This window comes from Amycolatopsis sp. NPDC005961, assembly GCF_040629235.1.
Taxonomy (GTDB): domain Bacteria; phylum Actinomycetota; class Actinomycetes; order Mycobacteriales; family Pseudonocardiaceae; genus Amycolatopsis; species Amycolatopsis camponoti.
Genome location: NZ_JBEXVF010000067.1, coordinates 1 through 53,091, shown reverse-complemented (window position 1 = coordinate 53,091; position 53,091 = coordinate 1). Strand labels below are relative to the sequence as shown.

At 72.3% G+C, this 53,091-nt stretch carries 44 protein-coding genes; 19 read left to right on the top strand and 25 right to left on the bottom strand.

Annotated features, from left to right (window positions below):
* Positions 1-96: 96 nt before the first annotated feature.
* Both ABZ342_RS39335 and ABZ342_RS39330 read right to left on the bottom strand, forming a co-directional pair.
* On the bottom strand, positions 97-1,800 hold the full coding sequence (locus ABZ342_RS39335) for an AMP-binding protein (RefSeq protein ID WP_360484338.1): 1,704 nt from the start codon (positions 1,798-1,800) through the stop codon (positions 97-99).
* Positions 1,801-1,813: 13 nt separating this feature from the next.
* Positions 1,814-2,656, bottom strand: coding sequence for a crotonase/enoyl-CoA hydratase family protein (locus ABZ342_RS39330; RefSeq protein ID WP_360484335.1), 843 nt, complete (start codon positions 2,654-2,656; stop codon positions 1,814-1,816).
* A 135-nt stretch (positions 2,657-2,791) separates the two neighbouring features.
* On the opposite strand from ABZ342_RS39330, the gene ABZ342_RS39325 reads away from it, so the two are divergent.
* Together ABZ342_RS39325 and ABZ342_RS39320 are read left to right on the top strand one after the other, a co-directional pair.
* Entirely contained in the window at positions 2,792-3,670 is an 879-nt protein-coding gene (locus ABZ342_RS39325) for an alpha/beta fold hydrolase (RefSeq protein WP_360484332.1), read from the top strand.
* Positions 3,671-3,674: 4 nt separating this feature from the next.
* The gene (locus tag ABZ342_RS39320; protein ID WP_360484329.1) at positions 3,675-4,253 is read left to right on the top strand and encodes a hypothetical protein; all 579 of its coding nucleotides are present in this window, start codon (positions 3,675-3,677) and stop codon (positions 4,251-4,253) included.
* Here ABZ342_RS39320 and cobA read toward each other — a convergent pair.
* The 5 genes from cobA to rpmB all read right to left on the bottom strand — a co-directional run bounded on the left by cobA (position 4,204) and on the right by rpmB (position 6,476).
* Positions 4,204-5,430, bottom strand: a complete 1,227-nt coding sequence (gene cobA, locus ABZ342_RS39315; protein ID WP_360484326.1) for a uroporphyrinogen-III C-methyltransferase — start codon at positions 5,428-5,430, stop codon at positions 4,204-4,206. The genes ABZ342_RS39320 and cobA overlap by 50 nt on opposite strands.
* Before the next feature lie 86 nt (positions 5,431-5,516).
* Positions 5,517-5,771, bottom strand: a complete 255-nt coding sequence (gene rpsR / locus ABZ342_RS39310) for a 30S ribosomal protein S18 (protein WP_360484323.1) — start codon at positions 5,769-5,771, stop codon at positions 5,517-5,519.
* Complete coding sequence (gene rpsN / locus ABZ342_RS39305; protein ID WP_360484320.1) at positions 5,768-6,073, bottom strand: 30S ribosomal protein S14; 306 nt, start codon at positions 6,071-6,073, stop codon at positions 5,768-5,770. The genes rpsR and rpsN overlap by 4 nt, the downstream gene beginning before the upstream one ends.
* Positions 6,073-6,240, bottom strand: a complete 168-nt coding sequence (gene rpmG, locus ABZ342_RS39300; RefSeq protein ID WP_360484317.1) for a 50S ribosomal protein L33 — start codon at positions 6,238-6,240, stop codon at positions 6,073-6,075. Before rpmG ends, rpsN begins: the two co-directional genes overlap by 1 nt.
* Positions 6,240-6,476, bottom strand: coding sequence for a 50S ribosomal protein L28 (rpmB, locus tag ABZ342_RS39295; protein ID WP_155549871.1), 237 nt, complete (start codon positions 6,474-6,476; stop codon positions 6,240-6,242). Before rpmB ends, rpmG begins: the two co-directional genes overlap by 1 nt.
* 78 nt (positions 6,477-6,554) lie before the next feature.
* Between rpmB and ABZ342_RS39290 the strand changes: the two genes are divergently transcribed.
* The 8 genes from ABZ342_RS39290 to ABZ342_RS39255 all read left to right on the top strand — a co-directional run bounded on the left by ABZ342_RS39290 (position 6,555) and on the right by ABZ342_RS39255 (position 12,488).
* Positions 6,555-7,817, top strand: a complete 1,263-nt coding sequence (locus ABZ342_RS39290; protein ID WP_360484314.1) for a GTP-binding protein — start codon at positions 6,555-6,557, stop codon at positions 7,815-7,817.
* The gene (locus ABZ342_RS39285; RefSeq protein WP_155549869.1) at positions 7,814-8,068 is read left to right on the top strand and encodes a type B 50S ribosomal protein L31; all 255 of its coding nucleotides are present in this window, start codon (positions 7,814-7,816) and stop codon (positions 8,066-8,068) included. Before ABZ342_RS39290 ends, ABZ342_RS39285 begins: the two co-directional genes overlap by 4 nt.
* Entirely contained in the window at positions 8,068-8,217 is a 150-nt protein-coding gene (rpmF, locus tag ABZ342_RS39280) for a 50S ribosomal protein L32 (RefSeq protein ID WP_155549868.1), read from the top strand. Before ABZ342_RS39285 ends, rpmF begins: the two co-directional genes overlap by 1 nt.
* On the top strand, positions 8,214-9,263 hold the full coding sequence (locus ABZ342_RS39275) for a GTP-binding protein (protein ID WP_360484306.1): 1,050 nt from the start codon (positions 8,214-8,216) through the stop codon (positions 9,261-9,263). The genes rpmF and ABZ342_RS39275 overlap by 4 nt, the downstream gene beginning before the upstream one ends.
* Before the next feature lie 80 nt (positions 9,264-9,343).
* Complete coding sequence (locus ABZ342_RS39270) at positions 9,344-9,778, top strand: MarR family transcriptional regulator (protein ID WP_360484303.1); 435 nt, start codon at positions 9,344-9,346, stop codon at positions 9,776-9,778.
* Positions 9,775-11,466 carry an MFS transporter gene (locus ABZ342_RS39265; RefSeq protein WP_360484300.1) on the top strand — a complete coding sequence of 564 codons (1,692 nt, stop codon included), beginning with the start codon at positions 9,775-9,777 and terminating at the stop codon, positions 11,464-11,466. Before ABZ342_RS39270 ends, ABZ342_RS39265 begins: the two co-directional genes overlap by 4 nt.
* Positions 11,463-12,203: a dienelactone hydrolase family protein gene (locus ABZ342_RS39260; RefSeq protein WP_360484297.1), complete on the top strand. Its 741-nt coding sequence runs from the start codon at positions 11,463-11,465 to the stop codon at positions 12,201-12,203. Before ABZ342_RS39265 ends, ABZ342_RS39260 begins: the two co-directional genes overlap by 4 nt.
* Before the next feature lie 12 nt (positions 12,204-12,215).
* On the top strand, positions 12,216-12,488 hold the full coding sequence (locus tag ABZ342_RS39255) for a DUF6295 family protein (protein ID WP_155549864.1): 273 nt from the start codon (positions 12,216-12,218) through the stop codon (positions 12,486-12,488).
* Positions 12,489-12,492: 4 nt separating this feature from the next.
* On the opposite strand, the gene ABZ342_RS39250 is transcribed toward ABZ342_RS39255, so the two are convergent.
* The 6 genes from ABZ342_RS39250 to ABZ342_RS39225 form a co-directional block, all read right to left on the bottom strand.
* Positions 12,493-13,908: an aminotransferase class V-fold PLP-dependent enzyme gene (locus ABZ342_RS39250; RefSeq protein WP_360484293.1), complete on the bottom strand. Its 1,416-nt coding sequence runs from the start codon at positions 13,906-13,908 to the stop codon at positions 12,493-12,495.
* On the bottom strand, positions 13,895-15,208 hold the full coding sequence (locus ABZ342_RS39245; protein ID WP_155549862.1) for an MFS transporter: 1,314 nt from the start codon (positions 15,206-15,208) through the stop codon (positions 13,895-13,897). The genes ABZ342_RS39250 and ABZ342_RS39245 overlap by 14 nt, the downstream gene beginning before the upstream one ends.
* A gap of 44 nt (positions 15,209-15,252) precedes the next feature.
* A complete protein-coding gene (locus ABZ342_RS39240; RefSeq protein WP_360484291.1) occupies positions 15,253-16,200 on the bottom strand; it encodes a sphingomyelin phosphodiesterase in 948 nt (315 codons plus the stop codon).
* A 17-nt stretch (positions 16,201-16,217) separates the two neighbouring features.
* Complete coding sequence (locus tag ABZ342_RS39235; RefSeq protein WP_360484288.1) at positions 16,218-18,212, bottom strand: neutral/alkaline ceramidase; 1,995 nt, start codon at positions 18,210-18,212, stop codon at positions 16,218-16,220.
* 119 nt (positions 18,213-18,331) lie between these two features.
* Positions 18,332-19,357, bottom strand: a complete 1,026-nt coding sequence (locus tag ABZ342_RS39230) for an LLM class F420-dependent oxidoreductase (RefSeq protein ID WP_155549859.1) — start codon at positions 19,355-19,357, stop codon at positions 18,332-18,334.
* A 9-nt stretch (positions 19,358-19,366) separates the two neighbouring features.
* Entirely contained in the window at positions 19,367-20,293 is a 927-nt protein-coding gene (locus ABZ342_RS39225; protein ID WP_360484285.1) for an oxygenase MpaB family protein, read from the bottom strand.
* Between the two features lie 86 nt (positions 20,294-20,379).
* On the opposite strand from ABZ342_RS39225, the gene ABZ342_RS39220 reads away from it, so the two are divergent.
* The 5 genes from ABZ342_RS39220 (at position 20,380) to ABZ342_RS39200 (ending at position 25,180) form a co-directional block, all read left to right on the top strand.
* Positions 20,380-20,970, top strand: coding sequence for a TetR/AcrR family transcriptional regulator (locus tag ABZ342_RS39220; RefSeq protein ID WP_360484282.1), 591 nt, complete (start codon positions 20,380-20,382; stop codon positions 20,968-20,970).
* 52 nt (positions 20,971-21,022) lie between these two features.
* Positions 21,023-21,808 carry an IclR family transcriptional regulator gene (locus ABZ342_RS39215; RefSeq protein ID WP_155549856.1) on the top strand — a complete coding sequence of 262 codons (786 nt, stop codon included), beginning with the start codon at positions 21,023-21,025 and terminating at the stop codon, positions 21,806-21,808.
* Positions 21,809-21,903: 95 nt separating this feature from the next.
* A complete protein-coding gene (locus ABZ342_RS39210; RefSeq protein WP_360484279.1) occupies positions 21,904-23,721 on the top strand; it encodes a glycosyl transferase in 1,818 nt (605 codons plus the stop codon).
* Between the two features lie 18 nt (positions 23,722-23,739).
* A complete protein-coding gene (locus tag ABZ342_RS39205) occupies positions 23,740-24,588 on the top strand; it encodes a DUF4397 domain-containing protein (protein WP_360484276.1) in 849 nt (282 codons plus the stop codon).
* The gene (locus tag ABZ342_RS39200) at positions 24,578-25,180 is read left to right on the top strand and encodes a class F sortase (protein ID WP_155549853.1); all 603 of its coding nucleotides are present in this window, start codon (positions 24,578-24,580) and stop codon (positions 25,178-25,180) included. Before ABZ342_RS39205 ends, ABZ342_RS39200 begins: the two co-directional genes overlap by 11 nt.
* Here ABZ342_RS39200 and ABZ342_RS39195 read toward each other — a convergent pair.
* From ABZ342_RS39195 to ABZ342_RS39170, 6 genes are all read right to left on the bottom strand, one after another.
* Positions 25,177-26,280, bottom strand: a complete 1,104-nt coding sequence (locus ABZ342_RS39195) for an LLM class flavin-dependent oxidoreductase (RefSeq protein WP_360484272.1) — start codon at positions 26,278-26,280, stop codon at positions 25,177-25,179. The two genes, ABZ342_RS39200 and ABZ342_RS39195, sit on opposite strands and share 4 nt — an antisense overlap.
* Entirely contained in the window at positions 26,277-27,293 is a 1,017-nt protein-coding gene (locus ABZ342_RS39190; RefSeq protein WP_360484269.1) for an ABC transporter substrate-binding protein, read from the bottom strand. Before ABZ342_RS39190 ends, ABZ342_RS39195 begins: the two co-directional genes overlap by 4 nt.
* Positions 27,280-27,981, bottom strand: coding sequence for an ABC transporter ATP-binding protein (locus tag ABZ342_RS39185; protein ID WP_360484266.1), 702 nt, complete (start codon positions 27,979-27,981; stop codon positions 27,280-27,282). Before ABZ342_RS39185 ends, ABZ342_RS39190 begins: the two co-directional genes overlap by 14 nt.
* Complete coding sequence (locus tag ABZ342_RS39180; RefSeq protein WP_155549849.1) at positions 27,966-28,784, bottom strand: ABC transporter permease; 819 nt, start codon at positions 28,782-28,784, stop codon at positions 27,966-27,968. Before ABZ342_RS39180 ends, ABZ342_RS39185 begins: the two co-directional genes overlap by 16 nt.
* Before the next feature lie 125 nt (positions 28,785-28,909).
* Positions 28,910-29,620, bottom strand: coding sequence for an MBL fold metallo-hydrolase (locus ABZ342_RS39175; RefSeq protein WP_360484263.1), 711 nt, complete (start codon positions 29,618-29,620; stop codon positions 28,910-28,912).
* A 16-nt stretch (positions 29,621-29,636) separates the two neighbouring features.
* A complete protein-coding gene (locus tag ABZ342_RS39170) occupies positions 29,637-30,599 on the bottom strand; it encodes a zinc-binding dehydrogenase (protein WP_360484260.1) in 963 nt (320 codons plus the stop codon).
* A gap of 48 nt (positions 30,600-30,647) precedes the next feature.
* Here ABZ342_RS39170 and ABZ342_RS39165 point away from each other — a divergent pair, with 48 nt between their 5' ends.
* The gene (locus ABZ342_RS39165) at positions 30,648-31,217 is read left to right on the top strand and encodes a helix-turn-helix domain-containing protein (RefSeq protein ID WP_360484257.1); all 570 of its coding nucleotides are present in this window, start codon (positions 30,648-30,650) and stop codon (positions 31,215-31,217) included.
* Here the strand turns inward: ABZ342_RS39165 and ABZ342_RS39160 are convergent.
* Positions 31,173-32,285 carry a hypothetical protein gene (locus ABZ342_RS39160; RefSeq protein WP_360484254.1) on the bottom strand — a complete coding sequence of 371 codons (1,113 nt, stop codon included), beginning with the start codon at positions 32,283-32,285 and terminating at the stop codon, positions 31,173-31,175. The two genes, ABZ342_RS39165 and ABZ342_RS39160, sit on opposite strands and share 45 nt — an antisense overlap.
* 262 nt (positions 32,286-32,547) lie before the next feature.
* A complete protein-coding gene (locus ABZ342_RS39155; protein ID WP_360484251.1) occupies positions 32,548-33,060 on the bottom strand; it encodes a DinB family protein in 513 nt (170 codons plus the stop codon).
* Positions 33,061-33,104: 44 nt separating this feature from the next.
* On the opposite strand from ABZ342_RS39155, the gene ABZ342_RS39150 reads away from it, so the two are divergent.
* From ABZ342_RS39150 to ABZ342_RS39140, 3 genes are read left to right on the top strand one after another with little or no spacing between them, the layout of a single operon-like run.
* Positions 33,105-33,965 (top strand): hypothetical protein, encoded by an 861-nt coding sequence (locus ABZ342_RS39150; RefSeq protein WP_196425962.1) that lies wholly within the window; start codon positions 33,105-33,107, stop codon positions 33,963-33,965.
* Positions 33,966-34,019: 54 nt separating this feature from the next.
* Positions 34,020-35,690, top strand: coding sequence for an ABC transporter ATP-binding protein (locus tag ABZ342_RS39145; RefSeq protein ID WP_360484247.1), 1,671 nt, complete (start codon positions 34,020-34,022; stop codon positions 35,688-35,690).
* Positions 35,687-37,438: an ABC transporter ATP-binding protein gene (locus ABZ342_RS39140; protein ID WP_360484244.1), complete on the top strand. Its 1,752-nt coding sequence runs from the start codon at positions 35,687-35,689 to the stop codon at positions 37,436-37,438. The genes ABZ342_RS39145 and ABZ342_RS39140 overlap by 4 nt, the downstream gene beginning before the upstream one ends.
* 242 nt (positions 37,439-37,680) lie before the next feature.
* On the opposite strand, the gene ABZ342_RS39135 is transcribed toward ABZ342_RS39140, so the two are convergent.
* From ABZ342_RS39135 to ABZ342_RS39120, 4 genes are all read right to left on the bottom strand, one after another.
* Positions 37,681-37,890 carry an MbtH family protein gene (locus tag ABZ342_RS39135; RefSeq protein ID WP_360484241.1) on the bottom strand — a complete coding sequence of 70 codons (210 nt, stop codon included), beginning with the start codon at positions 37,888-37,890 and terminating at the stop codon, positions 37,681-37,683.
* An 11-nt stretch (positions 37,891-37,901) separates the two neighbouring features.
* Positions 37,902-38,927, bottom strand: coding sequence for an ABC transporter substrate-binding protein (locus ABZ342_RS39130; protein ID WP_360484238.1), 1,026 nt, complete (start codon positions 38,925-38,927; stop codon positions 37,902-37,904).
* Positions 38,928-39,024: 97 nt separating this feature from the next.
* Complete coding sequence (panD, locus tag ABZ342_RS39125) at positions 39,025-39,435, bottom strand: aspartate 1-decarboxylase (protein WP_155549840.1); 411 nt, start codon at positions 39,433-39,435, stop codon at positions 39,025-39,027.
* Complete coding sequence (locus ABZ342_RS39120) at positions 39,435-53,060, bottom strand: amino acid adenylation domain-containing protein (protein ID WP_360484234.1); 13,626 nt, start codon at positions 53,058-53,060, stop codon at positions 39,435-39,437. The genes panD and ABZ342_RS39120 overlap by 1 nt, the downstream gene beginning before the upstream one ends.
* Positions 53,061-53,091 lie beyond the last annotated feature (31 nt).

Below are 53,091 nucleotides of genomic sequence, written 5' to 3'. Positions count from 1 at the left end.
TGGGGCTGAGCTACGGCTCGTTCACGCTCGGCTTCGGCATCTCCTTCTGGCAGGCGTTGGCCCCGAGCGCCCCAAGGCCGCCTCGGGGCGCTCGGGTCAGGACTTGAGGTCGGGGAAGTCCTCTTCGCGGTACTCGGTCCCCTCCGCGCGCTTCGGGTCGCTCTCGCGGCCGCGCAGCTCGACGCGGCGGATCTTGCCCGAGATCGTCTTCGGCAGCTCCGCGAACTCGAGCCGCCGGATCCGCTTGTACGGCGCCAGGTGCTCGCGGCAGTACGCCAGGATCGCCTTCGCCGTCTCCGCGGTCGGCTCGTGGCCCGGGGCCAGCACGACGTACGCCTTGGGCACCGCGAGCCGGATCGGGTCCGGGGCTGGGACGACCGCCGCCTCCGCCACGGCCTCGTGCTCGATCACGACGCTCTCCAGCTCGAAGGGCGAGATCCGGTAGTCCGACGCCTTGAAGACGTCGTCCGTGCGCCCGACGTAAGTGATGTAGCCGCGTTCGTCGATCGAACCGACGTCCCCGGTGTGGTAGTAGCCACCGGCGAACGCCGCCGCCGTGCGCTCGTCGTCGTCCGCGTACCCGGTCATGAGGCCCACCGGGCGGTGGGCGAGGTCGAGGCAGATCTCGCCCTCCGACGCCCGCTCGCCGCTGACCGGGTCGACCAGCGCCACCACGAACCCGGGCAGCGGGCGGCCCATCGAGCCGGGCACGACGTCCTGGCCGGGGGTGTTCGCGATCTGGACGCTGCTTTCGGTCTGGCCGAAGCCGTCGCGGATGGTGACGCCCCACGACTTCCGGACCTGCTCGATCACCTCGGGGTTGAGCGGCTCCCCCGCGCCGACGACCTTCTTCGGCGGGGTCTTCAGCGCCGTGAGGTCGGCCTGGATCAGCATCCGCCAGACCGTCGGCGGCGCGCAGAAGCTCGTGACGCCGCAGCGGTCCATCTGGGCCATCAGCGCGTTCGCGTCGAAGCGGTTGTAGTTGTAGAGGAACACCGTCGCCTCGGCGTTGAACGGGGCGAAGAAGTTGCTCCACGCGTGCTTGGCCCAGCCGGGCGAGGAGATGTTCAGGTGGACGTCGCCCGGCTCCAGCCCGATCCAGTACATCGTGGACAGGTGGCCCACCGGGTACGAGACGTGCGTGTGCTGCACCAGCTTCGGCTTCGCCGTCGTGCCGGAGGTGAAGTAGAGCAGCAGCGGGTCGGCGGCCTTCGTCGGGCCGTCCGGCGCGTACTCCGGCGACTGCGCGAACGCGGCCGAGTACGGCTGCCAGCCCTCGACCGGCTCCCCCACCGCGATCCGCGTGTAGTCGCCTTCGACGTCCGCGAACTTCGGCGCGTCGACCGAACGGACCACGACGTGCTTGGCCGCGCCGCGCTCCACGCGGTCGGCCAGGTCGGCCGGCCCGAGCAGGGTGGACGCCGGGATGATCACGGCGCCGAGCTTGATCGCGGCGAGGATCGTCTCCCACAGCTCACCCTGGTTGCCGAGCATGAGGATCAGCCGGTCGCCGCGGCGGACGCCGAGGCTCCGCAGCCAGTTCGCGACCTGGTTGGACCGGCCGGACAGCTCCGGGTAGGTCCAGCGGTTCTCGGTGCCGTCCTCCTCGACGATCCACAGCGCGTACCGCTCGGCGTTGTCCGGGTCGTGCGCGACGACGTCGAACCAGTCGATCGCCCAGTTGAACTCGTCGAGCTCCGGCCAGGCGAAGTCGCGGTACGCCGTGTCGTAGTCCTCGCGGTGGGTCTGCAGGTAGTCCCGCGCCACCCGGAACGCGTGGTGGACCTCCGAAGCGCTCACACTGCCTCCTCCGTCATTCGCCCTTGAACTCCGGCGCACGACGTTCCATGAACGCCTGGACCGCCTCGCCGAGGTCCTTGCTGGGCAGGAACGCCGAGTTCCACGCCGCGACGTACCGGAGGCCGTCGGCGACCTGGCGCTCGGTGTTCGTCGCCAGTACCTGCTTCGTACCCTGCACCACGAGCGGCGGGTTCGCAGCGATCTCCCCGGCGAGTTCCCGCGCGGCCGTCAGCAGCGCCTCCTGGTCGGCGTGGACGTCGTTGACGAGCCCGATCTTCTCGGCGCGCGCGGCGTCGATGTCCTTGCCGGTCAGCGCGAGCTCGCGCAGGTGGCCTTCACCGACGATCGAGGCGAGCCGCTGGAGGCTGCCGAGGTCCGCCACGATGGCGACGCGCACCTCGCGGACGCTGAACTTGGCGTCGGCGCTGGCCAGGCGGATGTCCGCGGCGGCGACGACGTCGACCCCGCCGCCGATGCACCAGCCCGAAACGGCCGCGATGACCGGTTTGCGGCATTCCGCGATCGAGCTGACCGCCGCCTGCAGCGACCGGACCTGGTCGAGGAAGGCCGTGCGCGGGCCGGCCAGGTTGTCCCCGCCGAGCATCGGCGCCCGATCGCCCATCATGGCCGGCAGGTCGAGGCCGTAGGAGAAGTGCTTGCCACTGCCGGTCAGCACCACGGCCCTGACCTGCGGGTCGGCGTCCAGCGCGCGGAAGACCAGCGGCAGCTCGCGCCAGAAGTCCGGCCCCATCGCGTTGCCCTTCGACGGGCCGAGGAGCGTCACTTCGGCCACGGGGCCGGCGATGTCGACCTTCAAGGAGACGAGGTCGGGCAGACTGTCAGGAGAAGCGGTCATGGGGTCATCTTGACCCATGGCCGCGACGGGCCGCCATTGGCACGTTGTCAATTGACGCAAGGGTCACTGTGCCGACGTGGTCACGGGATGTTTTCCTGGACGTAGGTGACCACGACGCGGGGAGGACGGTGGGACATGAGCCCGGCCAGCAGCGCGACCCTGATCGAGCCGGAACCCCCGGCTGCGCCCGCCCGGCGCGAGTCCCGCCCGATCGAGCTGACCGGCTCGTTCGACCACGAGGGCCACCGGCTCTGGTACACGGAGTTCGGCAGCGGCGACAAGGTCGTCGTCCTCACCCACGGCATCATGCTGACCCGCCGGATGCACGCCCCGCTCGCGCGCCGGCTGGCCCGCGCCGGGTTCCGGGTGGTCACGCTCGACCTGCTCGGCCACGGCGACTCCGACCGGCCGACCGAGTCGTGGCTCTACTCGATGCCGTCGTTCGCCGAGCAGACCCTGGCGTTGCTCGACCACCTCGAGGTCCCCTCGGCGGTGATCGGCGGGACGTCGCTCGGGGCGAACGTCTCGCTGGAGGTCGCGGTGCGGGCGCCGGAGCGGGTCCGCGGGCTGATCGTCGAGATGCCGGTGCTGGACAACGCGATCGTCGCGGGGCTGTTCACGTTCGCGCCCCTGCTGATGGCGGCCCGGTTCCTGCCGATCACGGTGCAGGCGGTCGCGCTGGTGGCGTCCGTGATCCCGCACGGCAACCAGTGGGTCGACGTCGTGACGGACACGCTGTCCCAGCGCCCGGCCCCGATGGCGGCGTTGCTGCACGGCGTCCTGTTCGGCCGCATCGCGCCGCCGAAGTCCCTGCGCCGCAAGATCGCGACGCGCGCGCTGGTGATCGGCCACCAGGGCGACCCGATCCACCCGTTCGGTGACGCGGACACCCTCGCGGTCGACATGCCGGACGCGGAGTTCGTCCAGGCCCGGAGCCCGGTGGAGCTCAGGCTCGACCCGACCCGGCTGTCGGACGCGATCCGGGACTTCGCCGCGAGCTGCTACGAGGACTGAACCGGTGCCCCTGGTGTGGGTGACGGGCAACTCGGGAGCCGGCAAGTCGGCGGTCTGCGCGCTCCTGAAAAGCCGGGGAGAGCACGCGGTCGACGCGGACCGGGAGGGCTACAACCACTGGGTGGACCGGACGAGCGGGCAGGTCGTCGTCGATCCCCCGGATCCGGTGCCCGCGGGCTGGCTCGACCGCTTCGGGTGGCAGACCAGCCGCACGGAGGTCGAGGCCCTCGCGGCGAAGGCGAGCGGCGGCATCGCGTTCTTCTGCGGCTCCACCGAAAACGACGACGAGGTGCGGGACCTCTTCGACCTCGTGGTCTGCCTGGTGGTCGACGACGACACGCTCCGGCACCGGCTCCTGAGCCGCACTTCGAACAGCTTCGGCAAGCACCCGGAGGAACTGGCGGCGGCACTCGACGCCAACGAAGGCGCCGAGGCCGCCTACCGAAGGCTCGGAGCGACGATCGTCGTCGACGGCCGCCGGCCGCTGCCCGAGGTCGCCGACGCGATCCTCGCCGCCGCCGGCCGGCCGGCTCCTACGAGGACTGAACCGGCGCGAGACCGGCCACCGGGCCGATCACGATGATCGCCGGCGGGCGGACTCCCGACGCCGCCGCGTCGGTGACCACCGTGTCCAAAGTGGACCTCAAGGCCCGCTGGGTGCGCATCGTGCCGTCCTCGATGATCGCCACCGGGGTGTCCGACGGGCGGCCGCCGTCGAGGAGGGCCTTCGCGAACTGAGGGAGGCGCTCCACGCCCATCATCAGGACGATCGTCCCGCGCATCCGCGCCAGCAGCTCCCAGTCGACCAGCGACCGGTCGTCGCCCGGGGCGACGTGGCCGGAGACGACCACGACCTCGTGCGCGACGCCGCGGTGGGTCACCGGGACGTCCGCCACCGCCGGGACCGCGAACGCGCTCGTGATGCCCGGGACCATCGTCACCGGGACGCCCGCCTCGGCGCAGGCCAGCACCTCTTCGAAGCCGCGGCCGAACAGGTACGGGTCGCCGCCCTTGAGCCGGACGACGAACTTGCCTTCCTTGGCCCGCTCGATCAGCGTGCTGTTGATGACGTCCTGGCTGGCCGCGCGGCCGTACGGGATCTTCGCCGCGTCCACGATCTCGACCTCGGGCGCCAGCTCGTCGAGCAGCTCGCGGGGTGCCAGCCGGTCGACGACCACGACGTCCGCGCGCGAGAGCAGCCGGCGGCCGCGGACCGTGATCAGCTCCGGGTCGCCGGGGCCGCCGCCGACCAGCGCGACCCCGGGCAGGCTGCCGTCCGGGTGCGGCTGACGGCCGTCCTCGATCGTGCCGTTGTGCAGGCCGTCCAGCATCGAGTCGCGGACCGCGGCCGAGCGCAGCGGCTCACCACCGGAGAGGACCCCGAACAGGAGGCCGCCGTGCCGGCCCGACGCCGGGGTCACCGCGGACCCGGACTCGCCCTCGTCGGCGCGGACGCAGAACACCCGCTCGCGCTCGGCCTCGGCGCAGATCTCCGCGTTCACCGACGGGTCGTTCGTGCAGGCCAGCGCGTACCAGGCGTCCTTGAGGTCGCCCTCGGTGTATCGGCGCTCGTGCCAGACCAGCTCCCCGGCGTCCACCATCCCCTGCACCGACGGCGTCGTGTGCGGCGACACCAGTTCGACGCGGGCACCCGCGCCGATCAGCCGGGGCAGCCGTCGCTGGGCGACCGAGCCGCCGCCGAACATCACAACGCGGCGGCCGGTGAGCTGGAGGCCGGAGAGGTAGTGCGGGTCGTCCATGGGCCGGAGTTTATTGACGGTTCACCCGCGCGCCAGCCCAGCGTGGGTCACGCCACCCGGACAACCTCCCGGGTGGCGTGACGCCGTCAGCTCGCGCGACCCGCAGACGGGTACGGCAGCAGGGCCATCTCCCGCGCGTTCTTGATCGCCGTCGCGACCTGCTTCTGCTGCTGCGGGGTCAACCCCGTGACGCGGCGGGCGCGGATCTTGCCCCGGTCCGAAATGAACTTGCGCAGCAGCTCGACGTCCTTCCAGTCGACGTGGGTGACCTTGTTGGCGCGCAACAGGTTCACCTTGCGCTTGGCCGGGCGGTCCCGGTTCGGCTTCGGCACCCGCCTCACCAGCTCGACTTCGTGACGCCGGGCAGCTCGCCGTGGTGCGCGGCCTGACGCATCTTCACCCGCGACAACCCGAACTTACGCAGGTACCCCCGCGGCCGTCCGTCGGCGGCGTCCCGGTTGCGGATGCGCGTCGGGCTCGCGTCGCGCGGCAGCTTCTGCAGTGCGACCACCGCCGAAGCCTTCTCGTCCGGAGACGACGACGGCGAGGCGATGACGGCTTTCAGTTCCCGGCGCCGGGCGACGTACCGCGCCGCGACCACCTTCCGCTGCTCGTTCTTCGCGATCTTGGACTTCTTCGCCATCAGCGCTCTTCCTTGAACTCGACGTGCTCGCGCGCAACCGGGTCGTACTTGCGCAGGACCATCCGGTCGGGGTCGTTCCGCCGGTTCTCCTTCGTGACGTAGGTGTAGCCCGTGCCCGCGGTGGACCGCAGCTTGATGATCGGGCGGACGTCGGTGCTCTTCGCCATTACAGCTTCACTCCCCTTGCCTTCAATTCGGCCACGACGGCCTCGATACCGCGCTTGTCGATCGTCTTCATGCCCTTGGCGGAGACGCGCAGGCGCACCCAGCGGCCGGCACTGGGCACGAAGTAGCGACGGCTCTGCAGGTTCGGCTCCCACCGCCGCGACGTGCGGCGGTGCGAGTGCGAGACCTGCTTGCCGTAGCCCGGCTTGCGGCCGGTGACCTGGCACACGGCGGACACGGACCCTCCCGAGTTGATAGTGGTTGTCGTTTTCATTTACTCTACGCACCGTACCCCGCCCGTATTCCTGGAGCCGCAGTGACCCTCAAGCAGACCCCCCGTCCCGGCGTCCCGCTCGTCCTCGTGAGCGGCCTCGCCCCGGGACCGAACGCCACGCTCGCCGAGCTGCTGCGCGTGGCCGAGCCCGGCACCGCCGTCGTCCACCACGACCTGCGCGAGATCCACTCCGGCGTCGTCCGCCGCCGGCTGCGGCTGGAACAGCGCGACCAGCTGACCGTCCTCGAGCTGGCCCACGGCTGCGTCTCGTGCACCCTGCGCGAGGACCTGCTCCCGCTGCTGCGGCACCTCGCCCGGCTGCCGCAGGTCCGCCGGATCGTCGTCCGGCTCGACGAGGCCATGGAGCCGGAGCCGGTCAGCTGGGCGATCCGGAACGTCCTGGTCGGCGACCACCCGGTGAGCGACGACGTCGACCTGCGCGCCGTGCTCACCGTCGTGGACTGCGCGACCTTCCTCGCCGACGCGACCGGCGACGACGTCCTCGCCGAGCGGAACCTGCGGGCCAGCCCGGAAGACGAGCGCACGGTCGCCCAGGTCGCGCTCTCGCAGGTCGAGTTCGCCGACGTCCTCGTGCTGGCCGGCGCGGCCGGCGACGCGTGGACCGCGGCGAAGGCGTCCGCGGTGCTCGACCGGGTCGCGCCGTCGGTCCCCCGCGTCGAGCTGTCGCGGATCGACGGGCACAGCGTGCTCGACGCCGTCCCGTCCGATGCCCGCCGCGGCGAGGTCACCGACATGCACGGCGCGTTGCTGCGCGGCGAGCCGCCGGTGCACGTCGACTGCGGCATCGGGCTGGTCACGTTCACCGCGCAGCGCCCGTTCCACCCCGAACGGCTCCACGACGCGCTGGACGTCCTGCTCGACGGCGTCGTCCGGACCCGCGGGCGCGCGTGGGTCGCGAGCCAGCCGGACGTCGCGTTCTGGATCGAGTCGGCGGGCGGCGGGCTGGGCATCGGCCACGCCGGGCCGTGGCTCGCGGCGCCGGACGGTCCGGCGTGGACGGACGTCTCCCCCGAGCGCCGCACCCTGGCGTCCCTGCGCTGGGACCCGGTGCACGGCGACCGCGCGCAGGAGCTCGTCGTGGTGACGGACCAGACAACGCCCGATGAGATCGACGCGGCCCTGCGCGGCGCTCTACTGACCGAAGACGAACTGGCCGCCGGACCCGCGGAGTGGCAGAGCTACCCCGACCCGTTCGGAGACTGGCACGAAGAGCCGTGCGAGGACACCGAAACCGACCCGGCGCGGCACGACGCGACCGCGGTGAACCGAAAGGAAGACCAGTGAAGACAAGCATCCACCCCGACTACCACGCCGTGGTGTTCAAGGACTCGTCCACCGGCGACGCGTTCCTGACCCGCTCCACCATCACCTCCGACAAGACCGTCGAGTGGTCCGACGGCCGGACCTACCCGCTGGTCCTGGTCGACATCAGCTCGTGGTCGCACCCGTTCTGGACCGGCACCCAGCGCATCATGGACAGCGCCGGCCAGGTCGAGAAGTTCCACCGCCGCTACGGGAAGCGGGGGACGCGCTGATGGCCGTCCCGAAGCGCAAGAAGTCGCGGAGCAACACCCGCTCCCGGCGTTCGCAGTGGAAGGCCGCGGTGCCGGACCTGGTGCCGATCAAGGTCGACGGCGAGGTTCAGCTGGTCCCGCGCCGGCTGATGCGGCACTTCCACTCGTGACGGTCCCGGTCACGGTGCTGTCCGGCTTCCTCGGCGCCGGCAAGACGACGCTGCTCAACCACATCCTCGCGAATCGCGCGGGGATGCGGGTGGCGGTGATCGTCAACGACATGAGCGAGGTCAACATCGACGCGGGCCTCGTGCGCTCGCAGGAGAGCCTCGTCGAGCTGACCAACGGGTGCATCTGCTGCACCCTGCGCGAGGATCTCCTGGAGGAGGTGGCCGCGCTGTGTTCGGACGGCCGCTTCGACCACGTCCTGATCGAGTCGAGCGGGATCTCCGAGCCGATGCCGGTGGCGGCGACGTTCACCTTCCTGGACGCCGTCGCCCACCTCGACACGATGGTGACGGTGGTGGACGCGGCGAACTTCGCGCGTGAGCTGGCGGCGGCCGACTCCCTCGTGGAGCGCCGGCTCGACCAGTACGACGGCGACGAGCGGACGGTCAGCGACCTGCTCGTCGACCAGGTCGAGTTCGCCGACGTCCTGCTGCTGAACAAGACGGACCTCGTCCCGGACGTCGACCGTCTGGTGGCGACGCTGCGGCGGCTGAACCCCGCCGCGGACGTCGTCACCGGCAGCTTCGGACGGGTGCCCCTCGACCGGGTCTTCGGCACCGGCCGCTACGACGCCGAACGGGCCCAGGAGGCGCCGGGGTGGGTGGCCGAGCTGAACGGGGACCACGTGCCGGAGACCGAGGAGTACGGGATCTCCAGCGTCGTCTTCCGCGCGTCGCGGGCGTTCGACCCGGCGGCTTTGTGGGACTTCGTGACGCGGCGGCTGGACTCGGGCGAGTTCGGGACCGTCTTGCGGTCCAAGGGCTTCTTCGCGCTGGCGTCCCGGCCCGGGGCGACCGGGCTGTGGTCGCAGGCCGGCGCGGTGGCCCGGTTCGAGCCGCACGGGGTGGCCGCGGAACCGCGGCAGGAGCTGGTGTTCATCGGCGTCGATCTGGCGGGGGAATTACTCCTGAAGGCCCTGGACGACTGCCTGGGTGAGCCGACCGGTCCGGACCTGTTTCCCGAGTGGGAACCGGTGCACGTCCACTGAGCGAAAGCTCCCGGCCCACCCGATAACGGCCGGTCCGTCCGAGTTGATCAACCCAGGTTTATCAGTCTAGGTTGACGATCGTGACGGACGAGGACCTCCTCCAGGCCAGCGCCGACCTGCGCGTCGCGCTGGGCCGGGTGATCCGGCGGTTGCGGCAGGGGTACGTCGTCGGGGAGCTGACGCTGCCCGAACGGTCGGTGCTCTCCCGGCTCGACCGGGAGGGCCCGGCCACGCCGGGCTGTCTCGCCGACCTCGAACGCGTCAAGCCGCAGGCCATGGGCGTGACGCTGGCCGGGCTGGTCGAACGCGGACTCGTCGAGCGGCGCAAGGACGACTCCGACGGCCGCAAGGTGCTGATGTCGGTCACCGAAACCGGCGTCAAGCTGCTCACCGACCGCCGCTCGCGGACGACGCAGAAGATGGCGACCGCGCTGGCCGAGAAGTTCACCCCGGCCGAGCAGCGCGAGCTGATCGCGGCCATCCCGCTCATCGAGCGGCTGGCGGACGAGCTGTGACGACGCAGCTCACGAGCGGCCGCTACAAGTGGGTCGCCCTCTCCAACACCACGCTCGGCGTGCTGATGTCCGCGCTCGACGGCTCGATCGTCATCATCTCGCTGCCCGCGATCTTCCGCGGCATCGGGCTCGACCCCCTCGCCCCGGGCAACATCGGCTACCTGCTCTGGATGATCCTCGGCTACCTGCTGGTCCAGGCCGTGCTGGTGGTGACGCTCGGGCGGCTCGGCGACATGTTCGGCCGCGTCAAGATGTACAACCTCGGCTTCGTCGTCTTCAGCGCCGCGTCGGTCGCGCTGTCGTTCGACCCGTTCCACGCGGGCGGCGGCGCGCTGTGGCTGATCGGCTGGCGGATCGTCCAAGCCGTCGGCGGCTCGATGCTGACGGCGAACTCGGCCGCGATCCTCACCGACGCCTTCCCCGCGGAACAACGCGGCATGGCGCTCGGCGTCAACCAGATCACCGCGCTGGCCGGGCAGTTCCTCGGCCTGGTCGTCGGCGGGTTGCTCGCGGAGATCGACTGGCGTGCCGTGTTCTGGGTGAGCGTCCCGTTCGGGCTGCTCGGCACGATCTGGTCGATCCGCAGCCTCCGCGAAGTCGGGACGCCGAAGCGCGCGAAGGTCGACTGGGGCGGCAACGTCACCTTCGCCGCCGGGACCGCGTTGCTGCTGGCCGCGATCACCTACGGCATCCAGCCCTACGGCGGCGCCGCGACCGGCTGGGGCAGTCCGTGGGTGCTCGGCGGGATCGGCGCCGGCGTGCTGCTGCTCCTGCTGTTCGGCCTCATCGAGACCCGCGTCGCGGCGCCGATGTTCCAGCTTTCGCTGTTCAAGATCCGCGCGTTCGCCGCCGGCAACGTCGCCGCGCTGCTGACCTCGGTCGCCCGGGGTGGCATGCAGTTCATGCTCATCATCTGGCTGCAGGGGATCTGGCTGCCCCTGCACGGCTACGACTACGAGCGCACCCCGCTGTGGGCGGGCATCTACCTGCTCCCGCTGACCGTCGGGTTCCTCGTCGCGGGTCCGGTGTCGGGCTACCTCTCCGACCGGTTCGGGGCCCGGCTGTTCTCCACGGGCGGGCTCTTGCTGGTCGCGGCCGCGTTCCTCGGGTTGCTGGCGTTGCCGGTGGACTTCCCCTACCCGGCGTTCGCCGCGCTGCTCGTCCTCAGCGGGATCGGCCAGGGCATGTTCTCCGCGCCCAACACGTCCGCGATCATGAGCAGTGTGCCGACCGAGCAGCGCGGGGTCGCCTCCGGGATGCGGGCGACGTTCCAGAACTCCGGGACGTCATTGTCGATCGGCGTGTTCTTCTCGCTGATGATCGCCGGGCTGGCGTCTTCGTTGCCACAGACGTTGACCAGCGGGTTGCAGGCCCACGGCGTCCCGGCGTCCGTCGCGGACGGTGTCGCCCAGCTGCCGCCGGTGAGCACGCTGTTCGCCGCGTTCCTCGGCAGCAACCCGGTCGGGCACCTGCTCGGCCCGGACGTCCTGGCCGGGCTGTCCCCGGCCGACCGCTCGGCCCTGACCGGCGGGGAGTTCTTCCCGCAGCTGGTCTCCGGCCCGTTCCACCACGGCCTGGTGGTCGTGTTCACGGCGGCCGCGGTGATGGCCGTCGTCGCCGCGGTGGCCTCCGCTTCCCGCGGCGCGCGTTACTTCCACACCCCCGAGGGATCGAAGGAGAACCGATGACCGACGAGATCGTCGCCGGGACCGTCACCATCACCGGCCACGGCGGTGACGAGCTCGAGGCCTACCTGGCCAAGCCCACCGACACGACGCCCCGCGGCGGCGTCGTGGTGATCCACCACATGCCCGGCTACGACGCGGCGACGAAGGAGATGGTCCGCCGCTTCGCCGTCGAGGGCTACAACGCGCTGTGCCCCAACCTGTACACGCGCGAAGCACCGGGCGCGGACCCGGACGACGCGGCCGCCACGGTCCGCGCGGCCGGCGGCGTCCCGGACGACCGGCTCGTCGGTGACGTCTCGGGCGCGGCGGACTACCTTCGCGCCCTGGAAAACGCGAACGGCAAGATCGGCGTCATCGGGCACTGCTCGGGCGGCCGCCAGGCGTTCCTTTCGGGCTGTTCCCTGGACATCGACGCGGCGGTCGACTGCTACGGCGCGTTCGTCGTCAACGACCCGCCCGAGGCGATGAAGCAGATGAAGCCGCTGCTCGGCCTGGCGTCCCAGCTGTCGTGCCCGCTGCTGGGCCTCTTCGGCGCCGACGACCAGTTCCCCGGGCCGGACGAGGTCGCCGTCCTGGCGGCCGAGCTGGAGAAGCTGGGCAAGCCGCACGAGTTCCACACGTACGCGGGTGCCGGCCACTCGTTCTTCGCCGTCGACCGCCCGAGCTACCGGCCGGAAGCCGCGAAGGACGGCTGGGAACGCATCTTCGACTTCTACTCCCGCACCCTGACGGTCTGAGAGGACTTCGCCATGTGCACTTACCTGACCGAGAAGTTCGCGCTCGAAGGCAGCGGCAAGGGCGCCCGCGGCTGGTTCCGGCTGAACGAGGGAACCGTGTACGTCGACCACCCGGTCCACGCGCCGTACGGCCACACGGTGAACATCGACTTCCGCAACCCGGGCCTGGGCGCTTCGGCCCGGGTCGCGCTGGAACTCACCGAAGAAGACGCGCTGGCCCTGGCGGACGCGATCCACGCGGCCGTCAAGTCCGCTCCCGAAGGGCTGGCTTCCCGCGACCAGTGAGCTTTCAGGGCGTGTAGAGCGCGCCCAGGAACTCGAGCAGCAACCGCTCCCGCAACGGCGCCGGTGCCGTTGCGAGGAGCGCGTTGATCGGGGCCATCCGGTCCGGGAGACCGGCCGCGCCGCCCAGGCCCGCCGCCGCCAGCAGCCCCGCGAACTGGTCCGACGTCAGCGTCGCCGGATCCAGCGCCGCGACGAAGTCGGCCACGGCGGGGTCGATCACCACCGGGCCCGCCGCGCGTGCGGCATCCAGAGAAGCCGCGAGGTCCGTCAAGAAATCCTTCTCGCTGCCGTGGTTGGCCGCCGTCACCGTCAGGTGCAGGTTCACCGGGGACGCTTCGAAAGCGAACTGCGGCTGGACGTACCAGCCGCGCGTCTTCATCTCGTCCGCCACCGTGAAGAGGTCGAAGCCGTCGTCGCCGGTGAACGCGATCAGCGTCGACACCGGGTCGCCGAGCACCCGCAGACCCGGCAGTTCCCCGATGCCGGCCCGGATCCGGGAAACCGCTTCCCGCGTGGACGAAGCCAGCTGCAGGTAGCCGTCCTCGCCGAGGTGCCGGACCACCGCCCACGCCGCCGCTAGCGGGCCGCCCGAGCGCGTGCTCTGGATCGTCGTGTTCAGCATCGTGTAACCCGGCCAGGCCGCGCTCGCGAAGTAGTGCGAGCGCCGCAGTTCCGCCGACGCGTGCAGCAGCACCGACGTGCCCTTCGGGCAGTACGCGTACTTGTGCAGGTCCACCGAGATGCTCGTGACGCCCGGGACGCGGAAGTCGAACGGCGGGACGTCGGCGCCGAGGCGGGCGAAGTACGGCAGCACCCAGCCGCCGATGCACGCGTCGACGTGCATCCGAACGCCCCTGGCAGCAGCCGCCGCCGCGATCGGAGCGATCGGATCGAGGACGCCGTGCGCGTACGACGGCGCGCTCGCCACCACCAGCACCGTCGAGTCGTCGATCGCCGCGGCCATCGCCGCCGGGTCGGCGCGGAACGTCACCGGGTCGACCGGGACGTCGATCCGCCGCAGCCCGAACAGGTGCGCCGCCTTGTGGAACGCGGCGTGCGCGGTGGTCGGCAGCACGATCGACGGCGACGCGATCGAGGGGTGCGCGTCCCGGGCGGCGAGCACCGCGAGCAAACACGACTCCGTGCCGCCGGAAGTCACCGAACCGACCACGCCGGACACTGAGCCGAGCAAGGACGAAGCCGCCGAGACGAGGTCGTTCTCCATCCGCAGCAAGCTCGGGAACGCCGTCGGGTCGAGGCCGTTCGCCGACGACGCCAGCGCGTGCGCGGCCGCCCCGAGCGTGTCCACTTCGGACAACCCGCTGTCGTAGACGTAGGCGAGCGTGCGGCCGCCGTGCGTCGGCAGGTCACCCGCGCGCAGCTCCCGCAGCTCCGCCAGGACGTCCTCAGGCGGGTTCATGGCGCGGCTCCAGCACCTTGCGCCGCAGCAGCGGCAGGGCCAGCGCGATGAGCACGCCGGGGATGATCGACGCGCCGAACAGGATCGCGACGATCGCGCTGTGCGGCTGGGCCGCGGTCGCGTCGGTGCTCGAAACGTACCCGCCGAACGCGAGGATGATCGCCCACAGGCCGCCGCCGAAGGCCAGCCCGAGCGTCTCCCCCGCGGTCCAGACCCCGGCCGCGATCCCCGCCCGGGTCTCGCCGGTGCGCTCCTCCTCGGCGGTGATCAGGTCGGGCAGGATGGCGAGCGGGAACACCGAGATCCCGGCGTACCCGACGCCGCACAGCGCGACGAAGACCAGCGTCACGGCCAGCGGCAGCGACTGGGCGAAGACCAGGCCGAGCAGGCCCAGTGCGAACGCCGCCGTGGCGATCCGGAAGCCGTTGAGCTTGCCGACGCGGTCGCCGAGGCGCGGCCACAGCGGCATGGTGACCAGCGCCGGGCCGACGAAGATCACGAAGATGATCGTCCCGTAGCCCTCGTCGCCGAGGATGCGCTGGGCGAAGAACGGGATCGCGGCGAGCACCGTGCCGATGCCCAGTGCCTGGATGAAGTACGAGCCCAGCAGCCAGCGGAACGGGCGCCAGGCGGCGAGCGTGCGGACCAGTTCCTTCAGGTTCACGGTGTTCGGCCGCAGCGAGCCGACCGGCGCGTCCTTGAGGCCGAAGTACACCAGCAGCGTCGCGGCCAGCACGATCAGCCCGATCACGACGGCCATCACCCGGTAGCCGGCGACCCCGCCGATGCCGGTGCTGATCGCGGGCGCGCCGCCACCGCAGATCAGGATCGTCACGGCCAGCACGCCGATGCGGACGCTGGTGAGCTTGGTGCGCTCCGCCCCCGACGAGGTGAGCTCGGCGGGCAGGGCGTTGAACGGCACCTGGAACAGCGCGTACGCCGTGGCGCAGAGGGCGAACGTGATCGCGACGTACAGCGCGTCCGGCAGCGGGGTGCCGAACCCGGGGTGGGCGAACATCGCCGCGAACAGGATCGCGACGCCGATGCCGCCGATGAGCAGGAAGCGGCGGCGGCTGCCGGTCTTGAGCAGGTCCGCGTCCGACATCCGGCCGGCGATCGGGTTGAACAGGACGTCCCAGGCCTTGGGCACGAACACGATCGCGGCGGCCCACCCGGCGGGGACGGCCATCGTGTCGGTGAGGTACTTGACCAGCACGAGGCCGGGGACGGTGCCGAAGGACCCGGTGACGAACGAGCCGAGCGAATACCTGAACCGCGTCCGGCCGGACAGCGTCGTCATGGTTCTCCTCGCAGAACGAATCCCGGCATCCACCACTGAGGGGATCAGTAGTGGATCTCGGCCCGCACCGGGTAGTGGTCGGAGGGAATCGTGCCACCGTCGTAATGCACCAGCCGAACCGGGCCGACCTCGGCGCGTCGCACCGAGCCCACGTAGTCCAGCGAGTCGCGGTAGGTCGCGGGAACGGACTTCGCCGCGTCCGGGTTGGTGACGGCGTCGAAGGTGTACTCCCCCGCGGCCGTGGTGCGCAGCGTGCCGCCGAGCGCGGCCGCGCCCTGCTCGGCCTGGGTGCGGCCGGCGGCGTCGCGACGGTCCTGCCCCGCCCAATACTCGATGTTGAGGTCCCCGGCGACGGCCACCGCGTCACCGGCCGGGACGTGGGCGGCGGCGAGGTCGCGCAGCTCGCCGAGCTGGGCCATCCGGACCTGGTGCGCCTTCGGCAGCGTGTCGGGCGCTTCGTCGGCCTGCAGGTGCGTGCCGGCGAGCCAGAGCGCCTTGCCATGGGCGAAGATCCGGACCAGCGCGGCACCCTTGTTGGACAGGTAGTCGGCGGTGCCGGAGTAGGAATTGCGATAGACGAGCTGGTGCTTCTCGGTGATCGGGTACTTGCTCAGCACGGTGACGCCGCCGTTGACGACGATCGGCGAGTTCGAGCAGGTGCCGCTCACCGACGTCCAGCCCGGCGACGTCGAGCAGGACTGGCCGACCAGCGGCGTCCGGAAGGGATACGCGTCCACGAGCCGGTCGCGCAGGCCCTCGGCCTGGGCACTGAAAGCCTCTTCGAGGACGACTACGTCGGTGTCCTGGGCGCGGATGACGCGCTCGGCGGCCTGGGCCCGGGCCTCCTTGTCGGAGGTGTTCGGGTTGGCGATCCACGGCAGCTGCCAGAGGTTGAAGCTGAGCACGCTCACGGCCGCGTCCGCGGCCCGGGCGGGCGTGGCGACGAGGGCGAAGGCGGCGACGACGGCGGCGAGAAGGGCGGTCCTGCGCACGCGGGGTCCTTTCCGGATCAGGAGACGACGAAGGCGCGGGAGGTCCCGCCGAGCTGGGCGATGGCTCCGGTGAGCCCGTGCTTCCAGGCTCCGGAGTGGACGACGCGGTACTTGCCGGCCGGGGTGTTCGCGGGGATGTCCCAGGTGACCTCGGCGCGTGACTCGCTCACGAACGTCCGCGTCCACCGGAACTTCGTCGCCCAGTCGCCGTCGTCGGCGTGGCGGACCCAGCGGCCGTCCACGTACCGCTGGACCTCGAGGAACGTGCCGTCGCGGCGGAGGTCGTTCTTCGGGTGGCCGGTCACGAAGGCGACCGACACCTGCTCGCCGCGCCGGTAGCTGCTCTTCGCGTCGGTGACGACGTCGCCGAAGTTCTTCAGCAGCGGCGCGCTGTCGAAGACGACGCCGGGCTGGAAGTTCACGAGCTTGCCGCGCAGGTCGCGCGGGACCGGGCCGTGCGGCACCGAGGTCCCCGCCTTCATCGCGGCGGCGAGCTTCCCGAACTCCTGCTGGTACGCGGGGAGGGTGTAGCGGCCGAAGAGCGTCGACGCGCCTTCGTACTGCTGGGAGTCGTACTCCTCGGGCGTCGTGACGTACTGGCTGTAGGCGTTGGAGTAGCCCTGCATCAGGACGTTCTCCAGCGGCACGCCCAGCGCCTCGGCGACGGTCTTCCGGATCCGCAGCCCGGCGACGATGGTGTACTCCGCCGGCCCGGCGACGAGGTGCAGCTGCCCGATCCGGACGATCTGCAGCGGCAGCACCTCCGGCGCCCACGGGTAGGGCTTCATCGCGCCGAACGGCACCGCGACGACCTTCGGCGCCTGCGCGTCGGCGAGCGCCCGCGGGATCGGCGCGTCGATGCCGCCGAGCCAGTCGATGAAGGGGTTCTTGACGCCTTCGGGCAGCGGCAGGCCGGGCCCGTCTTCGGTGCTGCCGGCGAGCATCGAGACGCCGATCGCGGCGGTGCAGGTGCGGTGCGGACGTCCGTCCGGGGTGAACCGGGGGTCGACGTCCACGGCGGACATGTCCACATAGGTCAGCCGATGGTCGACGCCGCCGGTGACGGTCTCGGTCGCCGCGTCGAAGGCGTGTTTCGCCGCCTGGAACTGGAGTTCGCCGATGCGCCGGGTGTTCTCGAACTCCGTCTCGGGCGTGCCGGGCTTCAGGTCGAGGTTCGGCGTCATGTCACCGGAGTTGGTCTGGGCGAACGCGGCGACGAACCCGGGCGGGCCGTCGAGGTAGCGGACGCCGGCGTGGTCGTGCTCCCACGTGTAGGCGGCGTAACCCTTGTTGTCGCTGCTGATCAGGTGGTTGCCGTTGCTCATCGACGTGCCGTGCGTGGCGAACCAGGTGATCGCGCCGACGTCCTGGCCGCCTTGGCGGAACCGCAGCACGGTCACCGCGGGGTCGATCGAGAGCGGGAAGTGGTCCTTGTCGGGGTTCAGTTCGAAGGCGACGCGGGACCGGTTGGCGCTGGCCTCGGTCAGCTCGGTGCGGCCGAGGGTCAGCTCGCCGGGCTTCAGGTTCTCGTGCGCCCGGCCGATCGCGTCGACGATCCCGGCGACGACGGCGTCGTAGGTCTGCTGCTGGAAGCCGAGGATCGCCAGGTCGTAGGCGGCGTAGTGCGAGTCGCCGCCGCACGCCGAATGCGTGTGGGTGGCGTTGAGCAGGACGTTCTGCTCGGTGTAGCGGTCGCCGTACTTGCGGGCCAGCTCGCGGAGAACACCCTGGTGGACGGACTGGAACAGCGCGCCCAGCTCGGCGGTGACGAAGACGATCCGCTTCGCGCCGTCGTCGACGATGTAGGCGCGGGCCCGGGTGCGCAGGTGGATGCCGGCGGTCTGCTGCTGCGGCATGGAGTAGCCCATCATGCCGTTTTCGGCGGCGGGCCCGGTGACGTCGCCGATCCCGACGCCCACCTTGAGCGAGGAAGCGGCCGCGGCGGGTCTGACCGCGGCGGCGAACGGGAGCGCGGTGGCTCCGGCCAGGACGGTACGACGACTCACCCGCATACGGTCTCCCGACTAACGTGAACGACTTTCGCGTTAGTCGGGGACCGTACGTGAGCCCCGCCACCCGGGCAACCCGACAAAAGTGCCGTCAAGCCGCCCGGGCGCCGTCGATTCGCCGGTCAGCCGAGCGCTTCGGCGATCTTCGTCAGCGTCGCCGCGTCCCCGCGGAGCAGCAGCTGGGTGACCACCGTTTCCTCCCACGCCTGCAGCTCGTCGCGGATCTTCGCCGCCGGCCCGATCAGCGACGTGTCCTCCACGAGCGACGTCGGGATCGCCGCGGTCGCCTCGTCCTTGCGGCCCGCGAGGTACAGCTCCTGGACCTTGTCCGCCACGTCCTCGTAACCCAGCCGGGCGAAGACGTCGTGGTGGAAGTTGACGCTCTTCGCGCCCATCCCGCCGATGTAGAGCGCGAGCGACGGCTTGATCCACGAAGCCGCCTCTTCGACGTCGTCGTGCACGATCACCGGGATCGAGCACGGCACCTCGAACGTCTCCAGGGTGTGCCGGGCGCCTTCGCGGGCGAAGCCCTCCGCCAGCGCCGCCTTGTAGAAGTCGTTGCTCTTGGGCGAGAAGAACAGCGGAAGCCAGCCGTCGCCGATCTCCGCCGACAGCGCGACGTTCTTCGGGCCCTCCGCGGCCAGGTGGATCGGGATCTCCTTGCGCAGCGGGTGGACCGTCGGCTTCAGCGCCTTGCCGAGCCCGGTGCCGCCCTTCAGCGGCAGCTGGAAGTGCTGGCCGTCCAGGGTCACCGGGGCTTCGCGGGCGATCACCTGCCGGACGATGTCGACGTACTCCCGCGTCCGGGCGAGGGGCTTCGGGTACGGCTGGCCGTACCAGCCCTCGACGACCTGCGGCCCGGACGCGCCGAGCCCGAGCACCATCCGGCCGCCGGAGAGGTGGTCGAGCGTCATCGCGCTCATCGCGGTCGCGGTCGGCGTGCGCGCCGCCATCTGGACGATGTTGGTCCCGAGCCGGATCCGGCTGGTCGACGCGCCGTACCAGGCCAGCGTCGTGAACGCGTCCGAGCCGTACGCCTCCGCCGTCCACACCGAGTCGAAGCCGAGCTCCTCGGCCTTGAGCACCGCTTCCAGTGCGCCCGGCGTCGGGCCGCTGCCCCAGTACCCGACGTGGAATCCCAGCTTCACGAATGCCTCCTAGACGTTCGGCGCGTAGTGCTCGGGCTTGCCCCGCTCCGACAGCGGCGGCAGGTTCCTGGGTGGAGTCTCGACCAAGGCGGCGTCCGGAGCCACCTCGCCGCGCTCGCGCCGCCAGCCGGCCCGGGCCCGCGGGTGGTAGCGGCGGTCGTGCGGGACGAGCTCGAACACGGCGTTGATCAGCTGGCCGACCCGCCGGTGCCGGCGCGCGTCGCGCTCCGACCAGCGCAGCCCGAGCAGGTCCCAGATCTCGCGGTCGTAGAGCCCGGTCGTCAGCCAGACGAAGTTCTTCGCGATCAGCGCGCTCACCGGCCGCCAGAGCGCGTCCGGCAGCCACGGCAGGAACGGCGGCTTCGCGATCCCGCCGAGGTCGAGGACGTCGCGGGTGGCCTTGTTGTCCTCCAGGACGTCGGCGCACATGTGCTTCCAGTAGCGCTGGAAGTCCTCCCAGCTCTCCGGCACCGGCCGCATCGTCAGGTCGTACATCCGCCACCACGTGACGTGCTCGTCGAACAGCCGCCGTTTTTCCGCCTCGCCGATGCCGCCCATGAAGTGGTCGGCGATCAGGATCGTGCTGACGAAGAACGTGGCGTGCGCCCAGTAGTAGGTGTCGGGATCGAGCGCGTGGTAGCGACGGCCTCGAGCGTCGACGCCCTTGATGCGGTCGTGGTAGCCGCGCACCTGCAACGCGGTCGCGTGGGCGCGCGGGCCGTCGTAGACGACTCCGCCGATCGGGTAGAGCGAGCGGAACAGCCGCTGCCAGCGCTCCTCGAAGAACCGCGAGTGCTGCTCGACGCCGGCGCCGAGGCCCGGATGCATGTTCTGCATCGACCCGGCCCACAGGGCGATGAGCAGGCCACGCCAGTCGCCGAAGTACTTCCAGGTCAGCGAGTCGGGACCCAGGGGTTCGGGCGATTCCCTGCTCATCGGCGCTCTCCTCGTCGAGTCGGAACTGACTACGGCTGTTGTCAGGCTAGGATCTGACAACAGCCGTAGTCAACCGAGGAGTGATCATGCCGGGCCGCACGTGGGCGGGCACGACCCTGGACGACCGGAAGGCGCTGCGGCGCGAGCAGCTCGTGTCCGCGGGCCTCGAACTGCTGGGCACCGAAGGCTCGGCCGGGACGAGCGTGCGCGCGGTGTGCCGGCACGCGAAGCTCACCGAGCGGTACTTCTACGAGAGCTTCGCCGACCGCGAGGAGCTCGTCGCCGCCGTCTACGAGCACGTCGGCGAGCAGGCGCGCCAAGCGCTGGTGGACGCGGTCCGCGACGCGCCGACCCCGGTGCTGCGGGCCGAGCACGCCGTGCGCGCGTTCGTCGAGCTGATCGTCGACGATCCCCGGCGGGGCCGGATCCTGCTCCTCGCCCCGCTGACCGACCCCGCGCTGACCCGCCGCGGCCTGCACCTGCTGCCGGTGTTCGCCGCGCTCGTCGGCGAGCAGCTGACCCACGGCGACGAGACCGAGCGGCAGATGGTCGCCGTCGGGCTGGTCGGCGCGCTGAGCAACGTCTTCATCGCCTACCTCGACGGCTCGCTGAAGGTTTCCCGCGAACGGCTCGTCGCCCACTGCGTGCGGCTCGTGCTCGGCGCCGACGACCACTGACCTCACCTCCGACCTCGTGACACTGGCGGGGAAGATCGGGCACACTCAACCCATGCGTACCGCTGGGCGGAACGACGGCGCGAGCGGCGACGGTCTCGTCGCGACCCGGCTCGCCGCGCTGCTGGAAGCCTTCCGGCCGGGCGACGAGGCCCTCGGCGTCTCCGAGCTGGCCCGCCGGACCGGCCTGGCGAAGACGACGGTGCACCGGCTGGTGGGCCACCTCGCCGACACCGGCCTGCTCACCCGCGAGGACGGCGCGGTGCGGCTCGGGCTGCGGTTGTTCGAAATCGGCCAACTGGCGTCACCGCGGCGCGGGCTGGTCGAAGCGGCCCGCCCGTACCTCGCCGACCTCCGCGAAGCGACGCGCAACACCGTCCACCTCGCCATCCTCGAAGGCACCGAAGTCGTCTACCTCGACGTGCTGCGCGGCCCGGACGCGCCGACGCTGCCGTCGCGCATCGGCGGCCGGTTCCCCGCGCACGCCACGGGAGTCGGGAAGGCGATCCTCGCGTTTTCTCCGGAATCCGTGGTGAACGAGGTGATCGACGCCGGATTACCCAGGATGAGCCCGAAGACGATCACCGCACCCGGCCTGCTGCGCCGGCAGCTCAGCCGGGTCCGGGAGGATGGGATCGCCTTGGAACGCGAGGAATCCGGCGTCGGCGTCGTGTGCGCGGCCAGCCCGCTGCTCGACTCCCGCGGCGTCGCGGTCGCCGCGGTCTCGATCTCCGGCTGGGCCAACCGGATGCGGACCGAACGGGTCGCGCCCGCCGTCCGCACGGTCGCACTCGCGTTGACCCGGACACTCTCCGGATCCACTCGGGACAGTCGGAAATAATCTTGCGGGACAAGGCTTTTCGGATCTCTAGGCCGTCCGGCTGACGTAACCGTCCCGAGCTGGACGGGTGATCGGGAGCGGCTACGATCCGTCGAATGGCCCAGCACAGCTGGGGGACGACGTTCTCGGGCCGCTCCCCCGCGACCCCTTCCGAGCCGACGGCCGGTCACCGGTTGCTGTCGCTCGACATCGTGCTCGCCCTGCTGGCCCTCGCCGGCGGCCTGCGGGTGCTCTACCTCGCCGCGCCGAGCCCGGCGTTGCCCGCCGAAGCCGCGAACGTCGCCCACGCCTACGCGCTCGGCCACTTCACGCCGTTCACCGACGCGGGCGGCGCCGGTGTCAGCCCGTTCGGCTGGTGGCAGCTCTCGGCGTACACGATGGTTTCGGACGCGTTCGGCCGCTCGGCGACAGCACTGGCCGCGGTCCGGGAGACGATGCTCGTCGCGGCGGTGGCCGGTGCCGTGCTGCTGTGGGTGCTCGCGCGCCGGCTCGGCCTGACGCGGTGGGCGTCGGCGGCCGCGGTCGTGCTGCTCGCGGCGTCCCCGCTGGCCCTGGGCCTGCAGCGGCTCGTCGTCGTCGAGGACCTGGCGGTGGTGTGGGCGCTGGGCGCGCTGGTGCTCGTCACCCGGCCCGACGCGCGGATCCGGCACGACATCTACGCCGCGGTCTGCCTGCTGGCCGCGGTGCTCACCTCGCCGCTCGCGCTGTTCTTCCTGCCCGCGGCCGGCTGGCTGCTGGTGCGGCGCGCGCCCGTGCGGGCCGCGCTGGTGGCGGTGCTGCTCAACCTCGGGCTCGGCATCGCGTTCGGACCGGCCGCCGGGGTCCTCCGGCCGCACCTCGCGGCCGCGGGCCGTCCGTCGGTCGCCGACTGGGTCGCGCTCGACCCGGCGTGGGCCGTGCTGTCGACCTTCGCGCTGGTGGCCGCGCTCGCCGTGACGTCCCTGCGGCCGTTCGCGGTGTCCGGCCTGCTGCTCGCCGCGACCCTGGCCGTGCCGGGCGTGCCGCACACCGCCGTGCTCGCCCTGCTGCTGCCGGTGACGCCGCTGCTGCTGGCCGGCGTCGTGCAGGCCGTGCTCCGGCAGCGCGCCCCGGCCCACCGCGGGGAAGCGGCCCGGCGACCCGGGAAGGGTGTCGTGCTCGCCGCGGTCGTCCTCGTCGCGATCGTGGCCGCCGGCTGGGCGTACGGCTACCCGGCCCTGCGGCCCACGACCGACCGGGGCGGCCCGCTGGCGGACGCGCAGGAGTGGTTGCGGGCCAACGCTTCCGGCTCTCGCGTGCTCGTCGACGACGCCGCCTGGGCCGAGCTCGCCAAGGCAGGCTGGCCGACCGGCATGCTCGTCCCACCCGCGGCGTGCGCGGCCGCCTGCCCGCCCGCCGAGTGGGCCGTCTTCGCCGACGACGCGACCGACCTGCGCCGCGCCTATCCCGCGATCGAAGCCGCCTTCGCCAACTCCGGCGCGACCGCCGTGTTCGGCACCGGCCCCGCGGTCAAGATCACCGTCTCCCGCCTCGGCCTGCCGCCGGCCGACCCGGCCGCGCCGTCGGAAGCGTCGGCACGCGCCCACGCCGGCGAGGCCCTCCAGGCGTCGGCCCGCATCACTTTCGCCCCGGACGCCGCCGCCGTGCTCCGCGCGGGCCGCGTCGACCCGCGGCTGATCGCGACGATCGCCGCGCTCGCGGCCCTGGAACCGGTCCGGGTCGCGGCGTTCCCCGAGGTCCCCGGCGAAGACCCCGCCGGGCAACCCCGCCGCCGGGTCCTGCTGACCGGTGGCGAAGACGGCGCGGCCGCGTTCTACACCGGCCAGCGCGACCTGTTCCGCCCCTCGTCGGTCGCCCGGACCGGCGGTGGCGTGCTCGTCACCTACCCGCTGTTCGCACCCCCGGGACTGCTCGTCCCGTTCTCCTCCCCCTGACCGGTGAAAGGCCCTCCGATGCGCACTCTCCCCCAGCTCCTGCTCAGACCCGGCGGGTTGGCCGCCGCCGCGCTCCTGCTCGTCGCGCTGACGCCGGTGACGGCCGAGGCGGCGACCGCGCCCGGCCCGGGTGTCGGCTGGATCCGGGTCGGGCACCTCTCCCCCAAGGTGCCGCCGGTGGACATCTACTTCGCGCCCTTCGGCCAGGCCGAGAAGGTCGTCATCCGCAAGGCGGGCTACGGCGCGGTCACGCCGTACTCGTCGCTCGACCCCGGCAAGTACACGCTCTCGATGCGGCCCGCCGACGCGGCGTCCAGCACCCCGCCCGCGCTGTCGGCGACCATCGACGTCGCCGAGCGCAGCGCGTACTCGCTGCTGGTGTTCGCGAACGGCCCGGACGGCACGCTCAAAGGTGACCTGATCACCGACGACCTCACCGCGCCCGCCGCCGGCAAGGGCCGGCTCCGGGTGGTCGAAGGGTCGGCGGCGATCGCCCCGGTCAGCGTCCAGGGCCCGACCGGCACCGCGTTCGCCAAGGACGCGGCCTACGGCCAGACGTCGTCCTACATGGACGTGCCGGAAGGGCGCTGGCCGCTGCAGCTGTCCGGTGGCTCGGTCAGGTCGACCGCCGACGTCGACGTCAAGGCCGGGACGTCGACCACGCTCCTGATCACCGAGAACGCCGGCGCGCTCAAGGCGAACCCGATCTCCGACGGCGCATCGCTGCCCCAGCCGCCGAAGCTCGGCGTCGAGACCGGGGGCGGCGGCACGGCGCCGTCGTCCGGGCTGCCGCTCTGGCCGGCGTTCGCGGCGGCCGGGCTGCTGGCCGCGCTCCTCGTGGGACGCCGGGCGGCTCGTGCGCGCTGACCTCGGCGCGCTGCTGGTCGCGGTCCTGCTGGCCGCGGGCTGCTCGGTGGCCCCGGCCCAGCCCGCGCCGCCATCCCCGGCGCCGTCTCCGGTTCCGTCGGCGCCGGTGGCGAGCGGTCCCCTGCCGCTGCCCCCGGCCGCCGACGTCCACCCGGTGCGGCTGCGGATCCCGGCCATCGGCGTGGACGCGCCCGCGCTCGTCCCGCTCGGGCTGGGCGCGGATCACCAGCTCGAAGCGCCCGCGAAGTTCGAAGACGTCGGCTGGTACGCCGCCGGCCCGGTGCCGGGCGACCCCGGGCCGGCGGTGATCGCCGCGCACGTCGACTCCCGGTCCGGGCCGGCGCCGTTCTTCCGGCTGCGCGACCTGCGCGACGGCGACCCGGTGTTCGTCACGCGCTCCGACGGCCAGGAGACCCGGTTCGTCGTGGACACCGTCCAGCGCTACCCGAAGAACGACTTCCCGACCGACGCGGTGTACGGGCCCGCGCCGGGCAGCGCGCTGCGGCTGATCACCTGCGGCGGCAGCTTCGACGCGGCGAAACGCTCCTACCGCGACAACATCGTCGTCTACGCCTCGACCCGCTGGGGTTAGGACTCCTTGATCAGGCCGCGCCGGGCCAGCTCGGGCCGGACGCCGTCGCCGAACCAGTACGCCTCCTCCAGGTGCGGATAGCCGGACAGCACGAACTCGCTGACGCCGACGCTGTGGTACTCCTCGATCAGGTCGGCGACCTCGTCGTGGCTGCCGACCAGCGCGGTGCCCGCGCCGCCGCGGACCAGGCCGACACCCGCCCACAGGTTGGGGTGGATCTCCAGCCCGCGGACGCCGCCGTCGGTCCGGCCGCCGTGCAGCGCGACCATCCGCTGCTGCCCGACCGACTCGCTCGCCGCGAGCTGCGCCTGGGCCTTCGCGACCTGCTCCGGGCTCAGCGCGTCCAGCAGCTTCTGCGCCTCCGCCCACGCCTCGGCCGAGGTGTCACGCGAGATCGTGTGCAGCCGGACGCCGAACCGGATCGGCCGGTCGCCGGCCAGCTCGCGGACCTTGCCGATCTTCTCGGCCACCTGCGCGGGCGGCTCGCCCCAGGTCAGGTAGACGTCGGCGTGCCGGGCCGCGACCGGCAGCGCGGCCGGCGACGACCCGCCGAAGTAGATCGGCGGCACCGGGTCCGGCGCGGCCAGCGTCGTCGCGCCTTCGACGCGCAGGTGCTCGCCCTCGAAGGTGAACGGCTGCCCGGACCAGACGCCGCGGACGATGGTGAGGAACTCGTCGGTGCGCGCGTACCGGGCGTCGTGGTCGTGCCAGTCGCCGAAGCGCCGCTGCTCGACGGCGTCGCCGCCGGTGACGATGTTGAGCAGCACCCGGCCCTCCGACAGGCGCTGGAACGTGCCGGCCATCTGCGCGGCGAGCGTCGGGGAGATGACGCCGGGTCGGAAGGCGACCAGGAACTTCAGCCGGGTCGTCTCGCGGATCAGCGCGGCGGTGGTCAGCCACGCGTCCTCGCACCACGTGCCGGTCGGGGTCAGGACGCCTTCGAAGCCCTGCCGCTCGGCGGCGCGGGCGACCTGCGCGAGGTAGTCCAGGTCGGGTTGGCGCTGCGCCGACGGCCCGGCGGACCGGTTGGCGTGGAAGCGTTCCACGATCGTGCGGCCGTCGCCGCTGGTCGGCAGGAACCAGTGCAGCCTGATGGTCATCCGTTGCTCCTCGCCTGATCCAGGTCGGAGGCGAACCGCCGGTCGGCGAACGCGGCGAAGTCCACCTTGCCCGGCAGAGTCTTCTCGTCGGTGAACGCGTCCGCGAGCTGTTGCTCGGACTGGATGACCGAGTCGTCGAGCGGGATCGGCTGGTCCCGGCCCGCGTCGACGGCCTTCCGGGCCACTTCGAGCTTGAGCCCGGTCTCCTTGGCCCACGCCGCCGCCCACTCCGGGCGGTGCGTGTCGGCCCACTTCTGCGCCTTGACCACCCGGATCACGAAGTCGCGGATCGCCGAGTTCCGGCCGGGATCGGCCAGCGCCGCGGTGCTCGCGGTCTCGAAGGCCAGCCCGTTGGACGCGCCGCGCCCGTCGGCGAGCACCCGGGCCTTCGCCTCGATCTGGGCCTGCGCGGTGTAGGGATCCCAGATCGCCCACGCGTCGATCGTGTGCTGGGTGAACGCCGCGTAGGCCTCGGCCGGCTGCAGGAAGCTCACCTTGATGTCCTTCGTGGACAGTCCGTTCCGGTGCAGCGTGTTCAGCAGCTGGCCGTGCGCGGAACTGCCCTTCGCGACCCCGACCGTCTTGCCCTTCAGCGAAGCGACGTCCGCCAGCGGCGAATCGGGCGGGACGAGGATGGCCTCCCGCTCGACGTTGCTGCGCGCGACGCTGACGACCGCGATCTTGGCCTTCGCCGCGGCCGCGAAGATCGGCGGCGTGTTGCCGACGCGGCCGATGTCGATCGCGCCCGCCGAGGCCGCCTCGAGCAGCGGCGGTCCGGAGGTGAAGGTGGACCACTCGATCTTGTACGGCGTGCCGTCGAGCTGGCCCGCCGCGGTGAGCAGCGACTTCACGCCGCCCTTCTGGTCGCCGACCCTGAGCGTCACCTTCGCCAGGTCGGCCGCGCTCACCGGCCCCGGAACGGCGGCCGGTCCCGAGCCGGAGCTCGCCCCCGAGCCGCACCCGGCCAGCACGAAGGCCGCCGCCACGAGCGCGATTCCGTTACGCCACTGCATCTTCGGTCACTCCCAAGTCGGCCAGCACACGCCGGCGGAGGTCGTCGTGGCCGGCTTCGCGCGGCCGGTGCTCGGCCACGATCCGGCCGCCGTCGAGCACCAGCACCCGGCCGGCGAGCCGCAGGGCCTCGTCGACGTCGTGGGTCACCAGCAGCACCCCCGGCCGGTGGCGCCGCCAGAGGTCCTGGACCAGCCCGTGCATCGCGATCCGCGTGAGCGCGTCGAGGGCGCCGAACGGCTCGTCGAGCAGCAGCAGGCCGGGTTCGCGCACCAGCGCGCGGGCCAGCGACACCCGCTGGGCTTCGCCGCCGGAGAGGGTGAGCGGCCAGTCGTCGGCGTGGTCGGTCAGGTGGACCTCGGCGAGCGCTTTCTCCGCGAGCGCGCGGTTGCGGGCCTTCGAGACGCCGTCCTGGCGCAGGCCGAGGACCACGTTGCGCCAGACCTTCCGCCACGGCAGCAGTCTCGGCTGCTGGAAGGCGACCGAAACCGTCCCGGTCACGTCCGCGCGCCCTTCGACGTCGTCATCCAGACCGGCCAGCACCCGCAGGAGCGTCGACTTGCCGGAACCACTGCGGCCCAGCAGCGCGACGAACTCACCGCGGTCGACGGTCAGATCGAGTCCGCTGAGAATGGTCCGCTCGCCGAACTTCTTCGTGAGGTCCCGGACCTCGGCTACCGGGTTCGCCACCGCAGCACCTTCCGTTCCAGCAGCCGGACCAGCGCGTCGGTGACCAGGCCGAGCAGGGCGTACAGGACGAGACCGACGACCACGACATCGGTGCGCAGGAACTCGCGCGCGTTGTTGATGAGGTAGCCGACGCCGGCGTCGGCGTTGACCGTCTCGCCCACGATCAACGCCAGCCAGGCGATGCCGAGCGACTGCCGCAACCCGACGAGCGCCTGCGGTAACGCACCGGGGATCACCACGTGCCAGAGCCGTTCCGCCCGGCTGAACCCGAGCGCCCGGGACGCCTCGACGAGGTTCGGGTCGGCACCGCGGATTCCCGAGTGGACGTTCAGGTAGAGCGGGAAGGCCACCCCCAGGGCGACCAGCACGATCTTGGTCTCCTCGCCGATGCCGAACCACAGGATGAACAGCGGGATCAGGCCGAGGAACGGCAGCGTCCGCAGCATCTGCACCGGCGGGTCGACCAGCACCTCACCCCAGCGGGACAGCCCGGAGACGATGCCCAGCACCACGCCGATGACGGCCCCGATCGCGAACCCGGCGCCGACGCGGCCGAGCGACACCAGGAAGGCGTTGCCGAGTTCGCCGCTGCGCGCGACTTCGACGCCGGCCCGCACGACCGTCCAGGGTGAACTGAGCTTGTCGGGCGGCAATACGCCGGTGGCACTGGCGATCTGCCAGGCGGCGACGAGCACCACCGGGCTGATCCAGCGCCGCAGATCGGGCCGCCACGCGATCCGGCGTGGCGGCCCTTCGGCGCGCTTCCGGGCGCGCGGAAGCACGCCCGTGGTGGAAATCGACACGGATTTCTCCCGGGGACGGGGATGTTCGGGGCTTGCGTGCTCCCGACATTCGGGCCCCGGTCAGGCGAAGTCAATCGCCGCCCAGTCCGTGAAACAGCGGTGTTTCACCCCGTGGAACACCTTGCTCAGCCGCCGAACATGACCTTCCATTCGTCGAGCGACCGCGGCCGGTAGACGAAGTTGGTGCGCTTGACGTCCGACAGCGCGGCCGACGGTTCGGCCGAATACTGGTGCCCGGGGTAGACGACGGGGTCGCCGGGAAGCCCGGCGAGGGCCTGCAGGCTGCGGTAGATCTCCTCGGCGTCGCCCCCGGGGAAGTCGGTGCGCCCGCACCCTTCGAGGAAGAGCGTGTCGCCGGAGACGAGCTTGTCTTCGACGAGGAAGCACTGGCTGCCGGGCGTGTGGCCGGGGGTGTGCAGCATCCGGACGGGGATCGAGCCGACCTCGAGGACGTCGTCGTGGTCGTGTGCGCGCAGGTCGGTTTCCTCGACCCCGGTCACGCGGCGGACCCACTCGCTTTCGGCGCCGTTGACGTGGATCGGCACGGGCCGGAGCGCGAGCAGCTCGGCGATGCCGGGCAGGTCGAAGCCCATCATCTCGCCGCCGACGTGATCGGGGTGGTGGTGGGTGGCGAGGACCCCGGTGAGCCGCATGCCATCGGCGTCGAGGACATCGAGCAGGTCCTGCACGGCGTAGGCCGGGTCGACGAGCACCGCGTCCCGGGTGTCCCGGTCGCCGATGAGGTAGGCGAAGTTCACCATCTGCGTCGCGACCGGGTCGCCGACGGCGAAGTCCCGACCGGCGAGCAGCTGCCGGAAGTAGAGCCGATCTGCCATGGCCACACCCTACGGGTCAGCTTTCCGGCGGAGTCAGCACGATCCTCCCGAACACCTCGCCGGCCTGCATCTTCCGGTGGGCCAGTACCGCCTGGTCCAGCGGCAGGACCTCGTGCACGACCGAGGTCAGCTCTCCCCGGTCCGCGGCGGCGAACAGGTCCGTCGTCACCGCCCGCCGGTCGGCCTGGGGCACGGTGTTCGCGCTGAAGGTCGAGAACGACAGCGACCTCTGGAACGCCGCGAACAGCTGCTTGCCGAAGTCCGCCGGAGGGTCGCCGGCGACCGCGCCGATCGCCACCAGGCGGCCGTTCGGGCTGAGCTTGGCGAAGAACGACGGCAGGTCCGGCCCGGCGACGATGTCGATGACGACGTCGTAGGTGTCGGCCGTCCCCTCGCCGGCGCGGTCCAGCACGCGGGTCGCGCCGAGTTCACGCAGGCGTTCCCCGCGCTCGGGCGAAGACGTCGTCACCGCGATCGCGCCGGCCCCGGCGCGGGCGGCGAGCTGGACCGTCATGATCCCGAGACCGCCCGCCGCGCCGCGGACCAGCACCGACTCGCCCGGGGCGAAGTGGGCGTGGCGGAGGCCGAAGTGCGCCACGGCGCCGGAGCTGCCGAGCGTCACCGCGTCCACGGCCGACGTCGCCGCCGGGAGCGGGACGAGCGTCTCGGCCGGGGCGACCGCCTGCTCGGCGTACCCGCCGCCCACGCCGGTGAAGGCCCACACGCGCCGTCCGGTCCACTCGCGGTCGACGCCGTCGCCGACCGCGGTCACCGTGCCCGCGATCTCGCCGCCGAGGATGTGCCCGTCCCGGAACCCGTACGCGGCGAGGGCGCCGCTGCGGATCACGGCGTCGACCCCGCCCACGCCGATCGCCTCGGTGGCGACCAGCACCTGTCCCGCGGCCGGTTCCGGGACCGGGACGTCGATGACCGCGAGCCCCTCGGGATCGCCGAACGCTTGCACCGCAACTGCTTTCATGGGACCGACGGTAGTGGACGCCGGCGTCCGCTTGGCTAAAGTGAGAGCGTGGCCGATCATTTGCCTCACCTGCTGCGCTCCGACGCCCGCGACAACCGCGAGCGCATCCTCGACGCGGCCCGCCTGGTGTTCGCCGCCGAGGGCCTGGACGTGCCGATGCGCGAGATCGCCCGGCGCGCCGGGGTCGGGCCGGCCACCCTGTACCGCCGGTTCCCGACCAAGGAACTGCTGGTCACCGCGGCGTTCGCGGACCAGATGCGTGCGTGCTACGCCATCGTCGACGAAGGGCTCGCCGATCCCGATCCGTGGCGCGGTTTCGCCCTGGTCGTCGAGCGGCTGTGCGAGCTGCACGCGCGCGACCGGGGCTTCACGACGGCCTTCGTCTCGGCGTTCCCGCACGCGATCGACTTCGCCGCCGAACGCGAACGGGCCTTGCGGTCGATCGCCGAGCTGATCCGCCGCGCGCAGGAGGCCGGGCACGTGCGCCCGGACGTCGTCCTGGACGACCTGGTCCTGGTGCTCATGGCCAACGGCGGCATCCAGGCGCCGACCCCGGCGGCCCGTCTCGCTGCTTCACGACGCTTCGCCGCGCTCGCCCTCCGCGGACTGCGAACCTGACCCCTGGTGCAGGGCGGCGTAGGCCCGGTCGCGCAGGACGTTCGCCTCGCGGTCCGACAAGGTCGCGCTCAGCGGGCGCAGGACCAGCCGGACCAGGAGGTTCTTCTGGTCTTCGGTGGCGCCGAGCCGGGCCAGCGCCTGCAGGGGCAAGTGCGCGCACGGCGTCTCCTGCAGGATCTCGACCGATTCGACGACGTCGGCATCGTCGCCGAGGGCGGTGCGGACGCGATCGCCGAGGTCCTCGGCGCGATCGTCGTGCGCGACCGCGACGGAGAGGTCGCGGCGCACGGGCGGCAGGGCCGAGACCGGGCGGTACGGCGCGAGGTCGGCGAGCTGCGCCGCGACGGCCGGATCGGGTGACCGCAGGAGGCGGATGTCCGGGATGTCCTTCAGCAGCATCAGAATCCGGTCGAGGCCCATGCCGAGAGCCAGCCCGGACCAGCGGTCGTCGAGGCCGGCGCGGGCGAGGACATCGGGGTGGACGAGTCCGCATTCGGCGACCTCGATCCACTCGCCGTGGTGGCGGACGTCGAGCTGAGCACCGTCCACTGTGTACGGATGACGGCGGGCTTCGAGGCGCCACCGCCGGCCCGGCAGGAGTTCGGTGGCGAGGGATTCCACCAGGTGGCCCAGGTCGTTCTTCGTGCGCGTGATCCGCCACAGGTCGAGCTGGTGCGGAGTACCGGTGTGCAGCCGATCGATGCTGTCCCGGCGGTAGACGATGCCGGGGCAGACGAGCAGGACGTCGTCGGCCGGCCGCGCTCCGAGCGCCCGCAGCGCGCCGGGGACCAGGGCGCTGGAGTGGCTGCGCAGCACGTGGTCCGCGTCGACGTAGCGGGTGTAGCGCGCGTCGCGGGTGACGTCGGCGGGGTCGTAGCCGAGGTTGTCGTAGTTGTCGGCGACGCTGACGATCCGATCGCCCCGCCACCACCGCACTTCGGTGCGCGGCCCTCGAACGGCGGCGACGGCCCGCTCGACGACGAGCTGCATCGCGTGCGGGCCGGCCGCGGGATCGGTGAGATCGCGAATCGCGAGGTCACGGGCGAGCTGGGTAGGCGTTTCGGGCATGACAGGACCTCCTGTGGTGAACGGGGTGAGGGTGACTGCTCCCCCTGGGCCCGGACACCCGGCGAGGTTCGTTGCGGCTTGGTCATGGCTCGGCTGTGCTGGTGCGGACCGAACCGCGCGGGCAACGCTCAGGCAACCCCGACCGCGGACATGGCACCGGAACCCCGCTGGCACCCGCAAAGGGCCAGGGGGCCGGTAAATCGGCGGTACTCCGCGACGGCGGCCACGAACCCAGGTTATCGGGCCGTGTCACGCGGATTTTTCACTCGCCCACCTCCCCATCGGCCAGCTCCCGCAGCAGATCCAGATGCCCCACGTGTCGCGCCGTCTCCTGCACGACGTGGGCCACCACCCACCTGACCGTGAACTCCGACCGCCGCCGCGTGCGGTCGTCGGGGACCAGTCGGCGCAACGACTTCTCCGACCGGGCCCACTCGGCCTTGTACGCCGCCACCACCGAGGCCGGTGTGTCGTCCGGTGACAGGTCCCAGCTGGGGTCCGGCGACCCAGCCCACAGCGACGGCAGGTCCGCTCCGCCCGCCTCGATCGACAGCCACCACCGCTCCACCGCCGTCAGGTGCTTCACCACCCCCAGCGCGCTCAACCGCGGCGACGTCGAGAACGGCGTGGCCGCCGCCTGCTCCACCGACAGCCCCGCCAGCTTGTTCACCGCCGTCGCGCGGAGGAACTGCAGAAAGTCCAGCTGCAGGCGCAACTCGTCCCAGGCCAGCCGGGCCGGCCAGGTCCGGTGCGTCTTCGAACTCGTGTTCGACATGACCGGAACGTACCGCACCGGTCCGACAAAATAGAGTGATCGGCATGTGGTGGGGACTCCTCTGCGCGCTCGGCGCCGCAATCGCGTACGGCGTCGCTTCGGTGATGCAGTCAGTCGCCGCCCAAGCGACCGAAGACTCCGGTGCCGGCGGGGTCGATCCGAAGCTGCTCGTGCGCGTCCTCGGCCAGTGGAAGTTCGTGCTCGGCCTGTCGCTGGACGTCCTCGGCTTCGTCGCGCAGATCGCCGCCCTGCACGTCCTGCCGCTGTTCGTCGTGCAGGCCGCACTCGCCGCGAGCCTCGCCGTGACCGCCGTCGCCGCCCGGTTCCTCGGGGTGCGCCTCGGCAAACGGGAATGGGCGGCCGTAGCGGTCGTGTGCGCCGGGCTCGGGCTGCTCGGCGCCGCCGCCGAAAGCGAGGGATCCGACCCGGTCGGGCTCGGCTTCCGGCTCGGGCTCATCGGCGCGGTCGTCGTGCTGGCCGGCGCCGGGATCGCCGCGGGGAAGGCGAGCCGGCACATCCGGACGCCCGCGCTCGGGCTCGTGGCCGGGCTCTGCTTCGGCGTCGTCGCCATCTCCGGGCGGATCATCCCCAGCCTCGCCCCGCTGGACCTGCTCACCGACCCGGCCACCTACACCGTCGCCGTCGCGGGCGGGATGGCGATGCTGTTCTACGCGACGGCGTTGCAACGCGGCAGCGTCACCACGTCCACCGCGATGATGGTGCTCGGCGAGACGATCTTCCCGTCGCTCATCGGCGTGTTCGTCCTCGGCGACCGGACCCGGCCCGGGTTCGCGGTCGTCGCGATCGCCGGGTTCGTCCTCGCCGTGGCCGCCGCGCTCGCCTTGGCCCGCTTCGGAGAACCGGCCACCGAGGGAAATGAGACGAAGCCGACCGTGTTCCCGTAACCCGTTTACTTAGACTAGCCTTACCTATCCCACGACCAGGACAGGGAGGCGCGGGTGAGCACGACGGGACGGGAAGTCCTCCGCCGTTCGATCACCGGGCAACGACGATCGGTGACCCTCGCGGCGGTGCTGACGGCGGGCCACCAGGGCGGCGAAGCGCTGGTGCCGGTGGTGATCGGCGTGGTGATCGACCAGGCCGTCGCGGGTGGCTCGGTGGGCACGCTGCTCCTCTGGCTGGCGGTGCTGGCCGTGCTGTTCGCCGCACTCTCGACCAGCTACCGCCTCGGTGCCCGCTTCGGCGAGCGCGCCGCCGAACGCGCCGCCCACGACCTGCGCCTCGACATCGGACGCCGCGTGCTGCACCCCGGCGGCGGCGCCGAAGCCGGCAACCTCGCCGGCGAACTCGTCAGCATCGGCACGTCGGACGCGAAGCGGGTCGGCCAGCTCAACGGCGTCCTCCCCTTCGGCGTCGCGGGCCTGGCCGGGCTCCTCGTCAGCGCGATCGTGCTGCTCACCATGAGCGTCCCGCTCGGCCTGCTGGTCCTGCTCGGCACGCCGCCGATGCTGTACTTGGCGCACCTGATCGGCAAACCTCTCGAACGTCGCAGCGAAGCCGAGCAGGAGCGCTCCGCCTTCGCTTCCGGCATCGCCACCGACCTGGTCGCGGGGCTGCGCGTGCTCAAGGGCGTCGGCGCCGAACGCGCCGCCGTCGACCGCTACCGCCGCACCAGCCAGGACTCCCTGCGCGCCACCTTGCGCGCCGCGCGCGCCCAGGCCTGGCACAACGGCGCGCTGCTCGCGCTGACCGGGATCTTCATCGCCGTCGTCGCACTCGTCGGCGGGAACCTCGCCGCGGCGGGCGACATCAGCGTCGGCGACCTCGTCGCCGCGGTCGGCCTGGCGCAGTACCTGATCACGCCGTTCTCGATCTTCTCCTGGGTGAACGGCGAGCTCGCGCAGGGCCGCGCGTCGGCCGGGCGCATCGCCGACGTCCTGAACGCGCCGCACGCCGTCGACGCCGGCGAAGCCACGCTGCCCGCCCCCGCCGCCGGGCACGTCCGGCTTTCCGCGCTCGGCCGGGGGGCGCTGCGCGACGTCGACTTCGAAGCCCGCCCGGGTGAGCTGCTCGGCGTCGTCGCCACCGACCCGGCCGCCGCGACCGACCTCCTGGACTGCCTCGGCCGCGCCGCCGACCCCGCGACCGGCACGGTGTCGGTCGACGCGGTCGATCTGTCCACTGTGGACCCGAGCCGGGTCCGTGAGGTCGTCCTGGTGGCCGCGCACGACGCGGACCTGTTCGCCGGCACCGTCGCCGAGAACTTCGCGACCGGGCCCCTCAGCGAGAGAGCGATGGCCGCGGCCGCCGTCGACGAGGTGGCCGGCGCGCTGCCCGACGGCGTCGCCACCGAGGTCACCGAACGCGGCCGGTCGCTCTCGGGTGGGCAGCGCCAGCGGGTCGCGCTCGCCCGGGCGCTCGCCGTCGACGCGCCGGTGCTCGTGCTGCACGATCCGACGACCGCCGTCGACACCGTCACCGAGGCCCGCATCGCCGCGGGCCTGGCCGAGCTGCGGCGCGGCCGCACGACCATCCTCGTGACCACCAGCCCGGCGCTGCTCGCCGCGACCGACCGCGTCGTCCTCCTCGACGACGGGCGGATCGCCGGCGTCGGCAGCCACGCCGAGCTGGCCGGTCGCGCCGACTACCGGGCGGCGGTGCTGTCATGACCCGCGAACTCCTCCCCGTGGCCGACGGCCGCCGGATCCGCGCCGTCGTCGGCGAGCTCGTCGGCCGGTCGAAGGGCCGCGCCGCGGCCGCGGCCACGATGCTGGTCGCGGCCACCGCGATCGGACTGCTGACCGCTCCCCTGCTCGGCAACGTCGTCGACCTCGTCGCGACGCGCCGGCCGGCGGCCGACCTGGTCACGCCGATCGCCGGGCTCGTGCTCGTCGCGATCGCGCAGGCCATCGCGACCGCAATCGGCGTGTCGATGGTGGCTCGGCTGGGCGAGACGATCCTGGCCGAGCTGCGCGAACGCTTCGTGGAGCGGGCGCTGGGACTGCCGCTCGAACAGCTCGAGCGCGCCGGCTCCGGCGACCTCACCGCCCGCGTGACGAACGACGTCTCGGTCGTCGCGGAAGGCGTGCGGCAGGCGCTGCCCGAGCTGGGCCGCTCGGTCCTGACGGTCGTCCTGACCCTCGGCGCGCTGGCCGTGCTGGACTGGCGGTTCCTGCTGGCCGCGCTGGTCGCCGTGCCGATCCAGGTGTGGACCGTGCGCTGGTACGTGCCGCGCGCGAAGCCGTTGTACGCGAGCCAGCGCGAGGCCGTCGGCGCGCAACAGCAGCAGCTGCTGGACACCATCGGCGGCGCGAAGACCGTCCGCGCGTTCCGGCTGGCGGACACGCACCTCGACCGGGTGCGGCAGCGGTCCGACACGGCCGTCGACCTGGCGTTGCGCGGGATCCGGCTGGTGACGCGGTTCTACGCGCGACTCAACCTGGCGGAGTTCGTCGGGCTGTCCGCCGTGCTGGCCGTCGGGTTCCTGCTGGTCGGGGCGAACGCGGTGACGGTCGGTGTGGCGACGGCCGCGGCGCTGTACTTCCACAGCCTGTTCGGGCCGATCACGACGGCGCTGGCCCTGGTCGACGACGCGCAGGCGGCCGCGGCCAGCCTCGCGCGCCTGATCGGCGTGGCCGACTTGCCCGCCGAGGAATCGCCTTCGCAGCCTTCCCGGCCGGTGGACGCGTCGGTGAAGACGGCGGCGGCCGGTTATTCCTATGTGGACGGTCACCCGGTGCTGCGCGACGTCGACCTCGGCGTGGCACCCGGCGAGCGGGTGGCGCTGGTCGGGGCGAGCGGGGCCGGGAAGACGACGCTGGCCAAGCTGATCGCCGGGATCCACCGGCCGTCTTCGGGTTCGGTGACGCTCGGCGGGGTGCCCCTGGACGAACTGGGACCCGAGGCGACCCGGCGGACGGTCGCGCTGATCAGCCAGGAGGTCCACGTGTTCGCGGGACCGCTGGCCGAAGACCTCCGCCTGGCGTGCCCGTCGGCGTCCGACGCGGACCTGCGGGCGGCGCTGGCGAAGGTGGGCGCACTGTCCTGGGTGGACAGTCTGCCGTCCGGATTGGCCACGGTCGTCGGCGAAGGCGGCCACCAGCTGACGGTGACCCAGGCGCAGCAGCTGGCGCTGGTCCGGCTGGTGCTGGCCGACCCCCCGATCGCGATCCTCGACGAGGCCACGGCGGAGGCGGGCAGCGCGGGTTCCCGGGTCCTGGAGTCGGCGGCCGCGGCGGCCCTGGAAGGCCGGACGGCGCTGGTGGTGGCCCACAGGTTGACCCAGGCGGCGGCGTCCGACCGGATCGTGGTCCTGGACGCGGGCGCGGTGGTGGAGACCGGCACGCACGACGACCTCGTCGCGGCCGGCGGCCAGTACGCGAAGCTGTGGGCGGCCTGGTCGGGCCAGCGCGCCTGACCCCGTGTCGTCCCCCCGATCACGCGTGTCGACCTCCTGATCACGCGAGTCGACCCTTCGTGCACACGGGATTCGCGGGCTCCGGACCGGATCCCGCGGCATAACGTGTGTCCGGCGGGGCATCTCGCGTGCTTGAAGAGGCATCACGTGTGATTGGAGGGGCATCACTCGTGATTGAGGGGTCGACACACGCGAAAAGCGCCGGGAGCGAACCAGCTCCCGGCGCTTTCCTCGGAGAAGGGTCAGTTGTCCATCGCGTCGGCCAGGGACTTGGGCCGCATGTCCGTCCAGTTCGCTTCCACGTGGTCCAGGCACTCCTGGCGGCCCGACGGGCCGAACGCGACCGTCCAGCCGGCCGGGACCTCGACGAACTCCGGCCACAGGCTGTGCTGGTTCTCCGCGTTGACCAGCACCAGGTACGTACCGGACGGGTCTTCGAACGGGTTGGTCATGCCAGGCCTCCTCAGGCGGTGATGTCCGTGCGGGCGCCCTTGACGACCTCGGTCAGCTTCCGGATGACCGGGGCCGCGAGCACCGGGTTGAACCGGGGTTCGGTCGACCAGTCGGCGAGCTGGCTCGCCTTGACCGCGGGCAGCTGCGCCCACGTCGGGATCGCCGCCAGCTGCGGGCGCGACAGCGCGTACGTGCGGCTGTCGGTCAGGATCAGGTCGGCCGGGTACTTGCCGGCCTGCTCCCAGCTGAGCGTCTCGAAGTAGTCGTCCGTGCCGGCGCCGTTGACGATGTCCAGGCCCAGGTCGCGGTAGTACGCCAGGTCCGCGAAGAACTCCGGCTTGCAGACGTACAGGTTGTCCTTGTCGCTGGACACCACCAGCACCTTGAGGCCCGACTTGGCCTTGATGGCGGCCTTCAGGTCGTCGGACGCCTTCTGGAAGTCTTCCTTGCCCTTCTTGATGACGTCGGAGTTCGCGTCGCCGCCCAGCGCCACCGCGAGCTGCTCGTAGCGCTCGATCACCTTCGGCAGCGTGACCTTGTACTCCGACATCGCGACGATCGGCGCGACCTGCTGCACCTTGGGGCCGAGGTCGTCCTTGAGCACCCACAGGTCGGTCGGCTTGGCGCCGGTGAGCCCGGTGATCACCAGGTCCGGCTTGGTCGCGGCGAACTTCTCCATGCTGAAGTCGTCCCACGCGTTGCCGATCGACGTCACGGCGCCGAGGTCGATGTTGCCGGCCTGGATCTCCTTGCCGCCGTCGGCCGTCTTCTGCGGGCCGAACACGCCGACCGGGCGGACGCCGTAGTCCCACAGCGCGGCCGCGGAGCTGACGTAGGCCACGACCCGCGTCGGACGCTGGTCGCGCGTGGCCTTCTGCCCGCGGTCGTCGGTGAACTCCCACGGACCGGAGGACGCCGGGGCGGCCTTTTCGTCAGTGCTGCCACACGCGACGAGGGCCGCGGTGGCGGCCAGCCCGCCGGTGCCGATCAGGAATCCACGCCGGCTGAGCCCGGCACCGCCTTGAAACACGGACATGAGAACCTCTCGCCGAACTTTAGGATAGGCACACCTTATTTAGGGCAGCCTGTCAAAAGCAACCGCCGCAACCGTCCTGTGTCCACCCCCACCCGGGTCAGCCGCGGCCGGACAGCTGAGCCTCCGCGCCGGGCACCGGCTCGGCGGGATCGTGTCCCAGGTGGACCTGGCGGTTGTCCGCGTCCACGTGCACCACGCGCGGCCGGTGCCCCGCGCGCTCGGCCTCGTCGACCTGGGCGTAGGTGATGATGATGACGAGGTCGCCGGGGTGCACGAGGTGCGCGGCGGCGCCGTTGACGCCGATGACTCCGGAGCCCGGCTCGCCGGTGATCGCGTAGGTCTCCAGGCGGGCGCCGTTGGTGATGTCGACGACCTGGACCCGTTCGCCTTCCACGATGTCCGCGGCGGCCATCAGCTCGGCGTCGATCGTCAGCGAGCCGACGTAGTGCAGGTCGGCCTGGGTGACGGTCGCCCGGTGGATCTTGGCGTTCATCAAGGTGCGGTGCATCAACGTCCTCGCGTCTCGGTCATCGAAGCGGCCAGCCCGGCCGCGGTGGGGGTACGGAAGAACTCGGCGATCGGGAGCTCGGTCCCGAGCCGCTCGGTGATCCGGTTGCGCAGGACCACGAGCAGCATGGAATGGCCGCCGAGGGCGAACAGGTCGTCGTCGGCGCCGACGGGGGCGACGTCCAGGACCTCCGCGAAGATCTCGCAGAGGGTCTTCTCCAGCGGTGTCCCGGGTGCCCGGCCGCGGGTTTCGAACGCGGGCACCGGCAGGGCGGCCTTGTCGAGCTTCCCGTTGGGCGTCACGGGGAACGCTTCGAGGGGGACGATCGCCGCGGGCACCATGTACTCCGGCAGCGACCGGGCCACGAACTCCCGCAGCCGCGCGGGATCCGCGGTCGCCGGGGTGGTGTAGGCGACCAGCCGCTTGTCCCGGTCCTCGCGGACGACGACGAGGGCCTGCTCGACATCGTCGTGCCGCGCCAGGGCCGTCTCGATCTCGCCCGGCTCGATCCGGAAACCGCGGATCTTGACCTGGTCGTCGGTGCGGCCGAGGTACTCGAGCTGCCCGTCGGTCCGCCACCGCACCAGGTCGCCGGTGCGGTACATCCGCTCCCCCGGCGGCCCGAACGGGTCGGCGACGAACCGGTCCGCCGTGAGCGCCGGACGCCCGTGGTAACCGCGCGCCAGCCCCGCGCCGGCCAGGTACAGCTCGCCCGGCACACCGGCCGGGACCGGGCTCAGGCCGCTGTCGAGGACGTACGCGCGGGCGTTGTGCACCGGGCGCCCGACCACCGGCCGGTCCGCGTCGGCGAACCGGCCGACGAGCGCGTCCACTGTGGCCTCGGTGGGGCCGTAGAGGTTGTACGCCGCCGTGCCCGGCATCGACCGCAGCTGTTCCCACAGCGTCTGGGACACCGCTTCGCCACCGACACCGACGACGCCCAGGGCGCACTTCCCGTCTTCGACGACCCCGGCCGCGGCGAGCTGCGCGAAGTGCGACGGCGTCAGCTCCAGGAAGTCGAGCCCGCGCTCGCGCACCACCGCGGCCAGCCGCTCGGGGTCGCGGCGCGTGTCGTCGTCGACGACGTGCACCTCGTGCCCGTCGAGCAGCCACAGCTGCGGCTGCCAGGAAGCGTCGAAGAAGAACGCCCACGCGTGCCCGACCCGCAGCCGCCGCCCGCCCGCCGCCGCGACCGCCGGGCGGTAGAGCGTCTCGCGGTGGCTGTGGAACAGGTTCACCAGCCCGGAATGCGGGATGACGACACCCTTCGGCTTGCCCGTGGACCCGGACGTGTAGAGCACGTACGCCGGGTTCGCCGGCGACGGCGGGGTAAGGACAACGGAACTGTCCACTGTGTCCTCAAGCCAGTCCTCGACGAAGAGCGCCCCGGGAACCGGCGAAGCCAGCGCGCGGCTGGTCAGCACCAGCGCGGCACCGGCGTCGGCGAGGATCGCCGAGATCCGGTCGGCCGGCTGGTCCGGATCCACCGGCAGGTACGCCGCGCCCGTCTTGAACACACCGAAGATCGCCTCGACGACCGCCGCCGACCGCGGCAGCACGAGCGCCACGACCTTCTCGGGACCGGCGCCGTGGGAAGCCAGCCACCGGGCGAGGCGATCCGTCCGCGCCGCGAACTCGGCGAAAGTCACGCTGCCGGAAGCATCGCTGAGCGCCGTCGCGCCCGGCGTCGCCGCCACCTGGGCGGCCAGCCGGTCGACGACCGTCGGCGCGGAGGTCGTCAGCGGCTCACCGCGGCCCCACTCCGCGACGATCCGGTGCCGCTCGCCCGCGTCCAGGACGTCGATCCGGCTCAGCGGCCGGCCCGGGTCCGCGACGACGGCCGTCATCAGCCGCACGAGCCGCTCGGTGAGCGTCCGGGCGGTCGGCTCGTCGAACAGGTCGAGGCTGAACTCGAGGTCGCCTTCGAGGCCGCCGGGGGTTTCGACCAGGTCGAACGACAGGTCGAACTTCGCCTGCCGCAGCCCGGTGTCCCGATAGGACGCGTCGAGCCCGAGCAGCCGCTCCGGTTCCGAGCCCGAGTGGTAGACCGCGAGCATGACCTGGAACAGCGGGTGCCGGGCCAGGGACCGGGCCGGGTTGAGCAGCTCGACGAGGTGCTCGAACGGCAGGTCCTGGTGGGCGTACGCGGCGAGGTCGGCTTCCCGCACGCGGTCCAGGAGGTCCCGGAACGTCGGGTCGCCTGCGGTGTCGGTGCGCAGGACCAGGGTGTTGACGAAGAACCCGGCGAGGTCCTCGAGCGCGTGGTCCGTCCGGCCGGCGACCGGGGTGCCGAGCGGGATGTCGGTGCCCGCGCCGAGCCGCGTGAGCAGCGCCGCGAGGGCCGCCTGCAGCACCATGAACGTGCTGGTGTCGCTGCCGTGGGCCAGGTCCCGCAGGCCGCGGTGGACGTCGGCGGGCACGGTGAACGGCACGGCCGCGCCGCGGTTGGTCGACCGGGCCGGGCGGGGCCGGTCCACCGGGAGCGCCAGCTCGTCCGGGATCCCGGCGAGGGTCTCCCGCCAGAACGCCGCCTGCCGGCCGAGAAGGCTGCCGGGGTCGTCGGCCCGGCCGAACATCTCGCGCTGCCAGAGCGTGTAGTCCGCGTACTGCACCGCCAATGGCGTCCATTGTGGACGATCACCGCGCAGGCGTGCGGCGTAGGCAGCGTCGAGGTCCCGCTTCAACGGCGGCAGCGACCAGCCGTCACCGGCGATGTGGTGCACCAGCAGCACGAGCACGTGCCGCTCGGGTCCGGCCGAGACGAGCGTGGCGCGGACCGGGATCTCGGCGTCGAGCGTGAAGCAGTACGAGGCCGCGGCGGTGACGCTCTCGTCGACGTCCGCCGTCGTCTCGGTGACCAGGACCGGACGCGCGCGGTCGTCACCCGCCGCCAAGACCACCTGCGACGGTGTGCCCTGCTCCTCGACCAGGATCGTCCGCAGGACCTCGTGCCGGGCGACGACGTCACCCAGCGCCGCCCGCAGCGCGCCGGCGTCGACCGGTCCGGTCAGCTCCCACGCCCACGGGATGTTGTAGGTCGCGCTCGGCCCGTCGAGACGGTCGAGGAACCACAGCCGCTGCTGCGCGAACGACAACGGCAGCACCTCGGGCCGCTCGGCCGGCCGCAGCGCGGGACGGCTCTCGCGGCCCGGGTCGAGCAGCCGGGCCAGGCGGGCCGGCGTGGGTGCGTCGAAGACGGCCCGGATCGGGACCTCGACGCCCAGCAGCGCGCGGATCCGGCTGACCAGCCGCGTCGCCAGCAGCGAGTGGCCGCCGAGGGTGAAGAACCCGTCGTCCGGGCCGACCCGCGGAACGCCGAGGACGTCGGCGAAGAGGTCGCACAGCGCCTGCTCGGCCGGCGTGCGCGCCACGCGACCGGACGTCCGGATCTCCGGGTCGGGCAGTGCGGCGCGGTCGAGCTTGCCGTTGGCGTTCACCGGGAGCTCCGGCAGGACCACGATCGCCGACGGCACCAGGTACTCCGGCAGCCGCGCGGCGAGCTTCCTCCTCAACTCCGCCGGGTCGCCTGACGGCGCGACGTAAGCGATCAGCCGGTCGGCTCGGGCGATCACGGCCGCGCGCGCCACGGACGCCTCGGCCGTCACCACGGCTTCGACCTCGCCCGGCTCGACGCGGAACCCGCGGATCTTGATCTGCTGGTCCGCGCGCCCCAGGAACTCGAGCGCGCCGTCGGGTCGGCGGCGGACCAGGTCGCCGGTGCGGTACATCCGCTCCCCCGGTTCGAACGGCGACGCCACGAACCGCTCGGCCGTCAGCGCCGGACGTCCGAGGTAACCCCGGGCCAGCCCGGCGCCGGCCAGGTACAGCTCGCCGCGGACGCCCGGCGGGACCGGCCGCAGCGCCGCGTCGAGGACGTACGCGCGGGTGTTCGCGACCGGCCGGCCGATGGCCACCGGCCCGCAGACCTGGGCCAGGCTGTCGCCCGCGACTTCGGAACAGCCGTAGAGGTTGACCAGCTTCGCCGACGGCCACCGGCGCGCCACCTTCTCGGCCAGCCCGCCGGTCAGCGGCTCGCCGCTGGTGATCCACGTGGTCACGGCGTCGAACGCGCCGGCCGGGCCGTCCTCGGCGAAGCTGTCGAGGAGGCTCGGGACGACGGTCAGGACCTGGGCGCCGGAGGTGCGCACGAGTTCGGCGAGCGCGTGCGGGTCGGTGGCCGTCGCGTCGTCGGCCAGGACCACGGTGTCGCCCGCGACGAGCCCGCCGAGCAGCTCGGTCGAGCCGTCGATGAACGTCAGTGCGCTCTTGGCCACGCGCACGCCTTCGGCGACGTCCCGGCCCCAGTGCAGCCGGTTGGCCAGCGCGCGCTGCGTGCCGGCGACGGCCTTCGGGCGTCCGGTGGAACCGGACGTGAAGATCACGTAGGCCGGGTTGTCCGGGCTGATCACCGGCCACGCCGGCTCGGGACCGGTGTCGCCGGGCCGGACCAGCCGATCGCCGAAGCCGTCCTCGGCGATCACCAGGTGCGGGCCGGCGTCGGTGAGCATCAGCTCGACCCGCTCGGCCGGGTGGTTCAGGTCCAGCGGCAGGTAAGCGGCGCCCGTCTTGAGCACGGCCAGGAGCGCGACGACGAGGTCGGCCGACCGCGGCAGCGCCACGGCCACCACGCGTTCCGGCCCCGCTCCCCGCGCGAGCAGGGCCCGGGCGAGGGTCGTGGCCCGCGTGTCCAGTTCCGCGAAGGTGAGGCTCTCGGAACCGAACACCAGCGCCGTGGCGTCCGGGGTGCGGGCCACCTGGGCCGCGAACAGGTCCGCCGTCGTTTCCGCCGGAAGGGGCGTCGCGGAGTAGGCGGCGAGCTGGTCGTGTTCGGCGTCGGTGAGCAGGTCGACCGCGCCGATCCGGGTGTCCGGGTCGGCGACGACGGCTCGTAGCAGCGTGCGGAGCCGGTCGAGGATCGCTTCGACGCTCGCGCGGTCGAAGACGTCGCTGTTGTACTCCGCCGTGCCGCGGATGCCGGCCTGGTGGCCGGGCCGCTCGCCGACGAAGAACGTCAGGTCGGCGCGGGCGGTGCCGGTGCGGACCGGTTCCTCGGCGACGGTCAGGCCGGGCAGCGCGAGGTCGGCGACGGCGTTGTTCTGCCAGGCCAGCATCGTCTGGAACAGCGGGTGGTACGCGAGCGAGCGCACCGGGTTCAGCGTCTCGACCAGCCGCTCGAACGGGACGTCCTGGTGGGCGTAGGCGTCGAGGCTGCGGTCCCGCACGCGGGCGACGAGGTCGCGGAACGACGGGTCGCCGCCGGTGTCCACCCGCAGCACCAAGGTATTGACGAAGAACCCGACGAGGTCGTCGAGGGCCTGGTCGGTCCGGCCGGCGATGGACGTGCCGAGCGGGATGTCGGTGCCCGCGCCGAGCCGGGTGAGCACGGCGGTGAGCCCGGCGTGGACGACCATGAACACGCTGGCGCCGCACGCGCGGGCCAGCTCGACGAGTCCACTGTGGAGTCCGGCGTCCCAGCCGAACGCGAACTGCTCGCCCTGGTAGGACGCCTCGGCCGGGTGGGGCCGGTCGGTCGGCAGCTCGATCCGTTCCGGCAGGTCCGCCAGCGCGTCACGCCAGTAGGCCAGCTGCGGTTCGATCACCGGCTCGCCGAGGACGTCGCGCTGCCAGAGCGTGTAGTCCGCGTACTGCACGGGCAGCGGAGACCAGTGAGGAGTGTTTCCGGACTGCCGGGCGGTGTAGGCCGTCGCGAGGTCGCGCCACAGCGGCGCGGTCGACCAGCCGTCCGAGGCGATGTGGTGGAACACCAGGACGAGAACGTGCTCGCGGGTACCGAGCCGCAGCAGCTCGGCTCGCAGCGGGATCTCGGACTCCAGCTCGAACACCGTGCGAGCTGCTTCGGACACGGCGTCGGCGAGCGATGTCTCGGTGACCGAGCGGGTCGGCAGCGGGATCGTGACGTCGTCGAGGATCCGCTGGCGGGGTTCGCCGTCGATCTCCGGGAAGACCGTGCGCAGGGCTTCGTGTCGGTCGACCACATCGGACAGTGCGGCCTTCAGCGCTTCGACGTCGAGGTCGCCGGTCAGCCGGACCGCGGTCGGCATGTTGTAGGTCGCCGACGGACCTTCCAGACGGTGGAGGAACCACAGCCGCTGCTGGGCGAACGACAGCGGCAGCACCTCCGGCCGCGGCTCGGCGCGTTCCAGTGCGGGCCGAGCGGCTGAGGAGTCCGAAGTGGACAGCAGGGTGGCCAGGCCCGCGACCGTCGGCGTTTCGAACACCGACCGCACCTGCAGCTCGACGCCGAACACCGCGCGCAGCCGCGCGACCAGCCGCGTCGCCATCAGCGAATGCCCGCCCAGGGCGAAGAAGTCGTCGTCGACACCGATCGACGCCGCGTCGAGGACCTCGGCGAACAGTCCGCAGAGGACTTCCTCGACGGGCGTCCGCGGGGCCCGGCCGGCCGCGACCGTTTGCTGGTCCGGGCTCGGCAGCGCACGGCGGTCGAGCTTGCCCGAGGCGAGCAGCGGCAGCCGATCCAAGACGACGAACGCCGACGGCACCATGTACTGCGGCAGCCGGTCGCGGACGTGCGCCCGCAGCGCCGACACCAGGGCGCTGGTGTCCCGCTGCCCGGCCGGGTGGTTGCCCAGCGTGGCCAGCGCGGCGCGCACCGGACGGGCGCGATGGATGCGCGTCGGCTCGCCGGTGGTGAAGACGACTTCGAGCATGCCTTGCCGCGCCGGTGCCGCGTAGACGCGGTAACCGAGATCCCGCAGCTTCTCGATGTCCACTCCGGACGGCTCAGCGTCCAAAGCGGACAGTGCCGCATCGGCGTCGCCTTCGGCGAGCGCGGCGACCGCGGCCAGCTCACCGGACAGCCGGGCGTCCGGCACCCCCGTGACCCGCAGCCGCGCCGGCCGCTCGGCCAGCAGCCGCTCCAGCTCGTCGAGTGTGGTGAACGCAACGACGGTTTCCTCGACCGGCTCCGGCTTCGGAGCCTTCCGCAGGACGACGTCGAAGCGGTGCCGGGTCAGCTCGTTGTGCGCGTGTCCCCGCTTCATCCTGAGGTCGACGTCGTCGAAGCCGTCCAGCTCCCGGGCCAGCGCGCCGAAGAAGTCCGGGTCCAGTACGAGTTCGCCTTCGCGCGCGATGGCCTGGTCGACCGCGGCCGCGCTCCGGCGGCCGTGCCGCAGCTCGGTCGCCGTCCGGAACGCCCGCAGCGAGCGCAGGTTGCGGATGTCGCCGAGGAAGATCACCCCGCCCGGCCGGACATGGGCAGTCACCGTCCGGATGACCTCGGCGAGGTAGTCCACGCTCGGGAAGTACTGCGCGACGGAGTTGATGATCACCGTGTCGAACGGCTCGTCCGGCAGTGCGCCGAGGTCGTGCGCGGGGCGGGCCGCCACGTGGACCTTGTCCGCGTACGGCGTCCCCGACAGTTCACGCCGGAGGTTGGCGATCGCCTTCTCGGACAGGTCGACGCCCCAGTACTCCTCGGCGTCCGGCGCGATCCTGGAGAGGATCAAACCGCTGCCGACGCCGATTTCGAGGACCCGCTTCGGCTCGAGCGAACGGATCCGGTCGATCGTCGCCGCGTGCCACTCGCGCATCTCGTCGAGGGGGATCTCGGTGCCGTCGTAACTGGAGTTCCAGCCGGTGAAGTTCTCCTCCAACCCGCCGGTCGCCGCTTCGGTGAAGACGTTCTCGTGCAGCTCGCGCCACTCGCCGACGTGGTCCAGCTCGGCCTCTTCGTCGCGGCCGGCCGCCGGGACGGCGTAGGCGATGAGCCGGCCGTCCCGCGCGAGGACGACGGACTGCCCGACGGCCGGGTGCTCGGTGAGCACGGCTTCGATCTCGCCCGGTTCGATGCGGTAGCCGCGGATCTTGACCTGGTCGTCCGCTCGGCCCAGGAACACGAGCCGCCCGTCCGGCCGCCATTTCACCAGGTCACCGGTGCGGTAGAGCCGTCCGCCGGAGCCGAACGGGTCGGCCACGAACCGCTCCGACGTCAGCGCGGCGCGCCCGAGGTACCCGCGCGCCAGACCGGACCCGGCGAGGTACAGCTCCCCCACCACGCCCGGCGGAACGGGCCGCAGCCCGGCGTCGAGCACGTACGCGCGGGTGCCCGGGTCGGGGATGCCGATCGGGACGACGGTCGCGTCCGCCAGCTCGACGGGGTCGCTCTCGCCGAGTGTCGAGTTGGTGGTCGCCTCGGTCGGGCCGTAGGCGTTGAACATCCGGCGGCCCGGCGCCCACCTTTTGACGAGTTCGGGCGAGACGCGCTCGGTGCCGGCCAGCAGGACGCTGTCGCGCGGGAGATCGCAGTCCGCCGGCATGGCGTCGAGCAAAGCGGGCGGGAGGATCATGAAGTCCACCGCGTGCTGGTGCGCGTACTCGGTCAGCGCGGGCCCGGCGACCCGGCGCTCGGCCGGGACCACGACGAGCCGTCCGCCGGACAGCAGGCCGAGGCAGAGGTCCCAGAACGCGACGTCGAAGCTCGGCGACGCGAACTGCAGGACCCGGCTGTGCGGGCCGATCCCGAACCGCTCGACCTGGGTGGCGACGAGCTTGGCGACACCCGAGTGTTGGAGGACGACACCCTTCGGCCGTCCGGACGAACCGGATGTGTAGATCACGTAGGCCGCGTTCTCCGGCCGCACCCCGACTGCCGGGTCCTCTGTGGACATCGTGTCGAGGGCCGCGTCGTCGAGGAGCACGCGCGGGACACCCGCGGGGAGCTTCGCGTCGATCTCCCGGGTCGTCACGACGCAGACCGGGCGGGCGTCCTCGACCATGTAGGTGATCCGGTCGCCGGGGTAGTCGACGTCGATCGGCAGGTACGCGGCACCGGCCTTGAGGACAGCCAGCTCCGCCACGATCATCTCGACCGACCGTGGCACGGCCAGCGCGACGACCCGCTCCGGCCCGGCGCCGCGTTCGAGGAGCAGGTGCGCGAGCCGGTTGGCGCGGGCGTTCACTTCGGCATACGTCAGCTCGACGTCCTCGAAGACCAGCGCGATCGCGTCCGGCGCCTCGGTGACGCGGCGGGCGAACAGCCCGGGGAACGTTTCGGTTCCCGCGGGGTCGAGCGACCCGGCCCACTCGATGAGGACGCGGTCGCGCTCATCCCCGTCGAGGAGGTCCAGGGCGCCGACCGGGCGGTCCGGCTCGGCCAGCGCCGCGCGCAGCAGCACTTCCAGGCGGCGCAGGATCGCGTCGGCGCCCGCGTGGTCGAAGACGTCGGCGTTGAACTCCAGGACACCGGCGATCCCGGCGTCGCGCTCGGTCAGGGAGATCGCCAGGTCGAACTTCGACGTCCCGGTGGTCACCGGGATCTCGGTGACGGTCAGGTCGGGCAGGGTGACGTCGGCGCGGGTGGTGTTCTGGCCGGCGAGCATCACCTGGAACAGCGGGTGGTAGGACAGCGACCGCGCCGGGTTGAGCACTTCGACCAGGCGCTCGAACGGGACGTCCTGGTGGGCGTACGCGTCGAGGTTGCGGTCGCGGACGCGCGCCACCAGGTCGCGGAACGACGGCTCGCCGCCGGTGTCGACGCGCAGCACCAGGGTGTTGACGAAGAAGCCGACGAGGTCGTCGAGGGCCTGGTCGGTTCGCCCGGCGATGGGCGAGCCGATCGGGACGTCGGTGCCCGCGCCCAGCCGGGTGAGCAGGGCGGCCAGCGCCGCGTGGACGACCATGAACACGCTGGCGCCGGACTCGCGCGCCAGCTCGGTCAGGCGGGCGTGCAGCTCGGCGTCCCAGGTGAAGGTGTGCAGTTCGCCGCGGAAGGTCGCGGTCGCCGGGTGCGGGCGGTCCAGAGGCAGCTCGATGCGGTCGGGCAGGCCGTCCAGGGTGTCGCGCCAGTAGTCCAGCTGGGTGCTCAGCACGCTGTCCGGGTCGTCCTCCGCGCCGAGCAGATCCTGGTGCCACAGCGTGTAGTCCGCGTACTGCACCGGCAGCGGCGTCCACTGTGGAGTCTTGCCGGCGCGCCGGGCGGCGTAGGCCGTGGCGATGTCGCGCCAGAGCGGGGCCATCGACCAGCCGTCGGAGGCGATGTGGTGGAACACCAGGGCCAGGACGTGTTCACGCTCGCCCAGGCGCAGCAGCTCGACGCGCATCGGCGCGTGCCGCTCCAGGTCGAACGAGCCGCGGACCAGCCCGGTCAGCGCGGTATCGAGGCCGGTGACGTCCCGCACGCGCAGGTCGATCTCTCCGGCCGGGAGGACGTCCTGGTACGGAACGCCGTCGTGCTGCGGGAAGCGAGTCCGCAGTGCCTCGTGCCGGGCGACCACATCGGACAGTGCGGCGCGCAGTGCCGGGACGTCGACCTCGCCTTCGAGGCGCATGATCAGCGGGACGTTGTAGGTGGCCGACGGGCCTTCGAGGTGGTGCAGGAACCACAGCCGCTGCTGCGCGCCGGACAGGGGTACGAGCGCGGGCCGGTCCCTCGGGACCAGCGCGGGCCGCGCGGTCCCGGTTCCGGCGCCGACCAGTGCGGCGAGGCCCGCCGCGGTGGGTGTCTCGAAGACCGACCGGACTTCCAGCTCGGCGTTCAGCGTCGTGCGGATGCGGGCGATCAGCCGGGTCGCCAGCAGCGAATGGCCGCCGAGGGCGAAGAAGCTGTCGTCCGGGCCGACCCGCGGGAGGCCGAGGACGTCGGCGAACAGCTCGCACAGCTGCCGTTCGACGGGCGTGCGCGGCTCGCGGTCCGACGTCGGCGCGACGGGGTCGGGCGACGGCAGGGCGCGGCGGTCGAGCTTGCCGTTCGCCGTCACCGGGAGCTTGTCGAGGACGACGATCGCCGACGGGACCATGTGCTCCGGCAGCCGGTCGGCGGCGAGGGTGCGCAGGTCCGCCGTCAGGCTGCTGATCCGGCGGAAGCGGCCGGGATTGCCGGTGTAGGACAGCAGCGGGCCGGCGCCGGGCCGGAACGCGCCGGCGGGGTCCCCGGTCGTGAAGAGGACGTCGACCGAGCCGTCGCCCTCGGCGGACCAGGTGACGACCGTGCGGTAGCCGTGCGCGTCACCGAATGCGTACCAGTCTTCGGGATTCACTCCGCCCGGCGCGGTGCGGCCGTTCGGAACGCGTTCGATCCGGCTGGGACCGGCCACCTCGTCCACAGTGGAGAGATCGGTACCCCACGCGAGCGTCGGGACCTCGGGCACCGCGGCTGAGCCGGGGCGCAGGACGACGTCGTAGCGGTACTGGGTCAGCTCGTTGACCGCCCGGCCGCGCTTCACCCGGATGTCCGCGGCGACCTCGTCGAGCCCGGCGAAGAACTCGGGCGCGACGAGGAGTTCCTTTTCCCGCAGGAGGTTCTGCTCGACGTCGCCCCCACGCGCCTCGGCCACCGCCGCGTGGAAGGCGCGGACCTGGCGGAGGTCGCGGACGTCGCCGACGAACAGCGACCCACCCGGCGCGAGCAGCTCGAGGGCCCCGCGCAGCACCTCCAGCAGGTACGTCCCGCTCGGGAAGTACTGGACAACGGAGTTCAGCACGATGGTGTCGAAGAATCCGGACGGCAGGCCGGACAGGTCCGCGGCGTCGCCGGTGCGCAGTGCGACGCGATCGGCGAGCACAGGGTCGGCCTCGACCCGGCGACCCAGCGAAGCGATGACCTCGGCGGAGAAGTCCGTGCCCCAGTAGGACTCGCAGTCCGGGGCCAGCTCGGTCAGCAGCAGGCCGGTCCCGACGCCGAGTTCCAGGACGCGCCGCGGGTTCAGGTCGCGGATCCGCGTGACGATCGCGTCCCGCCACTCCCGCATCTCCGCCCGCGGGATCGGCTCGCCGGTGTAGCTGGAGTTCCACCCGGCGAACTCGTCCTCGGCCGCCGAGTACATCGAGTCGTACAGCTCGCGCCACTCGCCGACCTGCTCGGTCTCTTCGTCCGGCGTGCTCGCCGTGCCGGCGGGCACGACGTACCCGACCAGCCGGACGTCACCCGGGCGGTCCTCGCGCGCCACGACCACGGCGTGCGCGACGTCGTCGTGGGTGGCGAGGGTCGCGGCGATCTCGCCGGGCTCGACGCGGAAGCCGCGGATCTTGATCTGCTCGTCGCCGCGGCCGAGGAATTCGAGGACGCCGTCGGGGCGGAAGCGGGCGAGGTCGCCGGTGCGGTACATCCGCGTTCCCGGCTCGAACGGCGAAGCGACGAACCGCTCCGCGCTCAGCCCGGGACGGCCGAGGTAGCCGCGGGCCAGCTGAACACCGGCGAGGTACAGCTCACCGGCGGTCCCCGGCGGCACCGGGCGCAGGGCGGCGTCGAGGACGTGGGTCCGGGTGTTCCACACCGGACGTCCGATCGGGACAGCGGGGTCTTCGGCGGACGTCCGCCAGGAGGTGACGTCGACCGAAGCTTCCGTCGGGCCGTAGAGGTTGTGCAGCTCGGCGTCGAGGACCTGGCCGAACTGGACCACCGCGTCGGCCGGCAGGGCTTCGCCGCTGCACAGGACCCGGCGCAGGCTCGTGCACTCCCCCGCGGCCGGCTCCTGCAGGAACACCTGGAGCATCGACGGGACGAAGTGGACGGTCGTGACCCCGCGGTCACGGATCAGCCGGGCGAGGTAGGCCGGGTCCTTGTGGCCGTCCGGCCGGGCGACGACCTCGGTGGCGCCGGTGATCAGCGGCCAGAGGAACTCCCAGACGGAGACGTCGAAGCTGGACGGCGTCTTCTGCAGCACGCGGTCGTCGCCGGTCAGGCCGTACTCGTCCTGCATCCAGAGCAGCCGGTTGACGATGCCCGCGTGCGGCACGACGACGCCCTTGGGGCGGCCGGTCGAGCCGGACGTGTAGATGACGTACGCCGGGTTCTCCGGCCGGAGCACGACGTCGAGGGGAGCGTCCGAAACTCCGTCGAGAAGTTCCGGGTCGTCCGGGCGGACCGCGTGCGGCAGGTCGTCGCCGGTCGCCAGGACCAGCGCCGGAGCCGCGTCTTCGAGCATGAACGCGATGCGCTCGGCCGGGTAGCCCGGGTCGAGCGGCAGGTAGGCCGCGCCCGTCTTCAGCACCGCGAGGATGGCCGTGACCAGGTGCGTCGACCGCGGCAGGGCCAGGGCGACGACGCGCTCGGGGCCGGCACCCCGCTCCGCGAGGACGCGCGCGAGGCGGTTCGAGACGGCGTCCAGCTCGGCGTAGGTCAGCTCTTCGTCCTCGAACACGAGCGCCGTCGCGTCCGGCGTCCGCGCGACCTGGGCGGCGAACAGCTCGGGCACGGTGACCGCGGGGACGTCCTCGACGGCGCCCGACCAGACCGCGGGCAGGGCCTCGCGTTCCGCCGGGGTGAGGACGTCGAGGCCGCCGAGCCGGCGATCCGGTGCGGAGACGACCTGGCGCAGCAGACCTTCGAGACGGTCGAGCAGGCCGGTCACGGTGGCGTGGTCGAAGACCTCGGCGTTGAACTCGGCCTGGCCGTGGAGGCCGTCGGCACGCTCGGTGAAGGAGAACCAGAGGTCGAACTTGGCCGTGCCGGTGCCGACGGGCCGCTCGGTGACGGTCAGCCCGGGCAGTTCGACGCCGGCGCCGGGCGTGTTCTGCCAGGCGAGCATGGTCTGGAACAGCGGGTGGTGCGCGAGCGAGCGCGCCGGGTTCAGCGCTTCGACGAGCCGCTCGAACGGGACGTCCTGGTGGGCGTAGGCGTCGAGGCTGCGGTCCCGCACCCGCGCCACGTGATCTTGTCTCTGCGGTTTCGGAGTCGCG

Coding starts and splice junctions, on each gene's coding strand:
- ABZ342_RS39225 (WP_360484285.1), bottom strand. CDS start 20,293: ATGAGCAGGGAATCGCCCGAACCCCTGGGTCCCGACTCGCTGACCTGG.
- ABZ342_RS39255 (WP_155549864.1), top strand. CDS start 12,216: ATGTGCACTTACCTGACCGAGAAGTTCGCGCTCGAAGGCAGCGGCAAG.
- ABZ342_RS39155 (WP_360484251.1), bottom strand. CDS start 33,060: ATGTCGAACACGAGTTCGAAGACGCACCGGACCTGGCCGGCCCGGCTG.
- ABZ342_RS39210 (WP_360484279.1), top strand. CDS start 21,904: ATGGCCCAGCACAGCTGGGGGACGACGTTCTCGGGCCGCTCCCCCGCG.
- ABZ342_RS39325 (WP_360484332.1), top strand. CDS start 2,792: ATGAGCCCGGCCAGCAGCGCGACCCTGATCGAGCCGGAACCCCCGGCT.
- cobA (WP_360484326.1), bottom strand. CDS start 5,430: ATGGACGACCCGCACTACCTCTCCGGCCTCCAGCTCACCGGCCGCCGC.
- ABZ342_RS39260 (WP_360484297.1), top strand. CDS start 11,463: ATGACCGACGAGATCGTCGCCGGGACCGTCACCATCACCGGCCACGGC.
- rpsN (WP_360484320.1), bottom strand. CDS start 6,073: ATGGCGAAGAAGTCCAAGATCGCGAAGAACGAGCAGCGGAAGGTGGTC.
- ABZ342_RS39160 (WP_360484254.1), bottom strand. CDS start 32,285: ATGCCCGAAACGCCTACCCAGCTCGCCCGTGACCTCGCGATTCGCGAT.
- ABZ342_RS39175 (WP_360484263.1), bottom strand. CDS start 29,620: ATGGCAGATCGGCTCTACTTCCGGCAGCTGCTCGCCGGTCGGGACTTC.
- rpmG (WP_360484317.1), bottom strand. CDS start 6,240: ATGGCGAAGAGCACCGACGTCCGCCCGATCATCAAGCTGCGGTCCACC.
- ABZ342_RS39205 (WP_360484276.1), top strand. CDS start 23,740: ATGCGCACTCTCCCCCAGCTCCTGCTCAGACCCGGCGGGTTGGCCGCC.
- ABZ342_RS39130 (WP_360484238.1), bottom strand. CDS start 38,927: ATGTCCGTGTTTCAAGGCGGTGCCGGGCTCAGCCGGCGTGGATTCCTG.
- ABZ342_RS39250 (WP_360484293.1), bottom strand. CDS start 13,908: ATGAACCCGCCTGAGGACGTCCTGGCGGAGCTGCGGGAGCTGCGCGCG.
- panD (WP_155549840.1), bottom strand. CDS start 39,435: ATGCACCGCACCTTGATGAACGCCAAGATCCACCGGGCGACCGTCACC.
- ABZ342_RS39235 (WP_360484288.1), bottom strand. CDS start 18,212: ATGCGGGTGAGTCGTCGTACCGTCCTGGCCGGAGCCACCGCGCTCCCG.
- ABZ342_RS39150 (WP_196425962.1), top strand. CDS start 33,105: ATGTGGTGGGGACTCCTCTGCGCGCTCGGCGCCGCAATCGCGTACGGC.
- ABZ342_RS39135 (WP_360484241.1), bottom strand. CDS start 37,890: ATGACCAACCCGTTCGAAGACCCGTCCGGTACGTACCTGGTGCTGGTC.
- ABZ342_RS39170 (WP_360484260.1), bottom strand. CDS start 30,599: ATGAAAGCAGTTGCGGTGCAAGCGTTCGGCGATCCCGAGGGGCTCGCG.
- ABZ342_RS39195 (WP_360484272.1), bottom strand. CDS start 26,280: ATGACCATCAGGCTGCACTGGTTCCTGCCGACCAGCGGCGACGGCCGC.
- ABZ342_RS39245 (WP_155549862.1), bottom strand. CDS start 15,208: ATGACGACGCTGTCCGGCCGGACGCGGTTCAGGTATTCGCTCGGCTCG.
- rpmF (WP_155549868.1), top strand. CDS start 8,068: ATGGCCGTCCCGAAGCGCAAGAAGTCGCGGAGCAACACCCGCTCCCGG.
- ABZ342_RS39330 (WP_360484335.1), bottom strand. CDS start 2,656: ATGACCGCTTCTCCTGACAGTCTGCCCGACCTCGTCTCCTTGAAGGTC.
- ABZ342_RS39215 (WP_155549856.1), top strand. CDS start 21,023: ATGCGTACCGCTGGGCGGAACGACGGCGCGAGCGGCGACGGTCTCGTC.
- ABZ342_RS39220 (WP_360484282.1), top strand. CDS start 20,380: ATGCCGGGCCGCACGTGGGCGGGCACGACCCTGGACGACCGGAAGGCG.
- ABZ342_RS39140 (WP_360484244.1), top strand. CDS start 35,687: ATGACCCGCGAACTCCTCCCCGTGGCCGACGGCCGCCGGATCCGCGCC.
- ABZ342_RS39190 (WP_360484269.1), bottom strand. CDS start 27,293: ATGCAGTGGCGTAACGGAATCGCGCTCGTGGCGGCGGCCTTCGTGCTG.